Origin of the sequence: Isoptericola sp. NPDC057653, from assembly GCF_042799955.1 — a bacterium.
Lineage (GTDB): Bacteria > Actinomycetota > Actinomycetes > Actinomycetales > Cellulomonadaceae > Isoptericola.
In genome coordinates this window covers 372,011-427,798 of the sequence record NZ_JBHVHP010000002.1, presented here as the reverse complement: position 1 = coordinate 427,798, position 55,788 = coordinate 372,011, and the positions used below count along the sequence as shown (strand labels likewise).

Sequence of the window (55,788 nt, the reverse complement as noted above, 5' to 3'; positions counted from 1 at the left end):
GACCGCGACTTCACCGGCGTGGGCAGGTCGCTCGCCGCGCCGGCGCGGTCGGTGATGGTCGGCCTGCTCATGGACGGCACGGCCCGGCCGGCGGGCGAGCTGGCCCGTGCGGCCGGCGTGGGGGCGCCCGCGGCCTCCGAGCACCTGGCCGTGCTCGTCGACGCGGGGCTGGTCGTGAGCCGGGCGCAGGGCAGGCACCGCTACTACGCCCTCGCCGGTCCGCACGTGGCGGACGCGCTCGAGGCGCTCGGCGCCCTGGCGGCCCCCGCCCCGGTGGCGGGGTACCGACGCAGCCGGGAGGCGGAGCGCCTCGCGGGCGCCCGGTTCTGCTACGACCACCTCGCGGGCCGGCTCGGCGTGGGCCTCGCGGAGGCCTGGGTGGGCGCGGGATGGCTGGCCGACCCCGAGGTCCTCGCGCTCACCGACGCGGGGGCCGACGGCCTCCGGCGCCTCGGGGTGGACGTCGACGGCGCGGTGGCCGCCCGGCGGCCGACGACGCGGGCCTGCCTCGACTGGACCGAACGGCGGGTGCACCTGGCCGGCGCGCTCGGCGCGGCCGTCGGCGCGCGGTTCGTCGACGCGGGGTGGGTGGCACCCTCGGGCGGGCGGGGGCTGCGGCTCACGGGCGACGGGCGGGACCTGGTGCGCGACGCGTGGTGCGTCGACCTCGCGCGGGACGAGGCGGCGGACGTCGCGCCGGCGGGCGCCGGGCCCGGCCGCGCCTGACGAGCCCGGCTCAGGACCACTGCCCGCGCTGGACGAGGACGCCGCGCAGGAGGTCGGCACGGTCGGTGACCAGGCCGTCGACGCCCAGGTCCAGGAGGCGGTGCATCTCCTGCGGGGTGTTGATCGTCCAGACGTGCACCTGGCGGCCCGCGCGGTGCGCGGCCGCGACCGTCCGCGCGTCGACCACGGGGACGCGGCCCTCGGCGACGGGGACCTGCAGGGCGTGCACCTCGCGCAGCGCGCGCCGGACGAGCGGGTCCGTCCGCAGGCGTGCGCCGGCGAGGAAGGCGATCACCTCGCGGCGGCCGGCCGACGTCGCCACCGGGCGCGAGAGGCGGGCGAGCGTCGCGCGCCGGCGCCGCGCGTCGAACGACGTCACGCACACCCGGTCGTGGGAGGCGGTGCGCTCGATCGCCGCGGCCGTCGGCGCGATCCCGGAGTCCTCCTTGACGTCGATGTTGACGCGCAGGTCGGGCCACGTGCCCAGCACGTCGTCGAGCTGCGGCACCGGCTCCGTGCCGCCGATGCGCGCGCGCCGCACGACGGACCAGGGCAGGTCCGCCACGCGCCCGGTGGCGTCGGTGGTGCGGTCGAGGGAGGCGTCGTGCAGGGCCACGGCGACGCCGTCGGCGGTGCCGTGCGCGTCGGTCTCGACGTACCGGAAGCCGAGGTCGACGGCGGCGGCGAACGCCGCGAGCGAGTTCTCCAGGTTCTCCCGGCCGTGGGAGAAGCCGCGGTGCGCGAGGGCGAGCACCGGCAGGGGAGCGCCGTCCGGGTCGCGCGGGTCCAGGTACGGGTGCGGGGGCGCGGGCCTCACGGGTGCTCCTCGATGTCAGGGGTGCGCAGGTCGGTGGTGCGGGCGCCGGGCAGGCGAGCGTCGAGCCAGGCCAGCACGCCGTCGAGGTAGGTCTGGCGCGGAGCGTCGGCGGAGAGCGCGAGGTCGTGCACGCCGCCGGGCACGACGAGCGCGCGGACGTCGGGCCCCACCCTCGGGGTGAGGGCCGCGATCCGCGCGACGTCGAGCACGGTGTCCTGCGCGTCGAGCCGGGCGTTGTCCCGGCGGTCGGGGCCGGACGCGTCGCTGCGGGCCACGAGCACGGGGCAGGGCACGGCGAGGCCGCGGGTCAGCCTCGCCTGCGCGCGGCTGACGGTGCGGAGCCAGCCGGCGCGCACCGGCAGCCCTTCGGGTCGCTTGAGCGTGGTGTCGAAGTCCCACCGCCCGCCGTGGTCCACGTGCTGGCGCTCCGCGTACACCGACGGGTTGGCGCTGACCACGGCGAGCGGCCGCCGCCGGCCCAGCACCTCCAGCACGGTCGCGCGGCCGGCGTCCTGCAGGCGGGTGCCGCCCAGGGAGAAGAACGGCGAGTCGAGCACGAGCAGGTCGGGCCCGTCCTGCGGGTCGGCGCGCGCGGCGTGCGCCCACAGCGCCGCGGTGAGGCCGCCGGTGGAGTGGGCGTGCACCACCAGAGGCAGCCCGGGCTCGAGCGCGCGCACGGCGCCCGCGGCGGCCGCGAGGTCGGCGCCGGGCTCGCGCAGGGAGGCCGCGTAGTGCGGCGGCAGCGCATGCGGCGGCAGCGGGGCGGTGGGGCCGGCGTCATCGGCGCCCGCGCCGTCGAGCAGCGAGCGCCCGGCGCGCCGGAGGTCGACGGCGTAGAAGGCATGGCCTGCGTCGCCGAAGGCCCGGGCGAGGTGGTCCTGGAAGAAGTAGTCGTTGTAGCCGTGCACGTGCAGCACGGCGGCCCGGGGCGCGGCCGGGCGGGTGCAGGAGCGCACCAGCGTCGCGGGGCCGAGCGGTGCCTCCTCGAACGACGCGCCGAGCAGCCGGTCGGGCCGCCAGCCCAGGGCGGCGCCGGGGTCGCCCGCCCTGTCCCGTGGCGGGTTCCGGCGGGGCTCGGGGGCGGCGGCGTGCACGGCGCGATCGTAGCCGCGGGCGTGCACGGGGGCGCGGCATGTCGGGCCGGCCCGACCCGCCCGCGTCGCCGAACAGGTGGTTGCGCACCGTCTGGGCGCTCAGAGCGTGCGCAACCACCTGTTCGGCACGACGACGGGTGGTGTCCCTCCCACCGGGCGGCCGCGTCCGGCAGACTGCGCCTCATGAGCGACCAGCCCGCCGCGCCGGACCCCGGGACCAGCGCCGACACCCGCCGAGCCCCGCACGGCGACCTGCACGGCGACCTGCACGGCGACCTGCACGACGCGACCGCGGGCGGCCCGGGCGTCGTCGCGCCGCCGGTGCCGCGCCGCCAGGTCGTGTCGTGGGCGATGTGGGACTGGGCCACCCAGCCGTTCAACACGGTGATCGTCACGTTCGTCTTCACCGCGCTGTACCTCACGAGCGACGCGTTCCTGCAGCCGGAGGTGGCGGTGCTGCCCGAGGGCGACCCCGTGCGCGAGCGGGCGCTCGCGGGGCTGAGCAGCGGCCTCGGGCTGTGGATCACGATCGGCGGGATCCTCGTCGCGCTGCTGGCGCCCGTGCTCGGCCGGCGCGCGGACGTCGAGGGGCGGCGCAAGGCGTGGGTCGGCGGCGCGACGTCGGTGATGGTGCTGAGCATGGCCGCGCTGTTCGCCGTCCGCGCCGACCCGGTGTGGTTCGTGCTGGGCGCCGCGCTCGTGTCCCTCGGCAGCGTCGCGAGCGAGATCGCGGGCGTGAACTACAACGCGATGCTCGTGCAGGTCTCCACGCGCGCCACCGTGGGCCGGGTGTCCGGCCTCGGGTGGGGGCTCGGGTACCTGGGCGGGATCGTCGCCCTGGTGCTGGTCGTCGTCGCCAGGGGGTTCGACTTCTGGGGCATGCCCACGGACGACGGGCTCGCCTACCGGGTCATCGCCCTCGGGTGCGCCGTGTGGGCCGTGGCCTTCGCGTGGCCCCTGTTCCGCTACGTGCCGGAGGCGCCGCCCGCCGGCGACCGCCCGCGCGTCGGGTTCTTCGCCGGCTACGTGGTGCTGGTGCGCGACGTGGTCGCCCTCTACCGCCACGAGCGGCCGACGTTCTGGTTCCTGCTCGCCAGCGCCGTCTACCGCGACGGACTGTCCGCCGTGTTCACGTTCGGCGCGATCATCGCGGCGATCTCCTTCCGCTTCAGCCCCGACGCGGTGATCGCGTTCGGCATCGCCGCCAACCTCCTCGCCGGGCTGAGCACGATCGCCTCCGGGCGTCTCGACGACCGGTTCGGGCCGCGCGCGGTGATCATCGGATCCCTCGCCGGGCTCGTCGTGTGCGGTCTGGTGGTCGTCGCCCTGCACCCGCTCGGCTCGGTGGTGTTCTGGGTGGCCGGCCTGGCGCTGACCTGCTTCGTCGGCCCGGCGCAGGCCGCCTCCCGGTCGCTGCTGGCCCGGGTGGCGCCCGCCGGCCGCGAGTCGGAGATCTTCGGGCTCTACGCGACGACGGGGCGGGCGGTGTCGTTCCTCGCCCCGTCGATGTGGACGATCCTCATCGCGGTCACGGGCGCGACCATCTGGGGCACCCTCGGCATCGTGCTGGTGATCCTCGTGGGCCTGGTGCTCATGCTCAAGGTGACGGTGGGCCGTCCGGAGCCTGCGCGCCCCGGCGCCGCTGCACCGCGCCCCTGATCTCGGCGGCCACCGCGTCGAGGTCGGCCAGGGGCGCCAGGTGCCGCAGCTTCTCGGGGTTGATCACGCCGTGGATCGTCGTGATGCGCCCGCCGGAGACCTGCAGCGCGTACACGCCGATGACGCCGCCGCCCACCGTGTCGTCGGCGTAGGCGACCATCCCCGGGCCGCCGTTGACGACGGCCGCCTCCAGGCGTGCCGGCGCACCGCGCTTGGCGAAGCCGGACAGCAGCCGCGCCACGGCCACGTTCCCCGACACCGGGCGCGAGACGGCGAGCCCGACGGGCACCTTGCCGCCGCCGTCCCCGGTGAGCGCCACGTCGTCGGCGAGCAGCTCCACCAGGGCGTCGACGTCGCCCAGCTCGGTCGCCGCGATGAACCGGCGCACCAGCTCCTCGGCGTGCGGGTCGGACCGTCCCGCCCGGCCCTCGGCGACGTCGTCCTGCCGGGCCGCCACGCGCCGCCGCGCCCGCGACGCGAGCTGCCGGGCCGCGAGCTCCGTGGTGCCGATCACCTGCGCGGACTCGCGGTGCGGGTAGCCGAACACGTCGTGCAGCAGGAAGGCGGCCCGCTCGGCCGGGGTGAGGGTCTCCAGCAGCACGAGGAACGCCGTGGACAGGTCGTCGGCGAGCTCCGCGTGCGCGGCGGCCTCCCGGCCCGCCGAGCCGGCGGCCACGAGGTCGCCCACGAGCGGCTCGGGCACCCACTCGCCCACGTACGCCTCGCGCCGCACCCGCGCCGAGCGCAGCACGTCCAGCGCGATCCGCGTCGCCACCGTGGTCGTGTACGCGGCGGGGTTGAGCACCTCGGCGTCCACCGTCCCCGCGGGCGCGATCCGCAGCAGCGTGTCCTGCGCGACGTCCTCGGCCTCGGTCACGCTGCCGAGCATCCGGTACGCGGCGCCGAAGGCGACCCGCCGCAGGTCCTCGAGGTCCGCCGTGGCGGTGGTGGGGCGTCCGGTGCGTCGTCGCGGGGAGCTGTCCGTGCGGGGCATGCCGCCCATCCTTCCCGGGACGGGCGTTCCGTCCCCGTACCATCGACGGCGCGGCGCGGCCCGACGTGACAGGCCGCGCCCCTGACCGGGTGCGGCGCCGGGCCGGGCACCGCAGCATGGGCCCATGGGAGACGTCGAGGACTACCTGACCACGCTGTCCGGCCCGGAGCGCGACGCCGTGGCCCGGGTGTACCAGCGGGCCCGCGCGCTCGTGCCCGACGTCGAGGAGGGGCGCAGCTACGGCATGCCGGCGCTGCGCTACCGCGGCAGCCCGCTCGTCAGCGCCATGGTCACGCGCACGCACGTCGGCCTCTACCCGTTCAGCCCGGACGTGGTGGCGGCGCTCGCGGGCGACCTCGGCGCGTTCCGCACCACGAAGGGCTCCGTCTCGTTCCAGCCGGACGCGCCGCTGCCGGACGACGTCGTCGACCGCCTCGTGCTCGCCCGACGCGACGAGATCGACGCCCGCGCCCGCTGAGCCCGTCGGGCTCAGGCCGGTGGCACGTTGACGTTGCCGCGGAACAGGTTCTGCGGGTCGTAGCGCCGCTTCACGTCCCGGAGCCGGTCCCACGTGGCGCCCGGGTAGGCGGCGCGCGCGGTGTCGAGGCCGCCGTCGAGGGTGAAGTTCACGTAGGCGCCGTCAGCCTGGCGCAGGCGGTCGGCGAGCGCGTCGACCCACGGCGTGTAGCCGCGCGCGGTGGCCGCGTCGGGGGCGACGGCGGCGACGTTGCCGACCAGCCGCGCCTGCCGGTGGGCGTACGCGGTGGCGTCCGCGGGGACGTCGGCCACGGCGCCGCCGAGGACGCGCAGCTGCGCGGCGCGCATCATGGCGTCGGACGCCTGGAGCTCGCCGAGCAGGTGCGCGGCCGCGGCCTCGTCGACGCCGTCCGCGAAGAACGTGCGGCCCGTCGCCACGGCGGGGCCGCCCGCCGGTCCGGCCTCGAGCAGGCTGGGGTAGGACGCCGGGCGCACGCCGTCCAGCAGGGCGCCGCCGGCCCGGGCCGCGACGTCGCGCAGGGGAGCGAGGGCGGCGTCGGCGGCCTCGGGCGCCCCCGACCAGCAGACGTTCGCCATCACGACCAGCCGCCCGTGCCACTCGGCGGGGATCATGGGCATCGGGGGCGCGGGCATCACCATGACGATCGCGGTCAGCCCGGCCGGCGCGGCGTCGGCGGCCGCGAGCACCCCGGCGACGCTCTCGGGCGTGGCGGGCAGGAGCAGCACGCCGCCCACCACCTGCGACACCTCGTGCAGCGCGAACCGGAACCGCGTCACGACGCCGAAGTTGCCGCCGCCGCCGCGCAGCGCCCAGAACAGGTCGGGCTCGTTCTCGGCGTCGGTGCGGACCACCTCGCCGTCGGCGGTGACGACCTCCGCGCCGAGGAGGCTGTCGATCGTCATGCCGAGGGAACGGGACAGCAGCCCGACGCCGCCGCCGAGCGTGATCCCGCCGACGCCCACCGTCCCGGTGTCGCCGAACGGGGTGGCGAGGCCGTGCTCGCCCGCCGCGACGGAGTAGGCGCCGGCGGTGATCCCGCCGCCCGCCCAGGCGGTGTGGCCCTCGACGTCCAGCTCGAGGCCGTCCAGGCCTCGCAGGTCGAGGGTGAGGGCGCCGTCGCCCGTGCCGAGGCCGTACACGGAGTGGCCGCCGGAGCGGACCGACACCTCCGCGCCGGCGTCGCGCGCGAAGCGCACCGCGGCGGCGACGGCGGCGGTGTCGGTGGGCCGCACGATCGCGGCGGGCCGGTGCTCCACCCCGCCGGGCTCGATCGCCCGGGCGGCGGCGTACCCGTCGTCGGGGGGCGCGACCACGGCGGAGCCGCCGCCGAGGACGGCGCGGAGGTCGGCGGCGGACAGGCCGGCGGGGGACGTGGGGGGATTCGAGGGCGTGGACATCAGGGCTCCCGGGCAGACGGTGGGTGTCCGGGTCGCCGCGGCGGCCCGGTGCTGCGGACGTGCGGGGTGGTGCTGATGGTCGTGCTGTGGGCGATCGTCGCGGGGTGGTGCCGGCGGTCGCCGGAGGGGCGTGCACGGTGGTTGACCGCGCGCGCCCGGCATCCTCATCGGGCAGCATCCCTCAGACGTGACGGCGCGGCGAGGGAATTCGTGACGGGGCCGGCCCGGTCTCCGGAGGCGACGGGCCGCGTGCGGCCGGCCAGCGCGGTCGCCGCGAGCGCGAGCGTCGCGGCGAGCGCCAGGCAGACGGCGTAGGCGCCCGCGCCGACGCGGTCGTGCAGGGCCCACAGCAGTGCCCCGGTGCCGGTGAGGGCGAGGGCGGACGCGGCCGCGTCGGCCACCTGGAGCACCGACATCGACACGCCCTGCGCCGACGGGGGCGCGAGCTCGAGGACGAGCAGGTTGAGGGTGGGGAACATCAGGCCCATCCCGAGCCCGCTCAGCACCCAGGGCGCCGCGGCGGCGACGAGCGGCACCCCCGGGGCGACCAGCATCGCGACGCCCGCCGTCCCGAGCGCGAGGGACGCGCCGCCGACCCGGAGGAACCCCGCGTGCGACAGCCCGCCCAGCCCGCGCCCGCGCGCCCACGACCCGGCGGACCACCCGAGCACGTGCAGCGTGAGGACGGCGCCGGCGAACGCCGGTGCGAGCCCGCGCTCGCGGACGAGCGCCAGCGGCAGCAGCACCTGCGCGCCCACGAACGCGGCGGCCACGAGCGCCCGCACCAGCACGACCGTGCCCAGGCCGCGGCCGGCCCGCAGTACCTGCCCCACCACGTCCCGCCACGACGCCGCGTCCCGACCGACGTCGGCGGCCGGGGCGGCCCGGCGCGCGGCGGCGAGCGCGGGCCGCAGCGCGAGCAGGGCGGGCACGGCCAGCAGGGGCACGGCGAGGAACACCCACCGCCACCCGAGGTACTGCGTCATCGCGCCGGCGAGGAGCGGGCCCACCACGCCCGGCACCACCCAGGCCGCGGCGAACCACGCGAAGACCTTCGGGCGCCGCTCCTCGGGGAACACGCGCGCCACCAGGACGAACAGCGCGACCCCCTCGAGACCGCTGCCCGCACCCTGCAGGGCGCGGCCGGCCAGGAGCACCGGCATGCTCGGCGCCAGCCCCGCGACGAGCAGGCCGGCGAGGAACAGCGAGATCCCCGTCCACAAGGGCGGCGTCGGCCCCCGGCGGTCGGTCCAGCGGCCGGCGACGATCATGCCCGCCACGCTCGCGGCCGAGCCCGCCGCGAACGCGAGGGTGTACAGCCGCAGCCCGTCGAGCTCGGCGGCCACGGTGGGCATCGCGGTGGCCACGGCGAGCGCCTCGAACGCGCCGAGCGCCACGTACGCCACCATCCCGGCGAGGACGGTGCGCTGCGCGCGGGGGCCGAGCAGCGCGGCGCTCACCCGAGGACGACCTTGCCCACCGTGCGGCGCTCCTCCAGCTCGCGGTGCGCCCGCGCGGCCTCCGCGAACGCGACGCGGTGGGTGAGCACGCGCCACTCGCCGGTCGCCGCCCGCTCGAGCGCGGCGCGCTGGTAGGTCCGCAGGTCGCCGAACGCCGGGGCCCCCGGCCCGACGACGGGGCGCACCTCGACGCGGTCCCCGGCCGGGGTGACGGCGCTCGCGGCCACCGGGTTGGGCTGCCCCGTGGCCCAGCCGAACACGACGAGCCGCCCGCCCGCCGACAGGAGGGCGGAGGCGTCGCGGGCGGTGTCGCCGCCGACGCCGTCGAGCACGACGGTCGCGGCGGGAGCGCCGAGCCGGTCGAGCGCGGCGCGTGCGTGGTCGGGCCAGGCGGGGTCGAGGACGTCGAGGACGGCGACCTGCCGGCCGGCGTCGGGCACGAGGCCGCGGACGGCGCGGACCTTGCGGGGGCCGCCGGCCAGGGCGACGACGCGGGCGCCCGCCGCCACGGCGGACTGGACGAACAGCGAGCCGAGCCCGCCGGCCGCACCCGTGACGACCACGACGTCCTCGGCGCCGATCTCGGCGACCTCGAGGGTCATGAGCGCCATCCGGCCGGTGCCGATCATGGCGATGGCCTCGGCGAGGCCGAGCCGGTCGGGCAGGCGGTGCAGGGTCGCCTCCGGGGCGACGGCGAGGCGTGCGTAGCCGCCGCCGTCGGGGGTGGCGCCGAGGTGGGCGGCCACGTGGGCCCCGAGCCAGGAGCCGTCGACGCCCGGGCCGACGCCGACGACGGTGCCCGCCACCTCCCGTCCGGGGATCGCGGGTAGCTGCGGCAGAGGGAGCGGCCCGGAGGCCTCGCCGCGGCGCAGGGTGGTGTCCAGGAGGTGCACGCCGTGGGCCTGCGCGGCGACGAGGACCTGGCCGGGCCCGGGGGCGGGGTCGGGGACCTGCTCGAGGACGAGGGTCTCGGGCGGGCCGTAGGCGTGGTGGCGGATGGCGTCCATGCGCCCATGCTCGGACCCGAACTATGGTTGAGGTCAACAGTGCAGAGGCAGGGGAGAGGGCCGGGGGTGCGAGCGTGCCGGAGCAGGTCGCCGAGAAGGTCCCGTGGGACCACGTGGAGCTGACCGTCGGGGAGGTGTCCGCCCGCAGTGGGGTGGCGGTGTCCGCGCTGCACTTCTACGAGCGGCGGGGCCTCATCGCGAGCCGCCGCACGGCGGGCAACCAGCGTCGCTACCGCCGCGACGTGCTGCGCCGCGTGGCCTTCATCCGGGTGTCGCAGCGCGTCGGCATCCCCCTCGCGCGCATCGGTGCGGCGCTCGACACGCTGCCCGCGGACCGCGCCCCGAACGTGCGCGACTGGGAGCGGCTGTCCAAGGCGTGGCGCAGCGACCTCGACGCCCGCATCGAGCAGCTGGAGCACCTGCGCGACGACCTCACCGACTGCATCGGGTGCGGGTGCCTGTCCCTCAGCCGCTGCGTGCTGGCCAACCCGCACGACGCGCTCGGCGACGACGGGCCGGGCCCCCGCCGGCTGCTGGTGGACGGCGTCGCCGACGACCCGTCCCTCGTCGACGACGCGGCCGCCGCCCCCGGGCGAGCCTGACCGGGACGACGGCCGCGGACGGGCCGGCGGGAGCCGCGGCTACGCCGAGGCGACCCGGGCCGCCTCCGCCAGCTCGGCCACGTTCTCCGCCGAGCGCAGGGGCGCCGTCGGCGTGAGCTCCGCCTCCGCCTCGGCCGGCGACGCGGCGCGCAGCCGGCGCACGTACCGCTCGTACCAGAGCAGCGCCGCGCCGAGGAACACGACCACCCCACCGACGTTGTACGCCAGCGTGAGCCACAGGGCCTGCCCCTCCGGGAACGTCGACGCCACGAACGCGACGGCGAACACCGCCAGCAGGAACACGGACATCGCCAGGCCCACGCCCCGCGAGCCGAACCGGAACTCGCGCACGGCCCCCTCGAACCGGGCACGCAGCACCAGGTAGGCGATGAGGATCAGGGCAGGCGGGAGCAGCGCGGTGGCCGCCGTCATGTTCGTCACGATGCGCAGCAGGTCGTCGATCGAGCTGCCGGCGCCCAGGGTCGGGATCAGCAGCAGCGGCACCACGATCGCGAACTGGATCCACGCGCCTGCCACCGGCACGCCCTGCTCGTTGAGCGCCACCACCCGGCGGCCGAAGATCCCCGACGGGATCTCCGAGAAGAAGATCTTCACCGGCGCCGACGTCCAGATCAGCAGGCCGCCCAGGGTCGCGACCAGCATGATCAACCCGACCACCCGCACCACCGCGTCGCCCGGCAGGCCGAAGTACCCCGCCGCCGCCTGCATCGTCACGAAGATGCCGTTGCTGTAGGACACGCTGTCCTTCTCGACGAACACGCCCATCAGCCACGTGCCCAGCGAGTACAGCAGGCCGATCGCGATCCCGGACACGACGATCGTGCGCACGAACGCCCGCACCCCGCCCTTGAGGTCGTTGAGGTACACGCCGATCGACTCCGCGCCGCCCACCCCCTGGATGATCCATGCCAGCGTGCCGAGGAACGCCCACGCGGTGATCCCGGAGCCCGGGTCCAGGCGCATCGCACCGGGGGACAGGTCGTTGGCCGGGGTGATGCCCCCGAGCAGGGCGCCGACGCCGGCCACGACGAACAGCAGCGCCATGACCAGCATGAGCGTCGAGCCGAACGACGTGACGCTGCCGATCCAGCGCGCGCCCTTCGTCGAGACCCACGTGGCCACGAGGAAGATGACCACCGACAGCACCGCGATGAGCCACGGCTGGATCGCCCACTCGGAGCCCAGGATCATGTAGCCCGCGTACACGAGCACGATCGGCAGCAGCGAGATGAAGTAGAAGAGGTTCACGAACCAGTAGCAGAACGCCGTGAAGAACGCCCACCGCCCGCCCAGGGACGACTTGACCCACTGGTAGACGCCCGACTCCGAGCGGCGGTTGAGGCTGACCATCTCGGCGATCACGAGCGTGAACGGCACGAAGTACAGGATCGTGGCGACCAGGAAGATCGGGGCGGCGAGCGTCCCGATCGACACGTAGTTGTTGACCACGTTGCGGAAGTTGAAGACCGCCGCGATGACCATGCTGAACAGGATCACCGCGCCGATCGACCGGCGATTCGTCATTGAACGTTCCCTTGCTGTGGGGCGGGTGGTGGTCGGCTACTTGTTGTGGAAGGTCGCACCCTCGACCGTCACGTGGGCGACGACCGCGGTGACGTCGGGGGAGGGCAGCACGCGGACCGCCTCCCCGGGCCCGACGACGAGGACGGCGCCGCGCGGCACCGTCCGGCGCTCGCCCGGGCCGCGGAGGAGCTCGCGGTCGCTGAGGTCGCTGTAGGGTGCGGCGACCTCGAGCCCCGCCACGGGGGCGACCTCGACGGAGGCGTCCCCGTCCACGGGGGAGAGCGCGACGAGATAGCGGCGCCGCGCGACGAGGCCGTCCGTGGCGAGCGCGGGGGTCCGCTCCCGCATCGAGGTGAGCGAGTCGCCCACCGAGTACATGACGCCCGCCAGGCCGCGGTCGGCCCGCAGCGCCTGCAGCGTGCGGTCCCACTTGGGCACGCCGCCGAGGACCTCCTGGAGGTGGGCGTGGTCGCGGAAGACCCTCACGATCCGATCCCTTCGTCGTGGTGGGGCGCCGCCGCGGCCACGGGGCGCAGGTCGAGCTCGAACCGGAACGGCTCCAGGCGCACCCGGTAGGTGTCCAGCACCTCGCTGCCCCACGAGTTCGACCCGAGGCCGAGGACGCGGTGGTCCACGTTCACGGTCACCCGGTCCTCCGGCACGAGGTCCGTGCGGTGGCGGGCGGCGTCGATCGCCGCCGCGGAGTACGGCCAGGCCGAGAACGCGAAACGCTCGTCGCCCGCCGCGCGGACGGCGAGGCCGTCGCCGTGCGCGTCCGTGAACGACACCCAGCGCACGTCACCGCGCCCCGCGCAGTCCTGCGGCACGACGTAGGGCGTGAACATGGCGTCCACGTCGTCGTGCCAGCGGCCCACCGTCGCCGCCGACCGGGAGTCCGGGTAGTTCTCGCCCGGGCCGAGCCCGAACCAGTCCACCGAGCGCAGGTCACCGGGCACCGCGAACGACAGGCCGACGCGCGGCACGATGTCGCGGTAGCCGCCGAAGGGCTCGCCCCGCACCGCCAGGTGCGCGCCCTCCGCGCCGAGCGTCCACACCAGGTCGAGCGCGACGCCGAGGTCCAGAGTGGGAGGTGCGACTCGGGCGCCGGCTTCGACGACGACGGCACCGTCCACCTCCCGCCAGGACACGGCCCGGGTCGAGGTCTGCAGCAGCGACAGGAACCGTGGCGTCCAGAGCTCGTCCGCCTCCTGCTGGTGGTTGTCCACCAGCGGCTTCCAGAACCCGACCCGCGGCGGCGCCGCGAGCAGGTCACGCCCGCCGAGCCGCCACGCCACGTCCCCCGTGAGCAGGTCCACCGTGAACCGGCCCGCCGACGGGGTCGTGACGACGAGCGACGTGCCCGCCACCTCGGCGGCGACCCCGCCGCGCGCCGGGGCGACCGCTCGCCGCCGCGGCCGGTCCGCGACCGCGGCCTGGTAGCGCCCGAGCTCGCGCATCGGCGCGGTCCACTCGTGCGCCGAGGTCGACAGCACGCGGGCGGTCAGGTGCGTCTCCCCGTGGGTGGCGACCTCCGGCTCCACGGCCACGCTCCACGACCCGCCAGGGGCTACCGGCCCCGGCACCACCGTGCGCGAGCCGACGACCCGGCCGTCGTGCAGCGTCTCGAGCACGACGACGACGTCGTCGAGGTCGGTGAACCAGCGCCGGTTCGTCACGGTGCACACGCCGTCCGCCCAGGCCACCCGCACCGGGCAGATGACCTGCTTGTACTCGACCAGCCCGGGGCTCGGGTCCTGCCAGGGGAAGACGAGGCCGTCGATGCAGAAGCTGCCGTTGTTCGGGACGTCGCCGTGGTCGCCGCCGTACGCGTGGTACTCGCGGCCGTCGTCCGTCGTCGCCACGAGGCCGTGGTCGCACCACTCCCACACGAAGTGGCCCTGGATGCTGTCCCACGCCTCGAACACCTGCTGGTACTCGGCCAGCCCGCCCGGACCGTTGCCCATCGCGTGCCCGTACTCGCACAGGATGCGGGGCTTGGGGTGCGGGTGCTCGCCCAGGTCGTTCATCTGCGAGACGCGCGAGTACATCGTCGACACGACGTCGACGACCTCGGCGTCCCGGTCCTCCTCGTAGTGCACGGGACGGGACGGGTCGAGCTCCTTGCAGCGGGCGTACATCGCCGGGACGTTGCGCCCGTACCCCGACTCGTTGCCGAGGGACCACATGACGATCGACGCGTGGTTGCGCTGCGCCAGCACGTGCCGCTCGATCCGGTCGACGTACGCGGCCTCCCACGCCGGGTCGTCCGTGAGGCGCGACAGGTCGCCCACGTTCGCGAACCCGTGGGTCTCCAGGTCGGTCTCCGCGAGCACGAGCAGGCCCAGCCGGTCGCACAGCTCGTAGAAGCGCGGGTCGTTCGGGTAGTGCGCGGTCCGCACGGCGTTGATGTTGTGCTGCTTCATCAGGTGCAGGTCGCGCTCGACGCGGGCCATGCCCACGGCACGTCCCCGCCGGTCGTCGTGATCGTGCCGGTTGACGCCGTGCATCATGAACGGCGCCCCGTTGAGCAGCAGCCGCCCGTCCACGGTCGTCACCTCCGCGAGCCCGAGCCGGTGGGGCACGTGCTCCACCGTGCCGTCCGCTCCGCGCACCACGAGCCGCATGTCGTACAGGGACGGTGCCTCCGGGTTCCAGAAGCGCGCACCCTCGACGACGAGCGTCGCGTCCGCCCCCGGCGGCACCACGGTGGACGCCACCAGTCGCGCGCCGTCGCGGATCTCCCACGTCACCTCGGCCGGCCCCACGGCGCTCGCGGTCAGGGTGACCTCGGCGTGCTCGTCGTCGAGCCGACGGGTGCGCACGTGGAAGTCGGCGAGGTGAGCGGCGGGCCGGCTCAGCAGGTAGCAGTCGCGGAAGATCCCGGACGCCCACCACATGTCCTGGTCCTCGAGGTACGTCCCGTCGGAGTACTGCAGCACCTTGACCACGAGGTGGTTCTCGCCGGCGTGGGCCACCTCGGTGACGTCGAACTCCGCGCTGAGCCGTGAGCCCTTCGTCATCCCGACGTAGGCGCCGTCCCAGTAGACCTCCGCGTAGCTCTCGACGCCGTCGAAGCGGAGCACCGTGCGCTCGCCCGCTGGGATCGGGGGCAGCTCGACGGTGCGCTGGTAGACGCCCGTGGGGACGTCGGCCGGCACGCGGGGCGGGTCGACGGGGAAGGGGTACCCCTCGTCGGTGTACTGCAGATGGCCGTACCCGTCGACCTGCCACAGATGCGGTACGCGCACCAGGTCCCAGTCGTCGTCGAGGCGCGCCAGGGCGTCGGCGGGGACACGCCCGGGGTGGTCGAAGAGGCGGAACCGCCAGGCGCCGGTGAGGTCCACGAACCCGCGCGAGCGGCGGCGGTCCATGGTGGCGGCGAGGTCGGCCGTGTCGTAGCCGAAGAAGTAGGCGCGGGCCGGCAGACGGTGGCGGCCGGTGAGCGCGGGGTTCTCCCAGTCGTGCACGGCGGCGCCGGAGGCGCCGGCAGTCCCGGGAGCGAGGGGCTGGTGGGGCATGCGTCGGAATGTAACCGGTTACATTCCGACGGGTCAACACCGCTGGTCAGCCGGCTCCGAGGCCGCGCGGTGCCGGCCCCTCGCGCCCGCCTGGGCGATACTGGGCACCGTCCAGCCCTGCCCCTCCCGCGTTCGTCCTGGTCACGGGTTCGCCCGTGCGGAAAGGCCACCGATGCCCCGACCCCGCCGCGGCGCCCCGCGAGCCGTCACGATCGCCGACGTGGCCCGGGAGGCCGGCGTCTCCGGGGCCACGGTCTCGCGCGCGATCAACGACTCGGACCTCGTGACCGCGGAGACGAAGCGGCTCGTGCAGGAGGCCATCGTGCGGACCGGCTTCGTCGTGAACGCGCGCGGCCGCGCCCTCGCGACGGGCCGTGCCGAGACGGTCGGCGTCCTGGTGACCGAGCCGCTCGACGAGCTCTTCGACGACCCGACGTACGGCCGCGTGCTGCGGGGCATCGCGGAGGGGCTCACGGGCAGCGGGTTCCTCCCGGTGATCGTGCAGGCGTCCAGCGAGTCCGAGCGGGCCCTGGCCCTGCGGAGCTTCTCCCGGCGGTCCGTCGACGCGGTCGTCCACCTCACGCCCTACCGCGGCGGCGACCTGCTCGACGCGCTCGCGACCACCGGCCTCCCCGTGGTGCTGTGCGGTCAGCTCGTCGACTCGCCCTACGAGGGCGTGTTCTCGACGGTGTACTCCGACGACGTGCGGGGCGCGCGCCTGGCGGCCGAGCGGGTGGCCGGCGCCGGGCGGAGCCGGGTGGCGGCCGTCCTCGGCCCCGCCGACAACCCCGCCACCGTCGACCGGCTGCGCGGGTACGAGGAGGTGCTCGGGTCCGTGCTGGACGCGGGGCGCGTCGTGCACACCGGCTGGGACACCGCGTCGGGGCTCACCGCGACGGGACGCCTGCTCGCCGCCCACCCCGACGTGGACGCGATCCTCGCGGGCTCGGACCGGATCGCCCTCGGGACCCTCGCCGCCCTCCACGCGGCCGGGCGGCGGGTGCCCGAGGACGTCGTGGTCGTCGGCTTCGACGACCACGCCATCGCCGCCACCGCGACGCCGCCCCTGACGACGGTGGCGCAGCCGCTGGTGGAGGAGGGCAGGGTGGCCGCGGGCCTGGCGCTGGAGATGATCGGCGGCGCCGCACCGCGCACCGAGGTCCTCGAGATGCATCTGGTGACCCGGGCGTCCGGCTGACCTGGCAGGCGCGCGCACGTCCTGCGGCCCGCGGAGAGGCCGGTCTGCGGTGGTGGTCCCGGCGGTCGCGGACCGGCGACGCCCCGTACCCTCGGGGCCATGACACACGTCCTCGTCCTCAACGGTCCCAACCTCGGTCGGCTCGGGGTGCGCGAGCCGGAGATCTACGGCCACGCGTCCATGGCGGACCTCGAGCGCGAGGCCGCGGTGTGGGGGAGCGAGCTGGGCGTCACCGTGGACGTGCGGCAGACGGACGACGAGTCGGAGCTGGTCGGCTGGCTGCACGAGGCGGTCGACGCCCGGGCGCACGTGGTGCTCAACCCGGCGGCGTTCACGCACTACAGCTACGCCCTGCGCGACGCCGCCGCGCAGGTGACGTCCTCGGGCCTGCTGCTGGTGGAGGTGCACCTGTCGAACCCGGCCTCGCGGGAGTCGTTCCGTCACTACTCGGTGGTCGCGGGCATCGCGACGGGCACGGTCGCGGGCTTCGGGTTCGACTCCTACCGGCTCGCGCTGTCGGCGCTGGTGCACAAGCTCCAGGCCTGAAGTGAGCACGCTCAAGTCTGAGCGCTAGAAATCGAACAAGCACACGGGCTTGATAGCTATCGATACAGGTCCTAGCCTTGAGCCATGATCGTGGTGACGGCGGACCAGCGGGGCAGCACCGGCGCGGGTGACCGGGTGCCCGAGGCGCTGGCCCTGGTGGCGTCCCGGGTCGCCGGTCGGCCCGGCCTGGTCCTGCCCTTCGACCGCACCGTGGGCGACGAGATCCAGGGCCTCCTCGCGGCCGACGACGACGGGGCCGCTCTCGCCGTGGACGTCGTGCTCGACCTCGTGCGCGACGGCGGCTGGTCCGTGGGTGTCGGTCTGGGCGCCGTCGACCGGCCGCTGCCCGCCGCCTCGCGCGCCGCGGCCGGGCCGGCGTTCGTCCGCGCCCGCGAGGCGGTGGAGCGCGCGAAGCGGCGCGGCCGGGGGAGCGTGCCCCTCGCCCTCGTGGGGGACGACGCGGAGCCGCACGCCACGATCGCCCGCGACGCGCAGGCGCTGCTCCACCTCCTGGGCGCCGTCGTCGCGCGCCGCTCCGCCGCCGGGTGGGAGGCGGTGGATACGCTCGTCGCGCAGCGGGGCCCGGCGCCGCAGCGCGCGTCGGCGGCGGCGCTGGGCGTGAGCGAGCAGGCGGTGAGCCAGCGGCTGCGCGCGGCGCTGTGGGCCGAGGACCAGGCGGCCCGTCCGCTGGCGGCGCGCCTGCTGCGAGCGGCCGGGGCGGACCCGGCCGACGACGAGGACGCGAGCGGCGGGCCGGACGAGGGTCTGGCGCAGGACACGGAGGAGGGGCGCGAGCGGTGAGCTTCGCGATGGTGGCCGCGAGCGTCGCGGTCTGGCTGGTGGCGCTCGGGGCGAGCGTGGGCGGCGGCGCCTCGCTGGTGCCGTGGGTGCTGCGGCACGCCGAGCGCGAGCCGCAGGCGGCCGCCGAGGCGGTCGCCGTGCTGCGCGGCGGCACCTGGATCGGGCTGCTCGAGCGGCTGAGCGTCACCGGGGCGCTGCTCGCCGGCTACCCGGAGGGTGTCGCCGTGGTCGTCGCGGTGAAGGGGCTCGGGCGGTTCTCCGAGCTGCGCGAGCACCCGGTCGCGAGCGAGCGGTTCGTGGTCGGTACGCTCGCCTCCCTGGCCTGGTCGGCGGCGCTCGGCATCGCCGGACACGCCGTGCTCGTCTCGCTGTAGAATGCTCGGGGCCCTTTGCGGCCCCGAACGTCGACATCTGCTCCGTACCCCGACCCCGAGGACGATCAAGAACGTGGCTACCTCCAACGACATCAAGAACGGCACCGTGCTCCGCATCGACGGTCAGCTCTGGTCGATCATCGAGTTCCAGCACGTCAAGCCGGGCAAGGGTGGCGCGTTCGTCCGGACGAAGATGAAGAACGTCCTCTCCGGCAAGGTCGTCGACAAGACCTTCAACGCGGGCACCAAGATCGAGACCGCGAACGTGGACCGCCGGGACTTCCAGTACCTGTACATGGACGGCGCCGACTACGTCTTCATGGACACGGACACGTACGACCAGATCACGGTGCAGGCCGCCACCGTCGGCGACGCGAGCAACTACATGCTCGAGGGCATGAACATCATGGTCGCCTCGAACGACGGCACCCCGCTGTACGTCGAGCTGCCGTCGTCCGTGGTCCTGGAGATCACCTACACGGAGCCGGGCCTGCAGGGAGACCGCTCCACCGGCGGCACCAAGCCGGCCACCCTCGAGACGGGCGCGGAGATCCAGGTCCCGCTGTTCCTCGAGCAGGGCACCAAGGTCAAGGTCGACACGCGTGACGGGTCGTACCTCGGCCGCGTGAACGACTGACGGGCGCCTGCTGACATGGGTGCACGCACCAAGGCGCGCAAGCGCGCCGTCGACATCCTCTTCGAGGCCGAGCAGCGCGGGCTGGACCCGCAGGTGCTCGTCGCGGACCGCGTGATCGAGCCGCACACCGAGGCGGCCGTGCCGCAGTACACGGTGGACCTGGTCGAGGGCGTGGTCGCGCACCGCGAGCGCATCGACGAGCTGCTGGCCACCTACTCCCAGGGGTGGTCCGTGGACCGGATGCCCGCGGTCGACCGTGCGCTGCTGCGCATCGGCACGTGGGAGCTGATCTACAACGACGACGTCCCGGACGCCGTCGCGGTGGACGAGGCGGTCGACCTGGCCGGCCAGCTCTCGACCGACGACTCGCCGTCGTTCGTCAACGGCCTCCTGGGCCGGCTCGTCGAGATCAAGCCGACGCTGCTCATCTGACGCGGCTCGGCACGCAGCCGCGCGCCGAACAGGCGGTCGCGCACGTATCCAGGCCCGGATGCGTGCGCGACCGCCTGTTCGTCGTTGTCGGCCGGTGTGACGCACGCCGCGCCCGCATCGTGGGCACGGCCCCGGGGCGCGCGGGGGCGACGGGATAGGGTGGAGGCCGTCAGAACGACACCCTTTAAGCCCGTCCCGTGAGGCGGAGAAGGAGGTCGCCAGTGACTACTGGCACCGGCATGCCCGGAACACCCGAACCGCGTGACGTCCCCGAGGGGACCGTCGTGCTCGGCGCGAGCGATGTCGCCCGCGCCCTCACCCGGATCGCGCACGAGATCGTCGAGCGCGCCAAGGGGGCCCAGGACGTCGTCCTGCTCGGCATCCCCACCCGCGGCGTGACGCTCGCCGCCCGGCTCGCGCAGCGGCTCGCGAGCATCGACCCGGCCTTCGACCCGGAGAACGACCTCGGCGAGCTGGACGTCACGATGTACCGCGACGACCTGCGCCGCCAGCCCACCCGCGCCGTCGGCGTGACCCGCCTGCCCGCGGCGGGGATCGAGGGCAAGACGGTCGTCCTGGTCGACGACGTGCTCTTCTCCGGCCGCACCATCCGCGCGGCGCTCGACGCCATCGGCGACCTCGGCCGCCCGCAGGCCGTGCGGCTCGCGTGCCTCGTGGACCGCGGGCACCGCGAGCTGCCGATCCGGCCGGACTTCGTGGGCAAGAACCTCCCGACGGCCCAGTCGGAGCGCGTGCGCGTGCTCCTGGCCGAGGTGGACGGCACGGACGCCGTGGTGATCAGCGGGCGCGAGCCCGGCGCCGGCGCCCCGCCCGCCGACCCCGAGGCCGACGGGGGTGCGCGATGAAGCACCTCCTGTCCACCGCGGACCTGGCCAAGGACGAGGCGATCGAGCTGCTCGACACCGCCGCGCAGATGGCGGCGACGCAGTCCCGCGAGATCAAGAAGCTCCCCACGCTGCGGGGCCGCACGGTGGTGAACCTGTTCTTCGAGGACTCCACCCGCACGCGCATCTCCTTCGAGACGGCGGCCAAGCGGCTGTCCGCGGACGTCATCAACTTCTCGGCCAAGGGGTCGAGCGTGTCCAAGGGCGAGTCGCTCAAGGACACCGCCCTCACCCTGCACGCCATGGGGGCCGACGCCGTGGTGGTCCGCCACTGGGCGTCGGGCGCCCCGTACCAGCTCGCCCACGCGGGCTGGCTCGACGCCGCCGTGCTCAACGCCGGTGACGGCACCCACATGCACCCCACGCAGGCGCTGCTGGACGCGTACACGATCCGCCGCCACCTCGGCGGCCACGGCGGCGGCCTGCGCCGCGGCGGGGACGACGGCGTCGGCGCGGACCTGGCCGGCGTGCGGGTCGCGATCGTGGGCGACGTGCTGCACTCCCGCGTCGCGCGGGCGAACGTGTGGCTGCTGCGCACGCTCGGCGCCGAGGTGACCCTCGTCGCGCCGCCCACGCTGCTGCCCGTCGGAGTCGAGGCCTGGCCCTGCCGCACCTCCTACGACCTGGACGCGACGCTCGCCGACTGGCAGCCGGACGCCGTGATGATGCTGCGCGTGCAGCGCGAGCGGATGTCCGGCGGTGCGGGTGCGTTCTTCCCGAGCCCGCTGGAGTACACCCGCTACTTCGGCCTCGACGCCCGCCGCACGGCGCTTCTGCCGCCGCACTCGATCGTCATGCACCCCGGGCCGATGAACCGCGGCCTCGAGATCTCCGCCGAGGCGGCGGACTCCGAGCGCGCGGTCATCGTGGAGCAGGTCGCCAACGGCGTCGCCGTGCGCATGGCATCCCTCTACCTGCTGCTGTCCGGCACCTCCTCGTCCGCCACCGAAGGGACCGCCCTGTGACCACCACCTACGTGCTGCGCGGGGTGCGACCCCTCGGCGGCGAGCCCGCCGACGTCGTCCTGTCCGGCGGCGTGATCGCCCAGGTCGCGGCCCCCGGCGCCGCGGACGTGCCCGCCGGCGAGGACGTCGTGGAGGTCGCGGCCGACGGCCACGTGCTGCTGCCCGGCCTGGTCGACCTGCACACCCACCTGCGCGAGCCGGGCCGCGAGGACGCCGAGACCGTCGCGTCGGGCACGCGCGCCGCGGCGGCGGGCGGGTTCACCGCCGTGCACGCCATGGCGAACACGTCGCCGGTCGCGGACACCGCGGGCGTCGTCGAGCAGGTGTGGCGCCTGGGCCAGGAGGCCGGCTGGGTCGACGTGCATCCCGTGGGGGCCGTCACCGTGGGCCTCGGCGGCGAGCGCCTGGCCGAGCTGGGCGCCATGGCCGACTCGGCCGCCCGCGTGCGGGTCTTCTCCGACGACGGCAAGTGCGTGCACGACCCGATCCTCATGCGCCGCGCGCTCGAGTACGTCAAGGCGTTCGACGGCGTCGTCGCCCAGCACGCGCAGGAGCCGCGCCTCACCGAGGGCGCCCAGATGAACGAGGGCGTCGTCTCCGCGGAGATCGGCCTGGCCGGCTGGCCCGCCGTCGCGGAGGAGGCGATCATCGCCCGCGACGTGCTGCTCGCCGAGCACGTCGGCTCCCGGCTGCACGTGTGCCACCTGTCCACCGCCGGGTCGGTCGAGATCGTCCGGTGGGCCAAGGGCCGCGGCATCGACGTCACCGCCGAGGTGACGCCGCACCACCTGATCCTCACGGACGAGCTGGCCCGCACCTACGACCCCACCTACAAGGTGAACCCGCCGCTGCGCACGGCCGAGGACGTCGAGGCGGTGCGCGCCGGCCTCGCCGACGGCACCATCGACATCGTCGCGACCGACCACGCCCCGCACACCCGCGAGGACAAGGACTGCGAGTGGGGCGCCGCGGCGTTCGGCATGACCGGGCTGGAGACGGCCCTGTCGGTCGTGCAGGCCACGATGGTCGACACGGGCCGCCTGAGCTGGGCCGACGTCGCCCGCGTCCTGTCGGTGAACCCGGCCCGCATCGGGCGGATCGACGACGCCCACGGGCGCCCCGTCGAGGTGGGAGAGCCCGCCAACCTCACCCTGGTGGACCCGGCCGCGACCCGCGTGGTCGACGGCGCCGCCCAGGCCACCGCGAGCGGCAACACCCCGTTCGCCGGGCGCGAGCTGCCCGGGCGCGTGGTGGCGACCTTCCTGCGCGGGCGCGCCACCGTCCTGGACGGCCGGCCCGTGGCACCGGCCGCCGCCGGCACGCGGGGAGGGGCGCGATGAACCTCCCCATGCCCGTCGCCGTCGGCATCTGGGTCGTGATCGGCGTGCTGCTCCTGCTGGTGGTCCTCATGGGCCGCCGGCGCCTCGCCGCCCGCACCCGCGACACCGTCCCCGTCCCGCCGGCCGCCCCCGAGGACCTCGGCGCGCTGCGCCTCGGGCCCCTGGAGGCCACCTACGTGTCCTCGACGCTCGCGGGCGACTGGCTCGCCCGCGTCGGCGCGCACCACCTCGGCGACCGCTCCACGGCCCGCGTGTCCGTGCACGACGCCGGCGTCCTCGTCGAGCGCGACGGCGCCCCCGACGTGTTCGCCCCCGTGGCCGCGCTGCGCGGCGTCGGCCTCGCGCCCGGCATGGCCGGCAAGTACGTCGGCGCCGACGGCCTGGTCGTCGTCACCTGGGAGGACCCGGAGGCGGGCGACGTGCCCGCGGTCGCCCTGGACACCGGCCTGCGCACGCGCCACGCGCCCGACCGCTCCCGCCTGGTCGACGCCGTGCGCCACCTCATGACCTCAGCCCCCGCACCGAAGGACGAGCAGTGACCTCCAGCTCCCTGACCAGCCCCGCGCCCGCGGCCCACGCCGCCCTGCTCGTCCTCGAGGACGGCACCGTCGCCCGCGGCCGCGCGTACGGCGCCCGCGGCGCCACCTTCGGCGAGATCGTCTTCTCCACCGGCATGACCGGCTACCAGGAGACCCTCACCGACCCCTCGTACCACCGGCAGATCGTCGTGATGACGGCACCGCACGTCGGGAACACCGGCATCAACGACGAGGACCCGGAGTCCGGCAAGATCTGGGTCGCCGGCTACGTGCTGCGCGACCCCGCCCGCCGCGTCTCCTCCTGGCGCGCGGACCGCTCGCTCGAGGAGGAGCTCGCGGCGCAGGGCGTCGTGGGCATCAGCGACGTCGACACCCGCAAGCTCACCCGCCACCTGCGCGAGCTCGGCGTGATGCGCGCCGGCATCTTCTCCGGCGACGCCCTGGTGCGTGAGGTCGCCGGCGGCACGCTCGTCGAGCGGTCCGTCCCCGAGCTGGTCGCCGAGGTCCAGGCCTCCCCGCAGATGGCGGGCGCCAACCTCTCCCCGGAGGTCACCACCAGCCACCCGTACGTCGTCGAGCCGTCGGGCGACTTCGCCGGGCAGGAGCCGCTGGCGACCGTCGTCGCCGTCGACCTCGGCATCAAGGCCATGACCCCGGCGCGCCTCGCCCAGCGCGGAGTGCGCGTGCACGTCGTGCCCCAGTCGGCGACCATCGCCGACGTCGAGGCCCTCCTGCCCGCCGACGGCTCGCCGTCCGGCGTCTTCTTCTCCAACGGCCCCGGCGACCCGTCGTCGGCCACCCACGAGATCGAGCTGCTGCGCGGCGTCCTGGACCGGGGCATCCCGTTCTTCGGCATCTGCTTCGGCAACCAGCTGCTCGGCCGCGCCCTGGGCTACGGCACCTACAAGCTCGGGTACGGCCACCGCGGCATCAACCAGCCCGTCATGGACCGCACCACCGGCAAGGTCGAGGTCACCGCGCACAACCACGGCTTCGCCGTCGACGCGCCCCTCGACGCCGTGAGCTCCGCGCCGCACGACGCCGAGCGCGCCGACGGCCGGACCTACGGGCGCGTGATCGTCTCCCACGTGGGCCTCAACGACCAGGTGGTCGAGGGGCTGACCGCGCTCGACATCCCCGCCTTCTCCGTGCAGTACCACCCCGAGGCCGCCGCCGGTCCGCACGACAGCGCCTACCTGTTCGACCGCTTCGTGGAGCTCATGACCACGCGCCAGCCCGTGACCGTCCCCGCCGAGGCGCTCGCCGCCGTCACCACCGGCGCGAAGGAGAACTGATGCCCCGCCGTTCCGACCTCTCGTCCGTCCTGGTCATCGGCTCCGGCCCGATCGTCATCGGTCAGGCCTGCGAGTTCGACTACTCCGGCACGCAGGCCTGCCGCGTGCTCAAGGAGGAGGGCCTGCGGGTCGTCCTCGTGAACTCCAACCCGGCCACGATCATGACCGACCCGGAGTTTGCCGACGCCACGTACGTCGAGCCGATCACCACCGAGGTGCTCACCTCGATCATCGCCAAGGAGCGCCCCGACGCGCTGCTGCCCACCCTGGGCGGGCAGACGGCCCTCAACGCCGCCATCGCCCTCGACGAGGCGGGCGTCCTCGAGCAGTACGACGTCGAGCTCATCGGCGCGAACATCCCCGCCATCCAGAAGGGCGAGGACCGCCAGCAGTTCAAGGACGTCGTGGCGAAGTGCGGCGGCGAGTCCGCCCGCTCGGTCATCGTGCACACCGTGGAGGAGGCCGTCGCCGCGGCCGGCGACCTCGGCTACCCGATGGTCGTGCGCCCGTCCTTCACCATGGGCGGCCTCGGCTCCGGCTTCGCCTACGACGAGCGCGAGCTGCGCCGGATCGTCGGGCAGGGCCTGCACTACTCGCCGACCACCGAGGTGCTCCTGGAGGAGTCCATCCTCGGCTGGAAGGAGTACGAGCTCGAGCTCATGCGCGACAAGGACGACAACGTCGTGGTCGTCTGCTCCATCGAGAACGTCGACCCCGTGGGCGTGCACACCGGCGACTCCGTGACCGTCGCCCCCGCGATGACGCTCACCGACCGCGAGTACCAGAAGCTGCGCGACATCGGCATCGCCGTCATCCGCGAGGTCGGCGTCGACACCGGCGGCTGCAACATCCAGTTCGCCGTCGACCCCGACACCGGGCGCGTCATCGTCATCGAGATGAACCCGCGCGTCTCGCGCTCCTCGGCCCTGGCGTCCAAGGCCACCGGCTTCCCGATCGCGAAGATCGCCGCCAAGCTCGCCGTCGGCTACACCCTCGACGAGATCCCGAACGACATCACCCGCGTCACCCCGGCCAGCTTCGAGCCCACGCTCGACTACGTGGTCGTCAAGGTGCCCCGCTTCGCGTTCGAGAAGTTCCCGGCCGCCGACCCGACGCTCACCACCACCATGAAGTCCGTGGGCGAGGCCATGGCCCTCGGCCGCAACTTCACCGAGGCCCTCGGCAAGGCCCTGCGCTCCATCGACAAGGGCGGCGTCGCGTTCCACTGGGACGGCGCCGCGCCGTCCGGGGCGGACCTCGACCAGCTCCTCGTCGAGATCGTGCGGCCCACCGAGCACCGCATGGTCGGCGTGCAGCAGGCGCTGCGCGCGGTCGTCGCGGGGCACACCACCCTCGAGGCCGTGTTCGAGGCCACGAAGATCGACCCCTGGTTCCTCGACCAGATCCTCCTCATGAACGAGGTCGCCGCCGAGGTCGCGGGCAGCGCCACCCTCACGGAGGACGTGCTGCGCCGCGCCAAGCGGCACGGCCTGTCGGACGTGCAGGTCGCCCGCCTGCGCGGCATGGGCGCCTCGGGAGAGGCCACCGTCCGCGAGGTGCGGCGTGCGCTCGGCGTCCGCCCCGTCTACAAGACGGTCGACACCTGCGCCGCCGAGTTCGCCGCCACCACGCCGTACCACTACTCGACCTACGACGAGGAGACCGAGGTGGCGCCCCGCGAGCGCGAGGCCGTCATCATCCTCGGCTCCGGCCCCAACCGCATCGGCCAGGGCATCGAGTTCGACTACTCGTGCGTGCACGCCGCCCTGACCCTCTCCGAGCGGTACGAGACCATCATGGTCAACTGCAACCCGGAGACCGTCTCGACGGACTACGACACCTCCGACCGCCTGTACTTCGAGCCGCTCACCTTCGAGGACGTCCTCGAGGTCTACGAGGCCGAGCTCGCCGCCGGCCCGATCAAGGGCGTCATCGTGCAGCTCGGCGGGCAGACGCCGCTCGCGCTCGCGCAGCGCCTCGCCGACGCCGGCGTGCCGATCCTCGGCACCTCGCCCGAGGCCATCGACGCCGCCGAGGACCGCGGCATCTTCGGCCAGGTCCTGCTCGACGCGGGCCTGCCCGCCCCCGCGTTCGGCACGGCCCGCTCCCTCGGCCAGGCCCGCGAGGTCGCCGAGACCATCGGCTACCCGGTGCTCGTGCGCCCGTCGTACGTGCTCGGCGGCCGCGGCATGGAGATCGTGTACTCCGTCGACCAGCTCACCGAGTACGTCGAGCGGGCGCTCGCGGCCGCCGCCGCGGACGAGCGCACGGCGGGCGGCCTGCTGCCCGCGCCGCTGCTCATCGACCGCTTCCTCGACGACGCGATGGAGATCGACGTCGACGCCCTGTTCGACGGCGAGGAGATGTTCCTCGGCGGCGTCATGGAGCACATCGAGGAGGCCGGCATCCACTCGGGCGACTCCGCCTGCGTGCTCCCGCCCGTCTCGCTGTCGACGTCCGAGATCGAGCGCATCCGCCGCTCCACCGAGGCGATCGCCCGCGGCGTGGGCGTGCGGGGCCTGCTCAACGTGCAGTACGCGCTCGTCTCCGACGTGCTCTACGTGCTGGAGGCGAACCCGCGCGCGTCGCGCACCGTGCCGTTCGTCTCCAAGGCCACCGGTACCTCGATGGCCAAGGCCGCGGCGCGCGTCATGGTCGGCGAGTCGATCGCCGAGCTGCGCGCGGCGGGCGTCCTGCCGGCCGAGGGCGACGGCGGCACCCTGGACCTGGGCGCGCCGCTGGCCGTCAAGGAGGCCGTGCTGCCGTTCAAGCGGTTCCGCACGGCCGAGGGCCAGGTCGTCGACACGGTGCTCGGGCCGGAGATGCGCTCCACCGGCGAGGTCATGGGCTTCGACAAGGACTTCCCGCACGCCTTCGCGAAGTCGCAGGCCGCCGCGTTCGGCGGGCTGCCCACCGCGGGCCGGGTGTTCGTGTCGGTCGCGGACCGCGACAAGCGCTCGATCGTGTTCCCGGTGAAGCGCCTGGAGGAGCTGGGCTTCGAGGTCCTCGCGACCTCGGGCACGGCCCAGGTGCTGCGCCGCAACGGCATCGGCAGCACGGTGGTCCGCAAGTTCTCCGAGGGGCGGGGCGCCGACGGCGAGCCGACCATCGTCGACCTCATCAGCGACGGCGAGGTCGACCTCGTGGTGAACTCGCCGTCGGGCCAGGGCGCGCGCGCCGACGGCTACGAGATCCGCGCCGCCACGACGGCGGCCGACAAGCCCATGATCACCACGGTGGACCAGCTCGCCGCGGCCGTGCAGGGCATCGAGGCGGTCCGGGGTGGACCGTTCGAGGTCGCCAGCCTCCAGGAGCACACGGCCGCCACGACCGCCCGGCTCGCGGGGGACGGCGCCGCGGCCGGGGTGCCGGCATGAGCGCGGACCTCGCGCAGGCCGCGCCCGTGCCGTTCGGGGCGCGGCTCGCCGCGGCGATGGACGCCCACGGCCCGCTGTGCGTGGGCATCGACCCGCACGCGTCCTTGCTGGCGGCGTGGGGCCTGGGCGACGACGCCGCCGGGGTCCGGGAGTTCGGGCTCCGCGTCGTCGACGCGCTCGGCTGGCGGGTCGCGGCCTTCAAGCCGCAGGCCGCGTTCTTCGAGCGCCACGGGTCGGCCGGCGTCGCCGCGCTGGAGGACGTGATCGCCGCGTCCCGCGCCGTGGGCACGCTGACGGTCGTCGACGCCAAGCGCGGCGACATCGGCTCGACCATGGGCGCGTACGCCGACGCGTTCCTCGCGGACGGATCGCCGCTGGCGGGGGACGCCGTGACCGTGTCGCCGTACCTGGGCTTCGGCTCGCTCGCGCCGGCGGCGGAGCTCGCGGCCCGCACGGGCCGCGGGATCTTCGTGCTGTGCCTCACCTCGAACAAGGAGGGGCACGAGGTGCAGCACGCCGTCGGGCCCGACGGCACGAGCGTCGCGGCCTCGGTGGCGGCGCAGGCTGCGGTGCTCAACGCCGGGGCGGAGCCGATGGGCTCGGTCGGCCTGGTGGTGGGTGCGACCGTCGGCGACGCCGCGCGGGAGACCGGCACCGACCTCGTGGCCGTGAACGGCCCCTTGCTGGCCCCCGGCGTGGGCGCGCAGGGAGCGGGGGAGCGCGAGCTCGCCGCTGTCTTCGGCCCCGCGCGCCGGCACGTCCTGGCGTCCTCCTCCCGCGGCGTCCTCGCCGCGGGCCCGGACGCGGACGCGCTGCGTGCCGCGGCCGCCGCGGCCGTGGCGGACGCGCGCGCCGCCCTGCGGGCCTGACGGGCCCGCCCGGGCCTGGTACCGACCGCGACGGCCGAGGGCCGCACCCGCGTGGGGTGCGGCCACCGGCCGTCGTCGTGCTTCGTGGTCCTCGTGGTGCCCGTCGCGCTCAGGACGCCGGCGCGAGCCGCCAGACGGACACGTGCCGCTCGCTGTCGGCGGTGAACGGCGTGCCGTCCCAGTCCTCCCAGCGCTCGACGAGCGTCATGCCGGCGATCCGCGCCATGAGGTCGAGCTCGGCGGGCCAGACGTACCGGAACGGCAGGGTCCGGAAGCGCCCGGTGCCGTCTGCCCCGACCGTCACGTGGTTCGACGTGAACCCCTGCGTGACCGTGTCGATCCGGTCGAAGCCCACGTACCCGCCACCGGCGGGGTCCGGGGCGACGGTGTACGGGACCGTGTCCTGCCCGGGCGGCATCCGGCGCAGGGGCGGCACCCCGACCTCGACGACGAAGTGCCCGCCGGGGCGCAGGTGGGCCGCGGCGGTGCGGAAGCAGTCCACCTGGCCGTCCTGGGTGGTGACGTTCCCGATGGTGTTGAACACGAGGTAGGCGAGGGAGAACTCGCCGGGCACGCGGGTGCGGGTCATGTCGCCGACGGTGACGGAGACGCGGTCGCCGCCCGGCTTGTCCGCGACGCGCGCGGCCATCGCGCGGGACAGCTCGATGCCGTGCACGGGCACGCCCCGCAGCGCGAGGGGCGCGGCCACCCGTCCCGTGCCGACGGCGAGCTCGAGCGCCGCGCCGTCGCCCGCGAGCCCGGCCAGCACGTCCACCGTGCGGGCCACGACCGCGGGGTCGAACTCGCGGTCCGTCGAGCTGTCGTAGCCGGCGGCGACGCTCTCCGGGAACCAGCCGTCGGCCGCGTGGTCGTCGGGAGCGGTCCCGGGGGAGGCGGCGGAGGAGGTCTCGGGAGCCCGGGCGGGCGGTGCCGGATCGGTGGCCATGCCGGCGACGCTAGGGCGACGGGAACTGCGCTGACGAGCGGTTTTCCGCCCGCGCGCCCCACCTGCGGAGATATCCTGACCCGTATGCCGCTTTCCTCCCGGTAGGAGGGTGGGGCGAACTGCCCTACGGATTGCCGCCTCCGCAGGTCGTGGCTACTTTCGAGTGAGCAGTTCCCTCATCAGCGGCTCGACAGAGTAGGTGACTTGCGTGGCTCTCCCCCCTCTCACCCCGGAACAGCGTGCGGCGGCCCTTGAGAAGGCGGCCGAGGCTCGGCGTGTGCGCGCCGAGATCAAGAACCGGTTGAAGTACTCCCAGGGCTCCCTCAAGGACGTGATCGAGCAGGGGCAGAAGGACGACGTCGTGGGCAAGCTCAAGGTCGTCTCGCTGCTCGAGTCGCTCCCCGGGGTCGGTAAGGTGAAGGCCCGGGCGATCATGGAGGAGATCGGGATCGCCGAGACCCGCCGGGTCCGCGGCCTCGGGCCGCACCAGGCTTCGGCGCTCATCGAGAGGTTTGGCTGACATTTCCGCACCACCCGCCGGCAGTCCGGCACCGCAGCAGGCCCCCGTCCCGGCGGACGCGGGAGCGACGCCGGCCCGCCTGACCGTGCTCGCCGGGCCCACGGCCGTGGGCAAGGGCACGGTCTCCGCCGACATCCGCGCCCGCTACCCGCAGGTGTGGCTGTCGGTGTCGGCGACGACGCGTCCCCCGCGGCCGGGGGAGGTGCACGGCGTGCACTACCTCTTCGTCTCGCCCGAGGAGTTCGACCGGATGGTCGCCGACGGCCAGATGCTCGAGTGGGCGGTGGTGCACGGGCGCAACCGGTACGGCACGCCGCGGGGCCCGGTCGAGGAGCACCTCGCGGCCGGGGTCCCCACGCTCCTGGAGATCGACCTGCAGGGCGCGCGGCAGGTGCGGGAGTCCATGCCGGAGGCGCACTTCGTGTTCCTCTCCCCGCCGAGCTTCGACGAGCTCGTGCGACGCCTGGTCGGCCGGGGCACGGAGGACGCCGAGGAGCGCGAGCGGCGCCTGACGACGGCGCGCACGGAGCTCGCGGCGGAGGCGGAGTTCGACGTGACGATCGTCAACGACGACGTCACGCACGCCACCGACGAGCTCGCGCGCGTCATGGGCGTGACGTCGGCGACACCACAGGTCACCCTGTAGGCCGCGCTGCCGGTCTCCGTGCGGGCGCGGGTAGGATGGACCGCTGAACCCCGACGTCGTCTTCCCTGAACCTGTCTGGAGTGTGACCCATGGCCGGAACCGTGGCCCAGCCCATCGGCATCACCGACCCGCCCATCGACGAGCTGCTCGAGCGCACCGACTCGAAGTACGGCCTGGTGCTGTACGCGTCGCAGCGCGCCCGCCAGATCAACGCGTACTACTCGCAGCTCAACGAGGGCCTGCTGGAGAACGTCGGCCCGCTGGTCGAGACCCGCAACCAGGAGAAGCCCCTCTCCATCGCGATGCGCGAGATCAACGAGGGCCTGCTCGTCTCCACGCCGGTCGAGGAGAAGTCCGCGGACGCCGCGGACCAGGTCGCCGAGCCCGGCGACGAGATCACCTTCTGACGCGCCGCCGTCAGGCGGTCGGGACGGGTTGCCCGCGATGAGGATCCTGCTGGGCGTCAGCGGCGGCATCGCCGCGTACAAGGCCGTGCTGCTGCTGCGCCTGCTGCGCGAGCAGGGCCACGCGGTCCGGGTGATCCCGACCGCGTCGGCCCTGCGCTTCGTGGGCGCGCCCACGTTCGAGGCGCTGTCCGGCGAGCCCGTCACCGACGAGGTGTTCGAGGACGTCGCGCACGTCCCGCACGTGGCGCTCGGCCAGGGCGCGGACCTGGTCGTCGTGGCGCCGGCGACGGCGGACCTGCTGGCCCGGGCCGCGAGCGGCCGGGCGGACGACCTCCTCACCTCGACCCTGCTGACGGCCCGTTGCCCGGTGGTGATGGCGCCCGCCATGCACACCGAGATGTGGGAGCACCCCGCGACCCGCGCCAACGTCGCGACGTTGCGCGCGCGGGGAGTCACCGTGATCGACCCCTCCAGCGGCCGGCTCACCGGCGCCGACACCGGCCCGGGCCGCCTGCCGGAGCCGGAGGAGATCGCCCGCGTCGCCCTGGAGGCCGCGCGCGCCACCGCCACCGTGCCGGCGGCCGTCGAGGACCTCGCCGGCCGCGCCGTGGTCGTCTCCGCGGGGGGTACCCGCGAGCCCATCGACCCGGTGCGCTTCATCGGCAACCGGTCCAGCGGCCGCCAGGGCGCGGCGCTGGCCGAGGCCGCGCGGGCCCGCGGCGCCGCCGTGACCCTGGTCGCGGCGAACCTCGACGACCAGGTGACCGCCGCCGCCCGTGCGGCCGGCGTCGTCGTCGTCCCCGTGGAGACCACCGCCGAGCTGCGCGACGCGGTGCGCGCCGGCGCCGAGGACGCGGACGTCGTGGTGATGGCGGCCGCGGTGGCCGACTTCCGCCCGGCGGACGTGCCCGACGCGAAGATCAAGAAGGTGCCCGGCTCCGGCCCCTCGCCCCTCACGCTCGTCGAGAACCCGGACGTGCTCGCGGAGCTCGCGCGCGACCGGCTGCGCCCGGGCCAGCTCGTGGTCGGGTTCGCGGCCGAGACGGGCGACGCCGACGGGTCCGTGCTCGAGCACGGGCGCCGCAAGGCCCTGCGCAAGGGCGCCGACCTGCTCGCCGTGAACGCCGTGGGCGGCGGGCGCGGGTTCGGTGCCACCACGAACGCGGTGACCGTCCTCGACGGGCAGGGCGACGTCGTGGCCGAGGCGTCCGGGACGAAGCGCGACGTCGCCGACGCGATCTGGGACGCCGTGACGAAGGCCCTGCCCAGCATCTGAGACGCTCCCGGCATGTGAGATGTTCGCCCGCTCGGGGGCGTGGCAGCGAGGGCCCGTGCCCGTAGGCTGTGGCGCATGACCGATGCGCTGCGCCTCTTCACGTCAGAGTCCGTGACCGAGGGCCACCCGGACAAGGTGTGCGACCAGATCTCCGACGCCATCCTGGACGCGCTGCTCGCCCAGGACCCGCACTCGCGCGTCGCGGTGGAGACCATGGTGACCACCGGCCTGGTGCACGTCGCGGGCGAGGTCACGACCGACGCGTACGTCGAGATCCCGCAGATCGTGCGCGAGGTCGTGCGCCGCATCGGGTACACGTCGTCCGCGATCGGCTTCGACGGCGACTCGTGCGGGGTGTCGGTGTCCATCGGGCAGCAGTCCCCGGACATCGCCCAGGGCGTCGACAAGAGCCTCGAGGAGCGCGACGACGCGTCCGGCCCCGGCCACGGACGCGACCCCCTCGACGCGCAGGGTGCGGGCGACCAGGGGCTGATGTTCGGGTACGCCACGGACGAGACGCCGTCCCTCATGCCGCTGCCGATCTGGACCTCGCACCGGCTCGCCGAGCGGCTCGCGGCCGTCCGCCGGTCGGGGGAGCTGCCCGGGCTGCGCCCCGACGGCAAGACGCAGGTGACGATCGGCTACGACGGCGACCGGCCCGTGCGCGTCGACACCGTCGTGCTGTCCACCCAGCACGACGCGGACATCGTGCAGGAGAAGCTGCAGCGCGAGGTCGCCGACCAGATCATCGCGCCCGTGCTCGCGCAGGTGGCCGCCGAGACCGGCGTCGAGACCGAGGGCGCGCGGCTCATCGTCAACCCGACCGGAAAGTTCGTGGTCGGGGGCCCGCAGGGCGACGCCGGCCTCACCGGCCGCAAGATCATCGTCGACACCTACGGCGGCATGGCCCGCCACGGCGGCGGCGCCTTCTCCGGCAAGGACCCGTCGAAGGTGGACCGGTCCGCGGCGTACGCGATGCGGTGGGTCGCCAAGAACGTCGTGGCGGCCGGCCTCGCGCGCCGGTGCGAGGTGCAGGTCGCGTACGCGATCGGCAAGGCGCACCCGGTGGGCCTGTACGTCGAGACGTTCGGCACCGAGACCGTCCCCGTGGAGCGGATCAGCGCCGCCATCGGCCAGGTGTTCGACCTGCGGCCCGCCGCGATCATCCGCGACCTGGACCTGCTGCGCCCCGTGTACGCGGCCACGGCCGCCTACGGCCACTTCGGGCGCGACCTGCCCGGGTTCACGTGGGAGCGCACGGACCGCGTGGACGCCCTGCGCGCCGCCGTCTGACGGTCGCCTGCGTCGTTTCCGCACCCCGCGAGGCGGGTGTGGGCGCGCGGTGGCGGAGCTTCTTCGCGCGGACGCGTTCACGGGCGCCAGGGCGCCCTCCACCTCGGGAGGGATACGTCCGCGCGAAGAAGCTCCGCCACCGCGCTCCGCTCTCGTCCGACGGTCCGCTTCTGTCCGACGGTTCGTCCGCCGTCCTCGGACACCCCGTCGCGCCCCCCTGTGCGGACCGGCGACGTCGTGGGCGGGTCGTGATGGGATGGCCTCGTGACTGAGATCTCCGAGCCCGAGCAGCCCGCGCTGCTCGGGCTCGACGACGTCCCGGCCCCCCGCACGACGGGCAAGGGGAGCAAGGGCGGCACGGGGAGCAAGGGCCGGAAGGCGGCCCTGGGTGCGACGCCCGTGGCCGACGAGCTGCCGGTGGCGCGCGTGGTGCTCGACCTGCAACCCGCGCACCTGGACCGGCCCTACGACTACCTGGTGCCCGCCACCATGGCCGACGACGCGCGCCCCGGCGTGCGCGTGCGCGCCCGGTTCGGGCCGCAGGAGGTGGCCGGGTACGTCGTGGAGCGTCGGGAGACGTCCGACCACGACGGCCGCCTGGTGCCGATCAAGCGGCTGGTGTCCGCCGACCCCGTGCTGTCGGAGCCGGTGCTGCGCCTCGCGCGGGCGGTCGCCGACCGGTACGCCGGCACCCTCGCCGACGTGCTGCGGCTGGCGGTGCCGCCGCGGCACGCCCGCGTCGAGAAGGAGGTCCTCGCCTCCCTGACCGAGGGCGAGGGCGCCGTGGACGGGGAGCCCGCGCAGGGCGACGCGACCGAGAGCACGGACGCAGACGAGCCCGGGGGACAGGACGCCCCTCAGGACGGCCCTGAGGTCGCCCAGGACGCCGCCGGGGAGGCGCCGGCGGGCCTCGCCGCTCCCCGGGCGGTTCCGGCCGTGACGGCGGGCTCCACGGCCGCGTGGGAGTCCTACCTGGGCGGGGAGGCGTTCTGCCGCCACCTGCTGGCCGGGCAGGCTCCCCGGGCCGTGTGGACCCCGCTGCCGGGCCTCGCGCCCCCGGCCGGCGACGGGCCGGCGCACGTGCCGCACTGGGCGGACGCCGTCGCGCAGGCCGCGCGCTCGACCCTCGCGGGGGGCCGGCGCGTGCTGGTCGTCGTGCCCGACGCCCGCGACGTGGAGCGGACCGTCACCGCGCTCGCGGAGGCGGGGGTCGACGACGTGGTCCGGCTCCTCGCCGACGACGGTCCCGCCCCCCGCTACCGCGCGTTCCTGCGCGCCCGGCACGGCCTCGCGGACGTCGTCGTCGGGACGCGCGCCGCGATGTTCGCGCCGGTGCCCGACCTGGGGCTCGTCGTGCTGTGGGGGGACGGCGAGGACACCCTCGCCGAGCCCCACGCCCCGTACCCGCACGCCCGGGACGTGCTCGCCCTGCGCAGCGAGCTCGAGGGCGCCGCCTACCTGCTCGCGTCGCCCGGCCGCACCGTCCAGGCGCAGGCGCTCCTCACCGCCGGGTGGGCGCGCGAGATCGTCGCGCCCCGCGACGTCGTGCGCGCCCGTGCCCCCCGGGTGCGCGCCCTGACGTCCGTGGAGCTCGCGTCGGAAGGCCCGGGGGCGGCCGCCCGCCTGCCCACGGCCGCGTGGCGCGCCGCCCGCGACGGACTGACCCGCGGCCCCGTCCTCGTCCAGGTGCCCCGCACCGGGTACCTGCCCGTCGTCGCCTGCGCCCGCTGCCGCACCGCGGCGCGCTGCGGCGCCTGCCACGGGCCGCTCGGGATGCCCCGCCACGGCTCCGCCCCCCAGTGCTCCTGGTGCGGCCGCCTGGCCGGGGGATGGCGCTGCGACGAGTGCGGAGACACCAGGGTGCGTGCCGTGCGCGTGGGCTCCGACCGCACCGCCGAGGAGCTGGGCCGCGCCTTCCCGGGCACCACCGTGAGGGTGTCGGCCTCCAACGCCCCCGGGGGCGTCCTCGACCGGGTGGGCCCCCAGCCCGCCCTCGTCGTCGCCACCCCCGGCGCCGAGCCCGTCGCCGACGGCGGGTACGCCGCCGCCCTCCTGCTGGACGCCGCCGTCTCCACCGCCGGCACCGGCCTCGCCACCGCCACCGAGGCCCTGCACCGCTGGCTCGCCGCCGGGGCCCTCGTGCACCCCTCCCGCGCCGGGGGGCAGGTGCTCCTCGTGGGGGACGCCGCGCCCGCGCCGACGAACGCGCTCGTGCGGTACGACCCCGGCGGGTTCGCCGAGCGCGAGCTCGCCGAGCGGCGCGAGCTCGCGCTCCCGCCCTCCGTCCGCGTCGCCGCCGTCACCGGGGACCGGGGCGCCGTCGACGCCCTCGTGGGCCGGGTGGCGCTCGCGGGCCCCGACACCGTCCTCGGGCCCGTCGAGCTGCCCGACGGCGCCGACCCGCGACGCGGCGGCACCCTCGAGCCCCAGGTGCGCACCGTGCTGCGCGTCCCCCTCGCCCAGGGCGCCGACCTCGCCGCCCAGCTGCGCGCCTCGCTCGCGGTGCGCTCCGCCCGGCGGGAGGGTGGCAGCGTCCGCGTGCAGGTCGACCCCAAGGAGATGCTCTAGATGGCCCAGGACGGCGCCCCCGGCACACCGCCCCCCGCGATGCCCACCCTGATCGACACCGTGGTGTTCGACTTCGGCAACGTCCTGGTCGGCTGGGACCCCTACGGCGCGTTCCCCGGCCGGACCCGGGCCGAGGTGGACGCCTGGATGGCGGAGGTCGAGTTCCCCGCCTTCAACCTCGCCCAGGACGCCGGCCGCAGCTGGGCCGACGCCCGCGCCACCCTCGCCGACCGGCCCCACCTGCAGCCCCTGCTCGACGAGTACGTCGCGAACTTCGCCGGCACCCTCACCGGCCCCGTCCCGGGCTCCGCCGACCTCGTCGACGAGCTGCACGCGGCGGGAGTGCGTCTCCTGGGCCTGACCAACTGGTCCGCCGAGCTGTTCCGGCACGCCGCCCCGGCCGCGCCCGCCACCACCCGCATGGAGCAGGTGGTCGTCTCCGGGCGGGTGGGGCTCGCCAAGCCCGACCCCGCGATCTTCCGCCACCTCGCCGCCACCCACCACGTCGACCCGGCCCGCGCCGTCTTCGTCGACGACAGCCCCACCAACGTCGCCGCCGCCCGCGGGGTCGGCTTCCACGCCGTCCCGTTCACCACCACGCCCGCCCTGCGCGCCGCGCTGCGCGACCTCGGGCTCCCCGTCCGCGCCTAGGGGGCAGACACCCGGGGCCGCCTCCTACGCAGGGGCGGCCTCCGGCCCCCGCAACCCGACGCAGTCGAGCCGCCAGAACGCGTCCGGATACACCAGGGCACCCGTCATCCACGCCTCGTGGCGCTCGCGGACCAGCACCTGGAACGCCACCGGCGGGATGCGGTCCGACGGCGCCCGGAACCCCCGCGCCCCGCCCGGCACGAACCCGAACCGCGGATAGAACCCCGGGTGACCCTCGAGGAACACCAACGGCTCCGGCCGGTCCGCCGTGCTCGCCAGCGCGTGACGCACCAGGGCAGACCCCACCCCCGCCCCCTGCACGCCGGGAGACACCGCCAGGGGGCTGAGCACCAGCACGTCCACCAGACGCCGAGGGGCGTCGAGCCACGCGCCCGTCAGCAGCACGTGCCCCACCACCCTGCCGTCCCGCTCCGCGACGAACGACAGGTCGCGCCACGCGGGCGACTCCCGCAGCGCCCGCACCAGGCGCACCACCAGGGAGCCCTCGGCGCCGAACGCCGCCCGCACCACCTCCTCCACCGCGGGCACGTCCCGCGGGCGCTCCGGGCGCACAAGGAGATCGTCCCGGGGGAGGGAGGAACCCTCGCGGCCCGACCCTCCCGCCGGCTCGCCAGGAGACGCCGTCCCGCGCCCGTCGACCGTCATGCGCCGCACGCTAGGCCCCCGGCGCTCGCGGACGCAGCGCATTTCCGCACGACTACGATCGGGTGGTGCGCCTGCTCTTCGCCGGAACCCCCGAACCCGCCGTCCCGTCCCTGCGTGCCCTCCTGGGGTCCCGCCACGAGGTCGTCGCCGTCCTCACCAGGGCCGACGCCCCCGCCGGCCGAGGTCGCCGCCTCGTGCCCAGCCCGGTACGCCTGGCGGCCGAGGAGGCGGGCGTCCCCGTCCTCACCGAGCGTCCCCGGGGCGAGGAGTTCCTCGCGGCGCTGCGCGAGCTCGAGATCGACGCGGCCCCGGTCGTCGCCTACGGGCACCTGCTGCGCCCGGACGTCCTCGCCGTGCCCCGCCTCGGCTGGGTCAACCTCCACTTCTCCGTCCTGCCCGCCTGGCGCGGCGCGGCCCCCGTGCAGCACGCCGTGCTCGCCGGCGACGAGGTCACCGGCGCCACCACCTTCCTCCTCGACGAGGGGATGGACACCGGCCCCGTGCTCGGCACCGCCACCGAGACCATCCGCCCCCGGGACACCTCCGGCGACCTCCTCGGGCGCCTGGCCGTCAGCGGCGCCGACCTGCTCGTCGCCACCCTCGACGCCCTGGAGGACGGGACCCTCGCCCCGCAGCCCCAGCCCGCCGACGGCGTCTCCCTCGCCCCGAAGGTGACGACCGACGACGCCCGCGTGCGCTGGGACGACCCCGCACTCGCCGTCGACCGCCGCGTGCGCGCCGTGACGCCCGCACCCGGGGCGTGGACCTCCCTGCCGTCGACCCCCGGCCCGGACGCCGCCCCCGGCGCCCGCCTCGGGCTCGGCCCCGTGTCCCCGCGCCCCGAGGTCACCGACCTCGCGCCGGGCGAGGTGCGCGCGGGCAAGCAGGAGGTCCTCGTCGGCACGGCGACGCACGCCGTCGCGCTCGGCCACGTGCAGCCCGTGGGCAAGAAGCCGATGCCCGCCGCCGACTGGGCGCGCGGCGCCCGGGGCCTCTTCACCGGCGACGCCGACGTGCGCCTCGGGCAGGACGCCCGATGAGCGCCGAGCGGGGCGCCACGGGGCGCGGCGACGGACGGAACGACGGCAACGGCGGCGGGCGCGACCCGCGCCGCGACTCCCGCGGCCGGCAGCGGGGCGCCGCACGCTCCCGCGGCGAGGCCCACCGCAGCACCCAGGCGCCCGGCGAGCGCCGTCGCCGCACCGACCCCGCCCGCACCGCCGCCTACGACGTGCTGCGCCAGGTGGACGGCTCCGACGCCTACGCCAACCTCGTGCTGCCGCCCCTGCTGCGCGAGCGCCGCGTCTCCGGGCGCGACGCCGCGTTCGCCACCGAGCTCGCGTACGGCACGCTGCGCCTGCGCGGCCGCTACGACGCGGTCCTCGCGCACTGCGTCTCGCGCCCCCTCGACCAGCTCGACCCCGAGGTGCTCGACGTCCTGCGGCTCGGCGCCCACCAGCTGCTCGGCATGCGCGTGCCCGCCCACGCCGCCGTCTCCGAGACCGTCGCCCTCGCCCGCGACCGCGTGGGGGCCGGCCCCGCGCAGATGGTCAACGCCGTCCTGCGCGCCGTCGGCCGTACCCCGCTGGACGACTGGCTCACCACGCTCACGGACGAGGCGCCGGACCTCGTCACCGGTCTCGCGACCACCGGCTCGCATCCCGTCTGGATCACCCGCGCCCTGCGGGAGGCGCTCGCGGGCCACGGGCGCAGCCCGGACGAGATCGGCGCGCTGCTCGACGCCGACAACGCCGCTCCCCGGGTCACGCTGGTCGCGCGGCCGGGGCTCGCGTCGGCCGCGGAGCTCTCGCGGCAGGCGGCGGACGCCGACGTGCGGCTCGAGGCGGGCCGCTGGGCGCCCACCGCCCTGGTGCTCGCCGGCGGCAGCGACCCGGCCGGGCTGGCCGCCGTCGCCGACGCCCGCGCGGGCGTGCAGGACGAGGGCTCCCAGCTCGTCACCCTCGCCCTCGCCGGGACGCCCCTGGACGGGCCCGACGGGCGCTGGCTGGACCTCTGCGCGGGCCCGGGCGGCAAGGCCGCCCTCCTCGCGGCGCTGGCGGGGGAGCGGGGCGCCACCCTGGTGGCGAACGAGCTGCAGCCGCACCGCGCGCGGCTGGTGGAGCGCGCCCTGCGGGCGGTGCCCGACGGCGTCGTCGAGCTCGTGCGGACCGGGGACGGCCGCGAGGTCGGCGACGAGGAGCCCGCGGCCTACGACCGCGTGCTGGTCGACGCGCCCTGCACCGGGCTCGGAGCCCTGCGTCGGCGGCCCGAGTCCCGGTGGCGGCGCACGCCCGCGGACCTGGGCACGCTGAGCGCGCTCCAGCGGGAGCTGCTCACGTCGGCGCTCGACGCGGTGCGGCCGGGCGGCGTCGTGGCGTACGTGACGTGCTCGCCGCACCTGGCCGAGACGCGGCTGGTGGTGGACGACGTCCTGCGCCGGCGCGGCGACGCGGAGCGGGTCGATGCCCGCGCGGCGGTGCGCGAGGCGCTCGTGCCGGGCGCCGACATCGACCTCGGCGCCCCCGACGGCGGTGCGCACGGGCTGGACGTGCAGCTGTGGCCGCACGTGCACGGCACGGACGCCATGCACCTCACGCTGCTGCGTCGGCGCGGCTAGTCGCGGGCGGGCTCCCCGGGGCGGCGCCGGGGAGCCTCAGCCCAGCGACCGCTGCAGCAGCATCGTGCTGACGCTGCGCCCGTGCTTGACGCCGACGTCGCGCAGCACGCCCGCGACCTCGAACCCCAGCCGGCGGTGCAGGGGCAGCGACCCGGCCGCGGCGGGGTCGTCGGCCACGACGGCCACGACCTGCCGCACGCCGGCCAGCGAGCAGGCGTCGAGCAGGGCGGACAGGAGCCGGGTGCCGACGCCGCGGCCCTGGGCCGCGGGGGACAGGTAGATCGTGTCCTCGACGGTGTACCGGTAGGCGGCCTTCGGGCGCCACGGCGAGACGTACGCGTACCCGACGACCTCGCCGTCGACCTCGGCGACGAGGAACGGCAGCCCGCGGGCGGCGAGGTCGGCCAGGCGCTGCCGCCAGACGGTGAGGTCCGGGGGCTGCTCGTCGAACGTGACCGCCGTGCCGCTCACGTACGGCTCGAGGATCGCCGCGACGGCCGGGAGGTCGCCGGTCTCGGCGGCGCGGACGACCGGCCGGCCGGACGGGGACGCGGTCGCGGAGGTGGGCCCTGCGGGGGAGGGGAGCGGTGGCACGGAGCGAGCGTAGTGGGTGCCACGCCTAGGCTGGGCGCATGCCTGCGCTGATCAACCCGAGCATCCTGTCGGCCGACTTCGCGAACCTCGAGCGCGACCTGGGGGCCATCGCCACCGCCGACTACGCCCACGTGGACGTCATGGACAACCACTTCGTGCCGAACCTCACGCTGGGCCCGCCGATCTTCGAGCGGCTCGCACAGGTCTCCCCGGTGCCGCTGGACGCGCACCTCATGATCGCGGACCCGGACCGGTGGGCGCCGGCGTACGCGGAGGCGGGGGCGGCGTCGGTGACCTTCCACGCCGAGGCCGCCACGGCCCCTGTGCGCCTCGCCCGGGAGCTGCGGCGGCTCGGGGCGCGCGCGGGGGTCGCGCTGCGCCCCGCGACGCCCGTGGAGCCCTTCCTGGACCTGCTCGGCGAGATCGACATGATCCTCGTGATGACGGTGGAGCCCGGCTTCGGCGGCCAGTCGTTCATCGACGGCACGCTCCCCAAGATCCGGCGGGCGCGCCAGGCGGTGGGGGAGTCGGGGCTGGACGTCTGGATCCAGGTGGACGGGGGAGTGTCCCGCGACACCATCGAGCGGGCCGCCGACGCGGGGGCGAACGTCTTCGTGGCGGGGTCCGCGGTCTACGGCGCGGACGACGTGCCGGGGGAGATCGAGGCCCTGCGGCAGCTGGCCTCGCAGCACGCCCACTGAGCACGAGCAGGCACGGTCGACCCTTCGTCATCGTGTTCTCTCGGAGAAATAGTGTGCCAAGCGCCCTGAATCAAGCGTACGCACCGTCCCGAGGGACGAAACCCCGCCAGGAGGGCGGGGTCCCGGCGTCTAGGCTGGGCGGGTGAAGACGTTCGACTCCCTGTTCGCCGAGCTGACCGAGAAGGCCACGACCCGCCCCGCCGGGTCGGGGACCGTGGCCGAGCTGGATGCCGGCGTGCACGCGATCGGCAAGAAGATCGTCGAGGAGGCCGCCGAGGTCTGGATGGCCGCCGAGTACGAGACCGACGAGGCCGCTGCCGAGGAGATCTCCCAGCTGCTGTACCACCTGCAGGTGCTGATGCTGGCCAAGGGGCTGACGCTCGAGGACGTGTACACGCATCTGTGAGCGCCCGGACCGGGGCCGCACCGTCACGGTGCGGCCCCGTCGTCCGTCGCGCGCGCCCAGACGCCCGTCACGCCACGACCTGATCAGAACGAGGTATCCGCTGTGCTCCGTATCGCCGTCCCCAACAAGGGGTCCCTGTCCGTCCCGGCCTCCGACATGCTGCGCGAGGCGGGCTACCGCCAGCGTCGCGACACCCGCGAGCTGGTCCTCGCGGACCCCGACAACGGGGCCGAGTTCTTCTTCCTGCGCCCGCGCGACGTCGCGGTGTACGTGGGGTCCGGCACCGTCGACGTCGGCATCACCGGCCGCGACCTGCTGCTGGACTCGGGGGCCGAGGCCGTCGAGCACCTCCCGCTGGGCTTCGCGGCGTCGACCTTCCGCTTCGCCGCGCCCGCCGGCACGGTGACGGACGTCGCGCAGGTGGCCGGGCGTCGGGTGGCGTCGTCGTACGACACCCTGGTCCGTGCGTACCTGCAGGAGCGGGGGATCGTGCCCGCCGCGGTCGTGCACCTGGACGGCGCCGTGGAGAGCTCCGTGCGCCTGGGGGTCGCGGACGTCATCGCCGACGTCGTGGAGACGGGGACGACGCTGCGTGCCGCGGGCCTGGAGGTCTTCGGCGAGCCGATCCTGCGCTCGGAGGCGCTGCTGATCCGGCGCGCCGGGGCGGAGGAGCCGGCCGGGCTGGAGGTGCTCACGCGCCGCCTGCAGGGCGTGATCACGGCGCACGAGTACGTCCTCATGGACTACGACGTGCCGATCGAGCTCGTCGACGCCGCCGTCGCGGTGACGCCCGGCTTCGAGTCGCCGACCGTGTCGCCGCTGCACAACGGCGAGTCGGCGGCGGTGCGGTCGATGGTGAAGCGCGCCGAGACGAACCGGGTGATGGACGCCCTGTACGAGGTGGGGGCCCGCGGCATCATCGTGACCTCCATCCATGCCAGCCGGCTCTGAGCCGGTGCCGTCCGCCGGCCGACCCGGCACCCGCCCTGTCGAGCGAGGCACGACGGTGGCAGCGTGGTGGGCATGAGGGACTCCCGACTGCCCCGCGACGCCGCCGGCGCCCGGTCCCCGGCGGACAGGTTCCGCACGTTCCGGCCGCTCTGGGGGCAGGTCTCCGCGTGGTTCGTCTGGTTCTTCGCCGCGGTGGGGAGCGTCGTGGTGGGCCTGTCCGCGAGCGGGCCGCTCGGCGCCGCGGCCGTGAACAAGGCGTCGTTCGTCGCGTTCGCCCTCGCGGTCACCTGGCTCCTGTGGCGGCTCGGCGGGGTGCACGCCGTGCCCTCGCCCGAGGGTCTGCGCGTCCGTAACCTGCTCCGCTCGAGGACGCTGGCGTGGCCGGAGATCGTCGAGGTGCGGATGGGGCCGAACGACCCCTGGGTGCGCCTGGACCTGGCCGACGGCGGCACCCTGGCCGTGATGGGCATCCAGCGCGCGGACGGGGAGCGGGGGATGGCGGAGGCCCGGCGCCTGCGCGGCCTCGTCGTGAGCTTCGGCGAGGCCCCCGACCGCACCTGAGCGCACGGCGCCCGGTGGACCGCACCGGGACGACGAACGCCCCCGAGCCGGAAGGCTCGGGGGCGTTCGTGCGTGGTGCCGGTGTCGTCAGACGGTGCGGGCCGGACGACGGTCGGTGCGCGGGCGCTCCGTGCGCGGCGCGCGGCGCTCCGGCGCGCCCTTGTCGAGCGAGATGCGCAGCGCCTTGCCCGCGACGTGCGCGCGGCCGATGCGGGTCATGGTCGCGTCGTCCAGCGGCCGGGTGATGTCGACCAGCGAGAAGTTGCCGAAGATGTCGATCTTCCCGATGTCGCTGCCGGACAGCCCGCCCTCGTTCGTGAGCGCCCCGACGATGCCGCGCGGCTGCGCGCCGTGGGTGTGCCCGACGGAGATCCGGTAGCGCGTGCCGTCGGCCGGGCGGCGGATGCCGCGGCCCCGGTCGTCCCGGTCGGAGCGCGGGTGGCGCCCGGTCCGGTCGCCGTCACGCTCGGTGCGCTCGGCGCGGTGCGTCTCGCGGGTGCGGCCGCCCTTCGCCTCGGCGCGCTCCCGCTCGTGCTCCTCCTGAGCGGCACGCTGCTGGGGGCCGTCGTCCCCGACCGCGAGCGCCAGGAGCGCGGCCGCGACCTGGGTGACGTCGATGCCGGCCTCGGTCTCGGTCTCGGTGCCGTCCTGCTGCGCGGCGGCCCGCTCCTGGAGCATGCGCGTGTACATGTCGAGGCGGCCGGACTCGATGCGCGTGCCGACGGCTTCGAGCAGACGGCGGGCCCGGTGCTCCGAGACGTCCCGCGGGGACGGGATCTCGACCTCGACGAGCTGGGCGCGGATGGTGCGCTCGATGTGCTTGAGCTTGCCCCGCTCGTGCGGGGTGACGAAGGAGAGCGCGCGGCCTGTGCGGCCGGCGCGGCCGGTGCGGCCGATGCGGTGCACGTAGGCCTCGGCCTCGCGGGGGATGTCGAAGTTGACGACGAGGCCGATGCGGTCGACGTCGAGGCCGCGGGCGGCGACGTCGGTGGCGACGAGGACGTCGAGGGCGCCGGACTTGAGGCGCTCGACGATCTTCTCGCGCTCCTTCTGGGCGACGTCGCCGGAGATGGTGGCGGCGGAGGTGCCGCGCTCGACCAGGGCGGCGCCGACCTCCTCGGCGTCCTTGCGGGTCCGCGTGAAGACGATGGCGGCGTCGGCGTCGGAGGTGGCGAGGACGCGCACGAGGGAGCCGATCTTGTGCCGGAAGGGCACGACGGCGTAGGTCTGCTCGACGGTCGACACGGTGGACGACTGGCGGGAGACGGCGATCGCGACGGGGTCGTTGAGGTGCTGCGCGGCGACGGAGCGGATCGCGGGCGGCATGGTCGCGGAGAAGAGGGCGACCTGTCGCTTCGCGGGGGCCTGGCCGAAGATCGTCTCGACGTCCTCGGCGAAGCCCATGCGGAGCATCTCGTCGGCCTCGTCGAGGACGAGGAACTTCACGCCGTCGAGCGCGAGGGTGCCCCGCTCGAGGTGGTCCATGACGCGGCCGGGGGTGCCGACGACGACGTGCACGCCGTCGCGCAGGGCCCGCTGCTGCGGCTGGTAGGGGGAGCCGCCGTACACGGAGGTGACGCGCACGCCGGGCAGGTGGGTGGCGAAGGACTCGACGGCCTCGGCGACCTGGAGCGCGAGCTCCCGGGTGGGGGCGAGGACGAGGGCCTGCACGTGCCCGTTGCGGACGTCGGCGGCCGGGTCGAGCGCGGCGAGCAGCGGGATGCCGAAGGCGGCGGTCTTGCCGGTGCCGGTCTGGGCGACGCCGGTGATGTCGCGGCCGGCGAGGAGCTCGGGGATGGCCTGCGCCTGGATGGGCGAGGGCGTGGTGAACCCGAGGTCGTCGACGGCGGCCTGCAGCGGCGCGGGGAGGCCGAGCTCGGAGAACGTGGGCCCGGCGGGGGCCGCCTGCTCGGCGGCGTCGGGGGTCTGCTCGGGGGTCTGCTCGGTGGGCAGGGTGGAGTCAGGGGTGCTCAAGGTGGTTGACCGTTCCGTCGGTGGGGGGAAGGAGTCCTGCGTCGCCGAACTGGCGACGCGGTCGCTCTGTCCCGGACACACACCAGCCCCGCTCTTGGACGGGGCGCAACGAACACGCGGGAGGCACGACGAACTCCGAAGGTGTCACCAGTCTACGGGGTGGAGGAGCGGGCGGGTCCGAGGGGGCCGGTGAGTTCGGCCACTGCGGGTGGCGCCGTGCGTAGGATGTGCGGGTGCACGAGGGCCAGGAGATCAGCAGCCGGGTCTTCACGATCCCGAACCTGGTGAGCTTGCTGCGGTTGGCACTGGTGCCCGTCTTCGCGGTGCTCATCGTGGTGGGCGAGGACGTGTGGGCCCTGGCCGTCCTGGCGTTCTCCGGCTTCACCGACTGGCTCGACGGCGTGCTGGCGCGCCGCCTGGACCAGGTCACCCGGCTGGGGCAGATGCTGGACCCGGCGGCGGACCGCCTGTTCATCTTCGTCACCCTGGCCGGCCTGGCCTGGCGTGACGTGGTGCCGCTGTGGCTGCTGGTGGTCATCCTGGCGCGCGACGTGATGCTGGCGTGCCTGCTGCCGGTGCTCTCGCGGCACGGGTACGGGCCGCTGCCGGTGAGCTTCGTGGGCAAGGCGGGGACCTTCGCGCTGCTGTACGCGTTCCCGCTGCTGCTCCTCGCGACGGTGCCCGGCGGGCTCGGCTCGGCCGCCCACGTCGTGGGGTGGGCCTTCACCTGGTGGGGCGTGGGCCTGTACTGGGTGGCGGGCGTGCAGTACCTGCGGCAGGCGCGCGAGCTGGTCGTGGCCGCGAGCGCCGGGCCTGCCGCCGGCGGTACCGGGGAGGGTCGGGCGTGACGGCCCCGGAGCGCCCGGCGGGGCGGCGTCGCCCCGACGAGTCGATGACCCTGCTGGTCGAGGTGATGGAGAAGCCTCTGGACCCGGGTTACGCCGAGGCTGCGGAGCGACGGGCGGAGGCCGAGCGCGCGGGCCTGCCGACGCGGCGGCGCGGCACGGGCGTGGCCCTGCTCGCGGTCCTCGCGATCGCCCTGGGGCTGCTGACGGTGTCGGCGGCGCGGCAGCTGCGAGCGCCGCAGGCGGACGTGGCCGCGGCGCGGGAGGTGCTGGAGTCGCAGATCGTGGACCGGCGCGCCGAGGTGGACGCCCTGCAGCGCCGCTCGGTGGCGGCGAGCGACGAGATCGAGGCGCTGCAGCACTCCGCGCTGGCGAGCGAGGACCCTGCCCTGCTGCAGACCCTGCAGCTCGACGCGGTGGTGAGCGGTTCGGCTGCGGTCACGGGCGAGGGGCTGGTCGTCAGCCTGTCGGACGGCGACGCGGCGCAGTCCGAGACGGATCCCGACCCGAGCGCGCGGGTGCGGGACGCGGACGTGCAGACGGTCGTGAACGCCCTGTGGGCCGCGGGCGCTGAGGCGATCTCCGTGGACGACCAGCGCCTCACCTCCCTGTCGGCCATCCGCAACGCGGGGGACGCCATCCTGGTGGACCTGGTGCCCCTGCCGGGGCCCACGTACGTCATCCGTGCGATCGGCGACCCTGACGCGATGCAGACCGCGTACGCTCGGTCCGGCGCGCCCGCGTACCTGCAGCTGTTGGGGTCGCGCTACGGGATCGGGTCGTCCGTCACCCCGCAGAGCGACCTGTCGCTCCCCGGGGTGGGCAGCCAGACCCTGAGGTATGCCGAGCCGTCCGGTGCGGGGGACTCCTCGCGGCCGGGCGCCGGGTCCAGCACGCCGTCGTCCGACACCGAGGAGGAACGCCCATGATCGCCGCGATCGGGCTCGTGATCGGCGTGGTCGCCGGTCTGGTGCTGCAGCCGACCGTGCCGGTGGGGCTGCAGCCCTACCTGCCGATCGCCGTCGTCGCCGCGCTGGACGCGCTGTTCGGCGGCCTGCGCGCGAAGCTCGACGGCCTGTTCGACGACAAGGTCTTCCTGGTGTCGTTCCTGTCGAACGTCGTGGTGGCCGCGTTCATCGTGTTCCTGGGTGACCAGCTCGGTGTCGGGGCGCAGCTGTCGACCGCGGTCGTGGTGGTGCTCGGCATCCGCATCTTCTCGAACGCCGCGGCGATCCGCCGTCACCTGTTCAAGGCGTGAGGGACCGATGAGCGACCGCACGGGCGAGGGCCCCGACAACCCGGGCACCCCGGGCGACGAGGACCGCGAGGCTGTCGAGCGCGTGGAGCGGGCCGACGAGCAGGTCGAGTCCGCGAGCGCCGAGGAGCGCACCGCGCCCGAGGGCGACCCCGCAGGTGAGGCGGCCCCCGCAGGTGACGAGCCGTCCGAGGACGACTCGGCCCCGGACGACGGGTCCCCGGAGGAGGTCCGCGCCGACGCGGTGCCCGGCGAAGCGGTCACCGATGAGCCGGCACCTGTCGAGACGGCGGACGAGGCGACGGACGAGGCGGGCGCAGCCGACGAGGAGCGCGAGGCGGGCGAGGAGCGCGAGGCGGGCGAGGAGCGCGAGGCGGGCGAGGCCCGCACCGACGGCCCGGAGGAGCCCGAGACGGCCCCGGTGGAGCCGGCGATCCCCTCGGCGGACCGGGAACCTCTCCTCTCGGCGGCGGAGGAGGACGACGAGGCCGCAGCGCCGGAGGCGCCCTCCCCGGTCGCGCCGGACGCGAGCGCCCCTGGGGCGGACGAGGCCGCGGCTGTCGGCGGTCACGACGCGACGGGGGAGGAGCCCGCGACCACGCCGGACGCGGGGCCCAGCGGGTGGCGTCGGCTCGGTGCGGCGCTGCACCCCCGCGCGACGCGCTCCCAGGTGCTGGCGGGCGTCCTGTGCGCCGCGCTGGGGTTCGCGCTGGTCGTGCAGGTGCAGCAGTCGGCGTCCGACCAGCTGTCGTCGGCACGCCAGGAGGACCTGGTGCGCCTGCTCGACGAGGTCACGGACCGGGCGCAGCAGCTCGGCGACGAGGTCTCCGGCCTGGAGACCACGCGCGACGAGCTGCGCTCCGGGACCGGCAAGGCGCAGTCCGCCCTCGAGCTCGCGGAGCAGCGCGCGGAGTCGGAGGGCATCCTGTCCGGCCGACTCCCCGCGCAGGGCCCGGGCGTCGACGTCACCATCCAGGACCCGTCCGGCCAGCTGCGGGCGTCGCAGATGTTCAACGTGCTCGAGGAGCTGCGCAACGCGGGCGCCGAGGTCGTCGAGCTCAACGATGTGCGTCTTGTCACGTCCACGTGGTTCGAGGACAAGGGCGACGCGATCGTCGTCGACGGCACCACCCTGACGTCCCCTTACGAGTGGACGGTCATCGGAGACCCCGAGACGCTGGACCGCGCCCTCGAGATCCCCGGCGGCGCGCTGGCGACGGTGCGCACCGCGGGGGCCGAGGCATCGACCACCCGGCAGGACGAGGTGAAGATCACGGCGGTGTCCCCGCCGAAGGAACCGGAGTACGCGAAGCCGGAGCGAGAGCGCGGCTGACGTGCGCCGACGGGCCGTGGTCACGGGGAGCGGGCTTCCCGGTCGCGCCTCGCTCGGGGTAGGTTTGTCGGACGACGGCGCACGTCGGACGCACAGCCAGCCAACGGCGGACACCGGTCCGGGGCGGCGGCAGCGTCGCCCGACTCACCCGGCCCGACCTCACAGGAGGACTGATGACGGACCCCCGCGCTCTTCCGCCGCACCAGGCGGCCGCGGACACCACCGCGCACCTGGGGCGCGTGGGCGCGCCCGCGGAGGAGCAGTCGTTCCGGATCCCGCTGACCGCGGAGGAGGCCGCCGCCGTCGCGGCGCTGCCGCGGCACTCCGCGCTCCTCGTGGTGCAGTACGGGTCCGGCGCGGTCGGGGAGCGCTTCCTGCTCGACTCGGACCGTGCCGTCGCCGGGCGTAGCGAGCGGGCCGACATCTTCCTCGACGACGTCACCGTCTCGCGCAAGCACGCGGAGTTCGCCCGGGAGGGCGACCGGTTCGTCGTCCGGGACATCGGCTCCCTCAACGGCACGTACGTCAACCGCGAGCGGATCGACGCGGCCACGCTCACCACCGGTGACGAGGTGCAGATCGGCAAGTTCCGGATGTCGTTCCACGCCAGCCCGCAGGCGCCGCGGGATCCGCAGGCGCCCGCGTCGTGACGGCGGCGCAGGCCGCGCACGGCGAGGAGCCGGCCGGCCCCCAGGCGCCCGAACCCTGGCCGCGGGGGATCTCCCGCCAGGCGACGATGCGGATCTCCGACGTGCTGGGCCAGCTCGGCCCGGAGTTCCCGTCCGTGTCCCACTCCAAGCTCCGGTTCCTGGAGGACCAGGGGCTGATCGACCCCGTGCGTACGTCGTCGGGCTACCGGCAGTACAGCCCGGCCGACGTCGAGCGGCTGCGGTTCGTCCTCACCGAGCAGCGTGACTCCTACCTGCCGCTGAAGGTCATCAAGGAGCGGCTGGCGGAGATGGACGCCGGGGAGCCGGCGCCCGGCCCCTCGCCGCGCCTCGCGGACGCCTCCGCGGCCGCCGAGGTGACGCGCCGCCGCTGGACCGCCGAGAGCGTGGCAGAGGCGACGGGCACCACGCCCGAGTTCGTCCAGGAGCTCGTCTCCGCCGGCGTGCTGCACACCCGCTCCGGCAGCCGCCTCGACGCCGGGGCCCCCGACGTGGTGCGTATCGCGGCCCGGCTCGCGGAGCACGGCATCGAGCCGCGGCACCTGCGGTCGCTGCGCGCGTCCGCGGACCGGCACGTCGGCCTCGTGGACCAGCTCGTCGCCCCGTACCGCAGCCAGCAGACCCCGTCGGCGCGCGCCCAGGGCGCCGAGCTCGCCGCCGAGGTGGGCGAGCTCCTCGCCCGCCTGCACTCCACGTGGGTGCGGCAGGGCTCCGGCGACCTCGTCTGACCGGACGTCCTCGCCCGCCGGCGGGCACCTTTCGCTCGCCCCGGTCTCCCGCACGACGTGCGGCGACCGCCGGACGTACCGTGGGTCGGTGGAACCCGACGAGGCGAGCGACGCACCGATGGTCCCGGTCGAGGTCCTCGGGGTGCGCCAGCAGCAGCACGACCAGGAGATCGTGGTGCTGCTCCTGGACGCCGCGGCCAACCTCGCCGTCCCCATCGTGATCGGCGCCCGCGAGGCGTCCGCCATCGCCATGGCTCAGGCCGGGCTCGTCACCCCGCGCCCCATGACCCACGACCTCCTGCGCGACCTCCTCGGCGCCGTCAGCGTCGAGCTCGAGCGGGTCGAGATCGTCGCGCTCGACGGCGGCGTGTTCTTCGCCGAGCTCATCCTGTCCAACGGCACCCGGCTCGACTCCCGCGCCTCCGACGCGATCGCGCTGGCCGTCCGGACCGCCAGCCCCGTCTTCTGCTCCGCGGAGGTCGTCGCCGTCGCCGGCGTCGAGGTCGTCGACGTCGAGCAGCAACGCGAGGTCGAGAAGTTCCGCGACTTCCTCGACCACGTCACCGCCGCGGACTTCACCACCCCCGAGGGCCCCCAGGACCCCGGGACACCGCCGCCCAACGGGGGAGGGCGGCCCGACGACGCGCCGCCCTGACCCCGCCACGCCGCACCGGGCCCGCGCCGGCGCGCCACGCCGAGGCTGACCCTCGACCTCGGGTCGAGCCTCAGCCTCGGCTACCGTAGGACCCGAACCTTCAAGCCGTGGTCGAAAGTTGAAGGTCGGGCGTGAGGTCCCCCGACGTCGGGGAGGGCGCGCGACACGCGGTCCCGCAGGCGCCGACGTCGTTGACGACCCCCCAGGGGCGTCCTAGCGTGGAGTCGAACACCAGGAGGCACAGTGAACAGCAGCGGTGAGGCAAGCGTCCCCACGGGTGCGTCGGTCCCGCACGGCGCCCAGGGTCTGCTCTTCGGCGAGGACCTCACGGAGCAGGACGCCGCCACCGGGTACCGCGGCACCACGGCGTGCCGCGTCGCCGGGATCACGTACCGCCAGCTCGACTACTGGGCGCGCACCGGCCTCGTGGAGCCGTCGATCCGTCCTGCGACGGGGTCCGGCACCCACCGCCTCTACAGCTTCCGCGACATCCTCGTGCTGAAGGTCGTCAAGCGGCTCCTCGACACCGGCGTCTCCCTGCACCAGATCCGCAGCGCCGTGACCCACCTGAGGGAGCGCGGCGTCGAGGACCTCGCGCAGATCACGCTCATGAGCGACGGCGCGTCCGTGTACGAGTGCACGTCGCCGGACGAGGTCGTCGACCTCGTCCAGGGCGGTCAGGGCGTCTTCGGCATCGCCGTCGGGCGCGTGTGGCGCGACATCGAGGGCACGCTGTCCTCCATGCCGACGGAGTCCCTGGAGGACGAGGAGCCGGCGCCCCACGAGGGCGACGAGCTCGCCGCCCGCCGCCGCGCGCGCACGGCCGGCTGACCCGCCGCCCCGCCGGTCAGAGCAGCGGGCGCAGGGGGGACATCAGGCGCTCGGCCACCTTCGACAGCGGGTGCCGCCGCTGCCACTCGTCCAGGGTGAGCTCGCGCGAGTTCGACTCGTCCATCCGGAACGCGTCCTCGAGCTGGGTGGCCAGCCCCTCGTCGACGACCTCGAGGTTGATCTCGTAGTTCCCCGTGAGGCTGAGCCGGTCGATGTTGGCGGTGCCCACGGTGGTCCAACGGCCGTCGATCGTCGCGGTCTTCGCGTGGATCATCGCGCCCTGGTACAGGAAGATCCGCACGCCGCCGCGCAGCAGGGTGGAGTAGTGACCCCGCGCGAGCCAGTCGGCCACCACGTGGTTGGAGCGCTCCGGCACCAGCACGCGGACATCCACGCCCCGTGCCGCGGCGGCCAGGAGGCCCGCCTGGATGTCCTCGTCCGGGATGAAGTACGCCTGCGTGATGTAGACGTGCGAGCAGGCCCGGTCCATCGCGTCGAGGTAGATCCCGCGGATGGGGAAGACGAGCTCCGACGGCGCGTTGCGCGCCGCCCGCAGCTGCGGCAGCCACAGCGAGGTGCCCGCGTCCTGCAGCACGGGCAGCTCCGGGCTGCGCCAGCGGTTCCAGAAGTCGACGAACGCGTTGCGCAGCTCCCACGCCGACGGGCCGGTGAGGCGCAGGTGCGTGTCGCGCCACTGCGTCGCGTACAGGGAGCCGATGTTGTACCCGCCGACGAAGGCGGTGTCGTCGTCCACCACCAGGATCTTGCGGTGGTCGCGGCCGGACCGGCGCACGTCCAGCATGAGCAGCCCCGGCCGCATCGCCGGGAACCGGAGCATGTGCACGCTCGGGATGTCGTAGAACCGGCGCGGGACCACGAGGTTGGCGAACCCGTCGTAGACGACGTACACGGACACACCGCGTCCCGCGGCCTCCGCGAGCGCCTGCTTGAACTGGCGGCCGACCTCGTCGTCCTTCCAGATGTACGTCTCGAGGAAGATCTCGCGCTGCGCGCCGCGGATCGCCTCGAGCATCGCCTCGTAGAGGTCGGCGCCGTACGTGTAGAGGGTCGCGGTCGTGTCCTCGACCTCGGTCGACGACGGCGGGGAGGTGGGGAACGCGGCGTCCAGCGGGTACTGGTGGCGGCGGAACCGCTCGAGTCCCATCACCGTCGCGGCCGCGGCCACCGGCACGGCGGCAGCGAGCAGCGCCCCCCGTGTCGCGTAGCGGCGCAGCGAGGGCCAGTCGATCTGGACGCGGACGGGCTTGCGGAGGCGGGGCAGACGAGGCGGCACGAGCCTCACGGTAGCCAGGGGGCCAGATCGGCGCGCGCCGAACTGTCGGGTTGGTCGGTGATGTCACCCGCGTCGGGCGGCTCGAGCGGCTCGAGCGGCTCGGGCGCCTCCGCGCCGACGTCGGTGGGCACGGCGAGGTCGGCGGACAGCGGGTGCGAGCGGATCGCCGCGGCGAGCTCGCCCTCGATGCGGTCCAGGTACACCCCCGTGGTGGCGATGGAGCGGTGGCCCAGGAGCTCCGCGACGACCTTGACGTCCCACCCCTCGGCGACCAGGAGGGTCGCGGTGGTGTGCCGCAGGGCGTGCGGCGTCGCGGGACGCCGGTACGTCGAGGGCATGCGCTCGACCGCGCGGGCCAGGAGCGCGCGCACGGCCTGGGTGTCGATGCGGCGCCCGCGCCAGGTGAGCAGGAGCGCACGCTGCGCGTCGGGGTCGTCGGAACGTCGGGCGGCAAGCCGGGGCCGCAGCTCGGCGAGGTAGTCCTCGAGCGCGGAGGCCAGGGGCGGCGAGAGCGCCACCGTGCGGATCGAGCCGCCCTTGCCGACGATGCGCCAGCGCGTCTCCTCGGGCTCGCGCGAGAAGTCCGCGACGTCGGCGCGGGCGAGCTCGGAGACCCGCGGGCCGAGGACAAGCAGGAGCGCGACGACGAGACGGTCCCGCAGGGCGAGGGCCTGGTCGGTCCGCGGGGCGCGTGCCCCCGCGGCGCCCTGCGGCGGGGCGGGCCGGGCGGCGGTCGCGGCGGAGGCCTGCAGGAGGGCCCCCGCCGCCGTCGCGGACAGGGCGGTGCGCTCCACCCGCAGACGGTCGCGGGAGCGCGCGGGCGGGGCGGCCCACTGCATCGGGTCGGCCTGCACCCAGCACTGCCGGGTGGCGTGCGCGAAGAATCGGCTCACGGACTGGCGGAACCGGTTGACCGTCGCGACGGAGCGCCCCGGGCCGCCCTTGCGGGCGGGGTCGCTGTACCGCAGGTCGGGGGTCGCCTGGTAGCGCACCAGGGCGTCGTCGACGTCCTCGCCCGTGACGTCGTCGAGGACGCGGTCGCCGCCGACGAGCCGGGCGAGCTCCCGCACGTCCCGCTCGTAGCTGCGCGCGGTCGCGGGGGAGAGGACCCCGCGCACGCTCTCCACCTGCACGGACGCGAGATAGCGGTCGGCGGCCGCGGCGACGGTGAGGCGGTTCAGGCGGGGAGGGGCGACCACGGAGACAGGCTAGGCCGCCGCACCGACACGGGCGTCGGACGGCGACCCGGCCCAGTCGTCCGCCCGTCGCGTGCCCCACCGCCAGTCACGCCGAGCGTGCACCAGGGCCCTGGCCGGTCGCCGAGGGGCGCAGGGACTCGTCGTGCAGTCGGGGGCGTCTCCGTCGGGACGATGATCGGGGATCCCGTGCACGAGGAGCCGAGGCTCGAGCCGGCAGCCCCGGCGTTCATGCCGTACCCCCGTAGGGCACCCACAGGGGGGCGGCGTCCCGGCGAGAACCACGCGGCGCTCGCGGACGGTGTCGGCCACGAGTCCGCCCACCACAGGGTCTCGTACGCGAAGCCGTGCTCCACCCGGGGATGTGGCGCGCCCGCACGGCGGGCCCGGCGTCGTCGGTCGTGCCGTGGAGGGTGGCCACGACGTCCGTTGCCGGCGCTCGCGGCCACGCACCAGGTCACCGGAGGTCCGGGGGAGCCGGCGGGCCGGACGGGCCGGCCCGCCTGGACGGTGACGCCCGCGGGCGTCGACGGCGGGTCAGACGTCGAAGAGCGTGGGGTGCTCGAGATGGACGCCCTCGGCGTCGAGCATGCGCAGCTTGGTGCGACGCCCGCCCCGCGCGGAGAAGCCGCCCACCTGCCGGCCGGCGGCGAGGACGCGGTGGCACGGGACGATCGGCGGGAACGGGTTGCGCCCCAGGGCCTGGCCCACGGCCTGGGCGGCCCCGGGGCTGCCCAGGCGGGCGGCGACATCGCCGTAGGTGAGCGTGGCACCCGCGGGGATGGTGCGGACGACCTCGTACACGCGGCGGTCGAAGTCCGGGACCTCGCTCATGTCGAGGTCGATGCCGGAGAGGTCGCCGGCGCCGGACCCGAGGAGCGCCGTGACCGCGGAGACCGCGTCGACGACGACGCCCTCGGGGGAGGACTCGTGCGCCGCCGGGTACCAGCGCCGGACGGCGTCACGGGTGCCGTCGGCGGAACCGTGGGGGAGCGTGGAGCCCACGACGTGGGCGGGGGAGCGCCACACCAGGGCGCAGTGCCCGATCGCGGTCGGGAAGACGCAGAAGGCGAGCCCGTCGCGGGGTGCGGCCATGGCACCACCGTAGGGGCGGGGTCCGACATCGCCGCGCCTGGTGGTGAGGGCGACCGCCGCACCGTGGGAAGAAGTGCCGATGTGGGAAGAGGTGCCGATCGCTCTCGCGGCAAAACCACTGTGTTGTGTCATACACAATGGTTTGAGAGGTATGTCCGAATCAGACTACCGCGGATGGCATCGGATGGCGAGGGGCGGCCACTGGGCCGAACTGCGGCCCGGCGAGCCTCGGCGCGGCTCCGTTCGGCCCGGGACGAACGGCGCTGCACGGCAACATGGCGCCGCTGCCCGGGGGACCGTCGGGCGAGCTTGTGCCAGCAAGCGCGAGCAAGCGCCGACTATCGCGGCACGGGCGGCGTCGCACGCGAACCTGCGGGCACCGAGGGTCACGCGGCGCGGGAGGACGGCGGACGGTTCGTCGTGAGCCGTCGTGAGCCGTCGTGAGCCGTCGTGAGCCGTCGTGAGCCGTCGTGAGCCGTCGTGAGCCGTCGTGAGCCGTCGTGAGCCGTCGGTAC

54 protein-coding genes (1 of these 54 running past the window's edge) are annotated in these 55,788 nt (G+C 75.3%); 38 read left to right on the top strand and 16 right to left on the bottom strand.

The window, feature by feature from the left end; translation table 11 throughout:
• Positions 1-726 carry the 3' portion of an ArsR/SmtB family transcription factor gene (locus tag ACFU9A_RS13185; protein ID WP_430575737.1) on the top strand. 21 nt of this gene lie to the left of the window's left edge, so 726 of the gene's 747 nt are visible here — the last part of the coding sequence; the start codon falls outside the window, past its left edge; its stop codon occupies positions 724-726.
• 10 nt (positions 727-736) lie between these two features.
• Here the strand turns inward: ACFU9A_RS13185 and ACFU9A_RS13180 are convergent, their stop codons facing one another.
• Entirely contained in the window at positions 737-1,543 is an 807-nt protein-coding gene (locus ACFU9A_RS13180) for a glycerophosphodiester phosphodiesterase (RefSeq protein WP_430575736.1), read from the bottom strand.
• Positions 1,540-2,637, bottom strand: coding sequence for an alpha/beta hydrolase (locus ACFU9A_RS13175; protein ID WP_430575735.1), 1,098 nt, complete (start codon positions 2,635-2,637; stop codon positions 1,540-1,542). Before ACFU9A_RS13175 ends, ACFU9A_RS13180 begins: the two co-directional genes overlap by 4 nt.
• Positions 2,638-2,820: 183 nt before the next feature.
• Between ACFU9A_RS13175 and ACFU9A_RS13170 the strand changes: the two genes are divergently transcribed.
• Positions 2,821-4,296, top strand: a complete 1,476-nt coding sequence (locus ACFU9A_RS13170) for an MFS transporter (protein ID WP_430575734.1) — start codon at positions 2,821-2,823, stop codon at positions 4,294-4,296.
• Here ACFU9A_RS13170 and sigJ read toward each other — a convergent pair.
• Positions 4,235-5,290: an RNA polymerase sigma factor SigJ gene (gene sigJ, locus ACFU9A_RS13165; protein ID WP_430575733.1), complete on the bottom strand. Its 1,056-nt coding sequence runs from the start codon at positions 5,288-5,290 to the stop codon at positions 4,235-4,237. The genes ACFU9A_RS13170 and sigJ overlap by 62 nt on opposite strands.
• A 124-nt stretch (positions 5,291-5,414) precedes the next feature.
• Between sigJ and ACFU9A_RS13160 the strand changes: the two genes are divergently transcribed.
• Complete coding sequence (locus ACFU9A_RS13160; protein ID WP_430575732.1) at positions 5,415-5,768, top strand: iron chaperone; 354 nt, start codon at positions 5,415-5,417, stop codon at positions 5,766-5,768.
• An 11-nt stretch (positions 5,769-5,779) separates the two neighbouring features.
• On the opposite strand, the gene ACFU9A_RS13155 is transcribed toward ACFU9A_RS13160, so the two are convergent.
• The 3 genes from ACFU9A_RS13155 to ACFU9A_RS13145 all read right to left on the bottom strand — a co-directional run bounded on the left by ACFU9A_RS13155 (position 5,780) and on the right by ACFU9A_RS13145 (position 9,653).
• Positions 5,780-7,186: an FAD-binding oxidoreductase gene (locus ACFU9A_RS13155; protein ID WP_430575731.1), complete on the bottom strand. Its 1,407-nt coding sequence runs from the start codon at positions 7,184-7,186 to the stop codon at positions 5,780-5,782.
• Between the two features lie 164 nt (positions 7,187-7,350).
• Positions 7,351-8,646 carry an MFS transporter gene (locus ACFU9A_RS13150; protein ID WP_430575730.1) on the bottom strand — a complete coding sequence of 432 codons (1,296 nt, stop codon included), beginning with the start codon at positions 8,644-8,646 and terminating at the stop codon, positions 7,351-7,353.
• Positions 8,643-9,653, bottom strand: coding sequence for an alcohol dehydrogenase catalytic domain-containing protein (locus ACFU9A_RS13145; protein ID WP_430575729.1), 1,011 nt, complete (start codon positions 9,651-9,653; stop codon positions 8,643-8,645). Before ACFU9A_RS13145 ends, ACFU9A_RS13150 begins: the two co-directional genes overlap by 4 nt.
• Positions 9,654-9,727: 74 nt before the next feature.
• Here ACFU9A_RS13145 and soxR point away from each other — a divergent pair, with 74 nt between their 5' ends.
• Positions 9,728-10,255 (top strand): redox-sensitive transcriptional activator SoxR, encoded by a 528-nt coding sequence (gene soxR / locus ACFU9A_RS13140; RefSeq protein WP_430575728.1) that lies wholly within the window; start codon positions 9,728-9,730, stop codon positions 10,253-10,255.
• A gap of 39 nt (positions 10,256-10,294) precedes the next feature.
• Here the strand turns inward: soxR and ACFU9A_RS13135 are convergent, their stop codons facing one another.
• Genes ACFU9A_RS13135 through ACFU9A_RS13125 form a run of 3 tightly spaced genes read right to left on the bottom strand, consistent with a single transcriptional unit; the run spans position 10,295 to position 15,318 of the window.
• Positions 10,295-11,800: an amino acid permease gene (locus ACFU9A_RS13135; protein ID WP_430575727.1), complete on the bottom strand. Its 1,506-nt coding sequence runs from the start codon at positions 11,798-11,800 to the stop codon at positions 10,295-10,297.
• A gap of 36 nt (positions 11,801-11,836) precedes the next feature.
• Complete coding sequence (locus tag ACFU9A_RS13130) at positions 11,837-12,286, bottom strand: hypothetical protein (protein WP_430575726.1); 450 nt, start codon at positions 12,284-12,286, stop codon at positions 11,837-11,839.
• Positions 12,283-15,318, bottom strand: a complete 3,036-nt coding sequence (locus ACFU9A_RS13125; protein ID WP_430575725.1) for a glycoside hydrolase family 2 TIM barrel-domain containing protein — start codon at positions 15,316-15,318, stop codon at positions 12,283-12,285. Before ACFU9A_RS13125 ends, ACFU9A_RS13130 begins: the two co-directional genes overlap by 4 nt.
• A gap of 172 nt (positions 15,319-15,490) precedes the next feature.
• Here ACFU9A_RS13125 and ACFU9A_RS13120 point away from each other — a divergent pair, with 172 nt between their 5' ends.
• From ACFU9A_RS13120 to pyrF, 13 genes are all read left to right on the top strand, one after another.
• Positions 15,491-16,516: a LacI family DNA-binding transcriptional regulator gene (locus ACFU9A_RS13120; RefSeq protein WP_430575724.1), complete on the top strand. Its 1,026-nt coding sequence runs from the start codon at positions 15,491-15,493 to the stop codon at positions 16,514-16,516.
• A 99-nt stretch (positions 16,517-16,615) separates the two neighbouring features.
• Positions 16,616-17,062, top strand: a complete 447-nt coding sequence (locus ACFU9A_RS13115) for a type II 3-dehydroquinate dehydratase (RefSeq protein ID WP_430575723.1) — start codon at positions 16,616-16,618, stop codon at positions 17,060-17,062.
• Between the two features lie 84 nt (positions 17,063-17,146).
• Positions 17,147-17,863 carry a hypothetical protein gene (locus tag ACFU9A_RS13110; RefSeq protein WP_430575722.1) on the top strand — a complete coding sequence of 239 codons (717 nt, stop codon included), beginning with the start codon at positions 17,147-17,149 and terminating at the stop codon, positions 17,861-17,863.
• On the top strand, positions 17,860-18,237 hold the full coding sequence (locus ACFU9A_RS13105) for a hypothetical protein (protein WP_430575721.1): 378 nt from the start codon (positions 17,860-17,862) through the stop codon (positions 18,235-18,237). Before ACFU9A_RS13110 ends, ACFU9A_RS13105 begins: the two co-directional genes overlap by 4 nt.
• Positions 18,238-18,310: 73 nt before the next feature.
• A complete protein-coding gene (gene efp, locus ACFU9A_RS13100; RefSeq protein WP_430575720.1) occupies positions 18,311-18,874 on the top strand; it encodes an elongation factor P in 564 nt (187 codons plus the stop codon).
• Positions 18,875-18,889: 15 nt separating this feature from the next.
• Positions 18,890-19,306, top strand: coding sequence for a transcription antitermination factor NusB (nusB, locus tag ACFU9A_RS13095; protein WP_430575719.1), 417 nt, complete (start codon positions 18,890-18,892; stop codon positions 19,304-19,306).
• Positions 19,307-19,527: 221 nt separating this feature from the next.
• Entirely contained in the window at positions 19,528-20,172 is a 645-nt protein-coding gene (pyrR, locus tag ACFU9A_RS13090; protein WP_430575718.1) for a bifunctional pyr operon transcriptional regulator/uracil phosphoribosyltransferase PyrR, read from the top strand.
• The gene (locus ACFU9A_RS13085) at positions 20,169-21,176 is read left to right on the top strand and encodes an aspartate carbamoyltransferase catalytic subunit (protein ID WP_430575717.1); all 1,008 of its coding nucleotides are present in this window, start codon (positions 20,169-20,171) and stop codon (positions 21,174-21,176) included. The genes pyrR and ACFU9A_RS13085 overlap by 4 nt, the downstream gene beginning before the upstream one ends.
• Positions 21,173-22,516: a dihydroorotase gene (locus ACFU9A_RS13080; RefSeq protein ID WP_430575716.1), complete on the top strand. Its 1,344-nt coding sequence runs from the start codon at positions 21,173-21,175 to the stop codon at positions 22,514-22,516. Before ACFU9A_RS13085 ends, ACFU9A_RS13080 begins: the two co-directional genes overlap by 4 nt.
• Entirely contained in the window at positions 22,513-23,055 is a 543-nt protein-coding gene (locus ACFU9A_RS13075) for a hypothetical protein (protein WP_430575715.1), read from the top strand. The genes ACFU9A_RS13080 and ACFU9A_RS13075 overlap by 4 nt, the downstream gene beginning before the upstream one ends.
• Positions 23,052-24,350 carry a glutamine-hydrolyzing carbamoyl-phosphate synthase small subunit gene (gene carA, locus ACFU9A_RS13070; RefSeq protein ID WP_430575714.1) on the top strand — a complete coding sequence of 433 codons (1,299 nt, stop codon included), beginning with the start codon at positions 23,052-23,054 and terminating at the stop codon, positions 24,348-24,350. The genes ACFU9A_RS13075 and carA overlap by 4 nt, the downstream gene beginning before the upstream one ends.
• Positions 24,350-27,727: a carbamoyl-phosphate synthase large subunit gene (gene carB / locus ACFU9A_RS13065; RefSeq protein ID WP_430575713.1), complete on the top strand. Its 3,378-nt coding sequence runs from the start codon at positions 24,350-24,352 to the stop codon at positions 27,725-27,727. The genes carA and carB overlap by 1 nt, the downstream gene beginning before the upstream one ends.
• On the top strand, positions 27,724-28,596 hold the full coding sequence (gene pyrF, locus ACFU9A_RS13060) for an orotidine-5'-phosphate decarboxylase (RefSeq protein ID WP_430575712.1): 873 nt from the start codon (positions 27,724-27,726) through the stop codon (positions 28,594-28,596). The genes carB and pyrF overlap by 4 nt, the downstream gene beginning before the upstream one ends.
• A gap of 109 nt (positions 28,597-28,705) precedes the next feature.
• On the opposite strand, the gene ACFU9A_RS13055 is transcribed toward pyrF, so the two are convergent.
• Positions 28,706-29,542: a class I SAM-dependent DNA methyltransferase gene (locus ACFU9A_RS13055; protein ID WP_430575711.1), complete on the bottom strand. Its 837-nt coding sequence runs from the start codon at positions 29,540-29,542 to the stop codon at positions 28,706-28,708.
• Between the two features lie 208 nt (positions 29,543-29,750).
• Between ACFU9A_RS13055 and mihF the strand changes: the two genes are divergently transcribed.
• The 7 genes from mihF to ACFU9A_RS13020 all read left to right on the top strand — a co-directional run bounded on the left by mihF (position 29,751) and on the right by ACFU9A_RS13020 (position 36,903).
• The gene (gene mihF / locus ACFU9A_RS13050) at positions 29,751-30,062 is read left to right on the top strand and encodes an integration host factor, actinobacterial type (RefSeq protein ID WP_380323750.1); all 312 of its coding nucleotides are present in this window, start codon (positions 29,751-29,753) and stop codon (positions 30,060-30,062) included.
• 85 nt (positions 30,063-30,147) lie between these two features.
• Positions 30,148-30,708 (top strand): guanylate kinase, encoded by a 561-nt coding sequence (gene gmk, locus ACFU9A_RS13045; RefSeq protein ID WP_430575710.1) that lies wholly within the window; start codon positions 30,148-30,150, stop codon positions 30,706-30,708.
• A gap of 89 nt (positions 30,709-30,797) precedes the next feature.
• Positions 30,798-31,115: a DNA-directed RNA polymerase subunit omega gene (gene rpoZ, locus ACFU9A_RS13040; RefSeq protein ID WP_430575709.1), complete on the top strand. Its 318-nt coding sequence runs from the start codon at positions 30,798-30,800 to the stop codon at positions 31,113-31,115.
• Between the two features lie 37 nt (positions 31,116-31,152).
• A complete protein-coding gene (gene coaBC, locus ACFU9A_RS13035; protein ID WP_430575708.1) occupies positions 31,153-32,391 on the top strand; it encodes a bifunctional phosphopantothenoylcysteine decarboxylase/phosphopantothenate--cysteine ligase CoaBC in 1,239 nt (412 codons plus the stop codon).
• A gap of 75 nt (positions 32,392-32,466) precedes the next feature.
• Complete coding sequence (metK, locus tag ACFU9A_RS13030; protein WP_430575707.1) at positions 32,467-33,684, top strand: methionine adenosyltransferase; 1,218 nt, start codon at positions 32,467-32,469, stop codon at positions 33,682-33,684.
• 264 nt (positions 33,685-33,948) lie between these two features.
• Positions 33,949-36,252, top strand: a complete 2,304-nt coding sequence (locus ACFU9A_RS13025; RefSeq protein ID WP_430575706.1) for a primosomal protein N' — start codon at positions 33,949-33,951, stop codon at positions 36,250-36,252.
• On the top strand, positions 36,253-36,903 hold the full coding sequence (locus ACFU9A_RS13020) for an HAD family hydrolase (RefSeq protein WP_430575705.1): 651 nt from the start codon (positions 36,253-36,255) through the stop codon (positions 36,901-36,903). It abuts the gene before it with no gap.
• Between the two features lie 24 nt (positions 36,904-36,927).
• Here ACFU9A_RS13020 and ACFU9A_RS13015 read toward each other — a convergent pair whose 3' ends face one another.
• Entirely contained in the window at positions 36,928-37,476 is a 549-nt protein-coding gene (locus ACFU9A_RS13015; RefSeq protein WP_430575704.1) for a GNAT family N-acetyltransferase, read from the bottom strand.
• Between the two features lie 158 nt (positions 37,477-37,634).
• Between ACFU9A_RS13015 and fmt the strand changes: the two genes are divergently transcribed.
• Both fmt and ACFU9A_RS13005 read left to right on the top strand, forming a co-directional pair.
• Entirely contained in the window at positions 37,635-38,609 is a 975-nt protein-coding gene (gene fmt / locus ACFU9A_RS13010) for a methionyl-tRNA formyltransferase (RefSeq protein WP_430575703.1), read from the top strand.
• Positions 38,606-40,186 carry an RsmB/NOP family class I SAM-dependent RNA methyltransferase gene (locus ACFU9A_RS13005; RefSeq protein WP_430575702.1) on the top strand — a complete coding sequence of 527 codons (1,581 nt, stop codon included), beginning with the start codon at positions 38,606-38,608 and terminating at the stop codon, positions 40,184-40,186. The genes fmt and ACFU9A_RS13005 overlap by 4 nt, the downstream gene beginning before the upstream one ends.
• A 36-nt stretch (positions 40,187-40,222) precedes the next feature.
• Here ACFU9A_RS13005 and ACFU9A_RS13000 read toward each other — a convergent pair whose 3' ends face one another.
• A complete protein-coding gene (locus tag ACFU9A_RS13000; RefSeq protein WP_430575701.1) occupies positions 40,223-40,780 on the bottom strand; it encodes a GNAT family N-acetyltransferase in 558 nt (185 codons plus the stop codon).
• 38 nt (positions 40,781-40,818) lie between these two features.
• Here ACFU9A_RS13000 and rpe point away from each other — a divergent pair, with 38 nt between their 5' ends.
• From rpe to ACFU9A_RS12980, 4 genes are all read left to right on the top strand, one after another.
• Entirely contained in the window at positions 40,819-41,481 is a 663-nt protein-coding gene (rpe, locus tag ACFU9A_RS12995) for a ribulose-phosphate 3-epimerase (RefSeq protein ID WP_430575700.1), read from the top strand.
• A 142-nt stretch (positions 41,482-41,623) separates the two neighbouring features.
• Positions 41,624-41,887, top strand: a complete 264-nt coding sequence (locus ACFU9A_RS12990) for a phosphoribosyl-ATP diphosphatase (protein WP_430575699.1) — start codon at positions 41,624-41,626, stop codon at positions 41,885-41,887.
• A 102-nt stretch (positions 41,888-41,989) separates the two neighbouring features.
• Entirely contained in the window at positions 41,990-42,838 is an 849-nt protein-coding gene (gene hisG / locus ACFU9A_RS12985; protein ID WP_430575698.1) for an ATP phosphoribosyltransferase, read from the top strand.
• A 72-nt stretch (positions 42,839-42,910) separates the two neighbouring features.
• Positions 42,911-43,399 (top strand): PH domain-containing protein, encoded by a 489-nt coding sequence (locus tag ACFU9A_RS12980; RefSeq protein ID WP_430575697.1) that lies wholly within the window; start codon positions 42,911-42,913, stop codon positions 43,397-43,399.
• 87 nt (positions 43,400-43,486) lie between these two features.
• Here ACFU9A_RS12980 and ACFU9A_RS12975 read toward each other — a convergent pair whose 3' ends face one another.
• The gene (locus ACFU9A_RS12975; RefSeq protein WP_430575696.1) at positions 43,487-45,373 is read right to left on the bottom strand and encodes a DEAD/DEAH box helicase; all 1,887 of its coding nucleotides are present in this window, start codon (positions 45,371-45,373) and stop codon (positions 43,487-43,489) included.
• A 233-nt stretch (positions 45,374-45,606) separates the two neighbouring features.
• On the opposite strand from ACFU9A_RS12975, the gene ACFU9A_RS12970 reads away from it, so the two are divergent.
• The 8 genes from ACFU9A_RS12970 (at position 45,607) to ACFU9A_RS12935 (ending at position 51,688) form a co-directional block, all read left to right on the top strand.
• Entirely contained in the window at positions 45,607-46,221 is a 615-nt protein-coding gene (locus ACFU9A_RS12970) for a CDP-alcohol phosphatidyltransferase family protein (RefSeq protein WP_430575695.1), read from the top strand.
• A complete protein-coding gene (locus ACFU9A_RS12965; protein ID WP_430575694.1) occupies positions 46,218-47,147 on the top strand; it encodes a DUF881 domain-containing protein in 930 nt (309 codons plus the stop codon). The genes ACFU9A_RS12970 and ACFU9A_RS12965 overlap by 4 nt, the downstream gene beginning before the upstream one ends.
• Positions 47,144-47,476 carry a small basic family protein gene (locus tag ACFU9A_RS12960; protein ID WP_430575693.1) on the top strand — a complete coding sequence of 111 codons (333 nt, stop codon included), beginning with the start codon at positions 47,144-47,146 and terminating at the stop codon, positions 47,474-47,476. Before ACFU9A_RS12965 ends, ACFU9A_RS12960 begins: the two co-directional genes overlap by 4 nt.
• A 7-nt stretch (positions 47,477-47,483) precedes the next feature.
• Positions 47,484-48,806: a DUF881 domain-containing protein gene (locus ACFU9A_RS12955; RefSeq protein ID WP_430575692.1), complete on the top strand. Its 1,323-nt coding sequence runs from the start codon at positions 47,484-47,486 to the stop codon at positions 48,804-48,806.
• A gap of 173 nt (positions 48,807-48,979) precedes the next feature.
• On the top strand, positions 48,980-49,456 hold the full coding sequence (locus ACFU9A_RS12950) for an FHA domain-containing protein (RefSeq protein WP_430575691.1): 477 nt from the start codon (positions 48,980-48,982) through the stop codon (positions 49,454-49,456).
• Positions 49,453-50,202: a MerR family transcriptional regulator gene (locus ACFU9A_RS12945; RefSeq protein WP_430575690.1), complete on the top strand. Its 750-nt coding sequence runs from the start codon at positions 49,453-49,455 to the stop codon at positions 50,200-50,202. The genes ACFU9A_RS12950 and ACFU9A_RS12945 overlap by 4 nt, the downstream gene beginning before the upstream one ends.
• Before the next feature lie 118 nt (positions 50,203-50,320).
• Complete coding sequence (locus tag ACFU9A_RS12940; RefSeq protein WP_430576465.1) at positions 50,321-50,857, top strand: bifunctional nuclease family protein; 537 nt, start codon at positions 50,321-50,323, stop codon at positions 50,855-50,857.
• Between the two features lie 243 nt (positions 50,858-51,100).
• Positions 51,101-51,688, top strand: coding sequence for a MerR family transcriptional regulator (locus ACFU9A_RS12935; RefSeq protein WP_430575689.1), 588 nt, complete (start codon positions 51,101-51,103; stop codon positions 51,686-51,688).
• A gap of 16 nt (positions 51,689-51,704) precedes the next feature.
• On the opposite strand, the gene ACFU9A_RS12930 is transcribed toward ACFU9A_RS12935, so the two are convergent.
• The 3 genes from ACFU9A_RS12930 to ACFU9A_RS12920 form a co-directional block, all read right to left on the bottom strand.
• Positions 51,705-52,982 carry a phosphatidylserine/phosphatidylglycerophosphate/cardiolipin synthase family protein gene (locus ACFU9A_RS12930; protein WP_430575688.1) on the bottom strand — a complete coding sequence of 426 codons (1,278 nt, stop codon included), beginning with the start codon at positions 52,980-52,982 and terminating at the stop codon, positions 51,705-51,707.
• Positions 52,983-52,987: 5 nt separating this feature from the next.
• Positions 52,988-54,181: a tyrosine-type recombinase/integrase gene (locus ACFU9A_RS12925; RefSeq protein ID WP_430575687.1), complete on the bottom strand. Its 1,194-nt coding sequence runs from the start codon at positions 54,179-54,181 to the stop codon at positions 52,988-52,990.
• A gap of 534 nt (positions 54,182-54,715) precedes the next feature.
• Positions 54,716-55,273 (bottom strand): methylated-DNA--[protein]-cysteine S-methyltransferase, encoded by a 558-nt coding sequence (locus ACFU9A_RS12920; RefSeq protein WP_430575686.1) that lies wholly within the window; start codon positions 55,271-55,273, stop codon positions 54,716-54,718.
• Positions 55,274-55,788 lie beyond the last annotated feature (515 nt).

Bases quoted from the DNA above. Each gene is read 5' to 3' on its own strand.
- ACFU9A_RS12980 (WP_430575697.1), top strand. From the start codon at position 42,911: ATGAGGGACTCCCGACTGCCCCGCGACGCCGCCGGCGCCCGGTCCCCG.
- sigJ (WP_430575733.1), bottom strand. From the start codon at position 5,290: ATGCCCCGCACGGACAGCTCCCCGCGACGACGCACCGGACGCCCCACC.
- ACFU9A_RS12955 (WP_430575692.1), top strand. From the start codon at position 47,484: ATGAGCGACCGCACGGGCGAGGGCCCCGACAACCCGGGCACCCCGGGC.
- ACFU9A_RS13020 (WP_430575705.1), top strand. From the start codon at position 36,253: ATGGCCCAGGACGGCGCCCCCGGCACACCGCCCCCCGCGATGCCCACC.
- ACFU9A_RS13145 (WP_430575729.1), bottom strand. From the start codon at position 9,653: ATGGACGCCATCCGCCACCACGCCTACGGCCCGCCCGAGACCCTCGTC.
- coaBC (WP_430575708.1), top strand. From the start codon at position 31,153: ATGAGGATCCTGCTGGGCGTCAGCGGCGGCATCGCCGCGTACAAGGCC.
- ACFU9A_RS13155 (WP_430575731.1), bottom strand. From the start codon at position 7,186: ATGTCCACGCCCTCGAATCCCCCCACGTCCCCCGCCGGCCTGTCCGCC.
- rpoZ (WP_430575709.1), top strand. From the start codon at position 30,798: ATGGCCGGAACCGTGGCCCAGCCCATCGGCATCACCGACCCGCCCATC.
- nusB (WP_430575719.1), top strand. From the start codon at position 18,890: ATGGGTGCACGCACCAAGGCGCGCAAGCGCGCCGTCGACATCCTCTTC.
- ACFU9A_RS13075 (WP_430575715.1), top strand. From the start codon at position 22,513: ATGAACCTCCCCATGCCCGTCGCCGTCGGCATCTGGGTCGTGATCGGC.
- ACFU9A_RS13115 (WP_430575723.1), top strand. From the start codon at position 16,616: ATGACACACGTCCTCGTCCTCAACGGTCCCAACCTCGGTCGGCTCGGG.
- ACFU9A_RS13055 (WP_430575711.1), bottom strand. From the start codon at position 29,542: ATGGCCACCGATCCGGCACCGCCCGCCCGGGCTCCCGAGACCTCCTCC.
- ACFU9A_RS13085 (WP_430575717.1), top strand. From the start codon at position 20,169: ATGAAGCACCTCCTGTCCACCGCGGACCTGGCCAAGGACGAGGCGATC.
- ACFU9A_RS12950 (WP_430575691.1), top strand. From the start codon at position 48,980: ATGACGGACCCCCGCGCTCTTCCGCCGCACCAGGCGGCCGCGGACACC.
- ACFU9A_RS13160 (WP_430575732.1), top strand. From the start codon at position 5,415: ATGGGAGACGTCGAGGACTACCTGACCACGCTGTCCGGCCCGGAGCGC.
- ACFU9A_RS13110 (WP_430575722.1), top strand. From the start codon at position 17,147: ATGATCGTGGTGACGGCGGACCAGCGGGGCAGCACCGGCGCGGGTGAC.
- metK (WP_430575707.1), top strand. From the start codon at position 32,467: ATGACCGATGCGCTGCGCCTCTTCACGTCAGAGTCCGTGACCGAGGGC.
- ACFU9A_RS13125 (WP_430575725.1), bottom strand. From the start codon at position 15,318: ATGCCCCACCAGCCCCTCGCTCCCGGGACTGCCGGCGCCTCCGGCGCC.
- ACFU9A_RS12920 (WP_430575686.1), bottom strand. From the start codon at position 55,273: ATGGCCGCACCCCGCGACGGGCTCGCCTTCTGCGTCTTCCCGACCGCG.
- pyrF (WP_430575712.1), top strand. From the start codon at position 27,724: ATGAGCGCGGACCTCGCGCAGGCCGCGCCCGTGCCGTTCGGGGCGCGG.
- ACFU9A_RS13005 (WP_430575702.1), top strand. From the start codon at position 38,606: ATGAGCGCCGAGCGGGGCGCCACGGGGCGCGGCGACGGACGGAACGAC.
- ACFU9A_RS12960 (WP_430575693.1), top strand. From the start codon at position 47,144: ATGATCGCCGCGATCGGGCTCGTGATCGGCGTGGTCGCCGGTCTGGTG.
- ACFU9A_RS12940 (WP_430576465.1), top strand. From the start codon at position 50,321: ATGGTCCCGGTCGAGGTCCTCGGGGTGCGCCAGCAGCAGCACGACCAG.
- ACFU9A_RS13135 (WP_430575727.1), bottom strand. From the start codon at position 11,800: ATGACGAATCGCCGGTCGATCGGCGCGGTGATCCTGTTCAGCATGGTC.
- rpe (WP_430575700.1), top strand. From the start codon at position 40,819: ATGCCTGCGCTGATCAACCCGAGCATCCTGTCGGCCGACTTCGCGAAC.
- ACFU9A_RS13170 (WP_430575734.1), top strand. From the start codon at position 2,821: ATGAGCGACCAGCCCGCCGCGCCGGACCCCGGGACCAGCGCCGACACC.
- ACFU9A_RS13120 (WP_430575724.1), top strand. From the start codon at position 15,491: ATGCCCCGACCCCGCCGCGGCGCCCCGCGAGCCGTCACGATCGCCGAC.
- carB (WP_430575713.1), top strand. From the start codon at position 24,350: ATGCCCCGCCGTTCCGACCTCTCGTCCGTCCTGGTCATCGGCTCCGGC.